Here is a 52,017-nt window from a genome sequence, read left to right on the forward strand (position 1 = left end):
ATTCCCGCAGCGCCGGCTGCGCCGCGATCCGCCGGGCGAGCCGGATGCCGTGCAGCATGACCCGCTCGTCGTGCCCGTCCGGATCGCTGAAGTAGCGCGGGTCCACCCGCGGCTTGTCCCGGAAGTCGCGCGAGCGCAGCCGCACGGTGCCGCGCGAACGGCCCTGCGTCACATTGGGGGTGAGGCAGAAGCCGTTGTCGGTGGTCGGATACCCCCAGCGCACCGTGTTCATATCGAACGGCACGCTGCCGTAGTGCATCATCAGATCCGGTTGCGCCAGACCGGGTTCCGTGGTCGCGAAGAGCCCGATCTCCCACCACTGCGTGGAGGTGGTGATCATGGGCCGGGCGGCTTCCCAGAACACCAGTCCTTCGACGTGATCGTCCAGGTTCGACCCGACGCCCGGCGCGTCCACGCGCACCGGAATTCCCATGTCGCGCAAGTGTTCCGCCGGGCCGATGCCGGAGAGCATGAGCAGTTTCGGGGTGTCGATGGCCCCGGTGCTGACGATCACCTCGCGGCGGGCGCGCACGGTGTCGAATCCGGTGAGATCCGGTCGCCGATAGCGGGCGCCGGTGGCGGAATCGGCGTCGTCGAAAAGGATTTCGCTCACCCAGCAGCCGGTGCGCACCTCGAGATTGGCCCGCTGCCCCATGATCGGATGCAGGTAGGCGTGCGAGGAGGACATGCGGGTGTTCTCGGCATCGGCGTTGATCTGGAACCAGCCCGCGCCGTTGCACACCGTGTCGCCCCGATTGAATTGCACCGTGGGCAATCCCACCGCGGCGGCGGCCTCCAGCACGGCGTACCCGCACGGGTCCTTGGGCGGGATATCGCGCAACTCGACCGGCCCGAGCAGCTTGCGCACGTACGGCAGCAGCCCCGCCGCGTCCCATCCGGTCGCACCCATGGCGGCCCATTCGTCGAGTCCCTCGGCGGGCGGATGGAAGGCGATACAGGAATTGTGCGAGGAACATCCGCCCAGCACCTTGGCGCGCGCGTGCCGCAGGAAGCTGTTCCCGCTGGCCTGTTCCTCCACCGGATAGTCCCAGTCGTAACCGGATTCGAGCAGCAGCATCCAATCCGCCAGCCGCAGGATGCGGTCGTCGCCGACATCGGAGGGCCCGGCCTCGAGCAGGCATACGGTCACGTCCGGGTCCTCGCTGAGCCGCGCGGCCACCACGCAGCCCGCCGAGCCGCCGCCGACGATCACGTAGTCGAAGCTGTCGTTCATGACGCCTCCGCCGGAACCGGTTGCGCGGCATGGGAATCGAGTATCCCGATCACCCGCTGCCCGCGCACCGCGTACCAGATCAGCCCGGCGGCCAGGATCCCGCCGATGTAGAGGAACGCGCCCCAGGTGTTGTACCAGGGCCCGCCGTACACGGCTGCGCGCGGCCAGGCCAGGTTGATCGCCATGCCCAGGCCCCAGACGACCGCGACGATATTCACGGCCATGCCCCAGCGGCCCATGCTGAAGTACCCGTCGGCGGCCAGGTCCGCGGGCGGCCACTCCCCCTTGAACCGCTTCACCAGCATCGGTCCGGTGACCAGCAGGTAGGCCAGGTAGATCATGATGACCGCGATCGAGGTCAGCACCGTGAACACCTGCGGCTGACCGATATTGATCACCAGGATGAGCGCCGAGAGCACGCCGATCACCACCGCCGGAATCACCGGGGCGCGATGCTTGACGCTCACCCGGGCCAGCTTCTCCCCGAACGGCAGGGCGTTGTCGCGCGCCATGGCGAAGGTGAGCCGGATGCCGGCGGTGTGCACGGCCAGGGAGCACACGATGACCGCGATCACGATGCACACCAGGAACACCTTGCCCAACGGCCCCCACATGACCTGCTCCACGATGTACTGCAGACCGCCGGAAGCGCTGCCCAGCTGCTCGTCCTGGAGGTTCGGCGCGGCCATGACCGCGAAAACCAGGATGGCCCCACCGATCACGAAGGACGCCAGCAAGGCGCGCAGGATCGCCTTCGGGGCGGTGCGGCGCGGTTCCACCGTCTCCTCGCCCAGTGAGCTGGCGGTGTCGAAGCCGTACATGACGTATCCGGAGGCCAGCGAGGCGACCAGGAACGCGCTCAGGTAGCCGCCGCTTTCCCCCGCGCCGTAACCGTTGCTGGAGAAGAACACGCTCGGCCCGCGGGTGATGTGGAAGCCGAGAATGATCGCGATCAGCACCGCGGCGATGAGTTCGATGAACACGCCCGCGCTGTTGATCCGCGACATGAGTTTCACGCCGAAACCATTGACCACCGTGGTGAATACGATGAGCACGGTCCCCAGGATCACCGCATTGGTGGCGTAGTCGTGTTCGCCGGTGCCGTCGCCGACGAGCTGGAATCCGCTCCAGAGTTTCGGCAGATTCAATTGCATGGCCAGCGCCACCGCCGACAGGGTGACGATGGACGCGGTCAGCATGAGCCAGCCCGCCGACCAGCCGACCACCCGGCTGCCCAGCTTCTTCGACCAGTTGTACACCGATCCGGCGACCGGATATTTGGCCGACAGTTCCATGAAGCACAGGCCGACGGCGAGCTGCCCGAGGAAGACCAGCGGCCAGGACCACAGGTAGCCGGGTCCGGCGGTGCCGTAACCGAAGTAGAACATCTGGAAGGTGCCGGTGAGAATGGAGATATAGCTGACGCCGGCGGCGAAACTCGAGAATTTCCCGATACTTCGGCTCAGGGATTCCCGGTAGCCGAATTCTGCCATGCCACTGTCGTGGGCCGGACTCGAGGTGGATGCGGGCGGACGGGTCGTCGTCATGACGGACCAACTTTCGGGAAAGCGTCAGAACATATTCAGTTGTGGGTGAACCAGCCGCCCACCGCGGGCGCGGTGTTGTGCCAGATGTGTTTGGTCTCTTGGTATTCCGCCAGTCCGCTGGGACCGAGTTCGCGGCCGATGCCGGAGCGGCCGAAGCCGCCCCATTCGGCGGCGGGGGTGTAGTAGCCGAAGTCGTTGAGCCACACCGTGCCGTGCCGCAATGCGCGCACCAGGCGTTCGCCGCGGGCGGGATCGGCGGTGCGGACCCCGGCGGCCAGGCCGTAGGCGGTGTCGTTGCCGAGCGCCAGCGCCTCGGCTTCGGTGGCGAATCGCTCGACGGTGAGGATGGGCCCGAAGGTCTCCTCCTGCACGATGCGCATCCAGCGCCGGCAGTCGTCGAAAATGGTGGGCAGGTAGTAGCTGCCGGCCCGCAGCGCCGCATCGTCCGGCCGGCGGCCGCCGGTGACGAGCCGGGCGCCTTCGGCAATGCCCAGCGCCACATAGGCTTCCACCTTGGCGCGATGCTGTTCGGACACGAGCGGACCGGTTTCGCTGGCCGGGTCGAGCCCAGGTCCGACCGTGATCCGCTCGGCGCGCCGGGCGAGTTCGGCGACGAAGTCGTCGGCCATGGATTCGTGCACGATCAGCCGGGTGCCCGCCGAGCACACCTGCCCCGAATGCAGGAACGCGCCGGTGAGCACCGCGTCCACGGCGGCGTCGAAATCGGCGTCGGGGAACACGATGTGCGGGTTCTTGCCGCCCAGTTCCAGGGCCACCCGGGTGATGTGCGCGGCCGCGGTGCGGGCGATGGTCTCCCCGGTCGCGGCTCCGCCGGTGAAGGAGATGAGATCGACGTCGGGGGTGTCGGTGAGCGCGGAACCCACGGTGGCCCCGCTGCTCTGGATCAGGTTCACCACTCCCGGCGGCACGCCCACCCGGTCGATGAGCCGCACCAGTGCGATGGTGCTCAACGGCGTGACCTCGCTCGGCTTGACCACCATGGTGCAGCCGGCGACCAGCGCGGGCGCGATCTTCCACGACATCTGCAGCAGCGGATAGTTCCAGGGCGCGATGAGCGCGCACACGCCCACCGGTTCCCGCACCACCCGGCTGACCACGGCGGGATTGCCGGTGTCCACCACCCGGTCGGTGCCCGCCGCCGCGAGCTGCGCGTAGTACCGGAACACCGAGATCACGTCGTCGACGTCGATATAGCTCTCGCGCAACGTCTTTCCGGTGTCGAGGGTTTCGATGCGGGCGATGGCGTCGCGTTCGCGTTCCAATTGCCCGGCGATGCGCAGCAAACAGGCGACGCGTTCAGCGAGGGGCGTGTGCGGCCAGCCGCCGATGTCGAACGCCGCGCGCGCCGCCGCGACCGCGCTCACCGCATCCGCCCGATCGGCCTCGTCCACCGTGATCAGGACGCCGCCGTCGGCCGGGTTCAGAATGTCGCGGGTGCCGCCGCCCAGCGCGGCAGTCCATTTACCGTCGATATACAGCGTTGGGCCGCAACAGAGTTCGTCATCGCTCAACATGCCGCGCCGCCGATCCGGGTGCGCGCCCAGTCGTGGAATTCGGCGATGTGGTGTTCGGCGGGCACCAGCACCCCGCCCTTGCGGTAGGCCCGCGAGGACATGGCGGGCTGGGTGCGCTCGCAGGCGGCGAAGTCTTGTTCGTTCACCCGATGGAACAGTTCCACGGAATGGTCGAGCACGCCCCCGGATTCGACGACATCGGGTGCGTACAGCCAATCGCATTCGACCACGGTGCGGTCGTGGGCGAGCGGGTACATGCGGTGAAAGATGACGTGATCGGGCACCAGGTTCACGAATACCGTGGGCCGGATGGTGATGGCGAAGTACTTGCGCTCCTGTTCGGGCGCGAGCCCCGGCAGCGGATCGAATCCGGCCCGCCCGTCCACGGTGAAGCCGTCGATGCTCTCGCCGAAGTCCGCGCCGTGCCCGACGAAGTACTGGGCGGCGTAGCCCCCCGCGAATTCGGGCAGCACTTCCACCAGTTCGGGGTGGATGGTGGCGCAGTGGTAGCACTCCATGAAGTTCTCGACGATGAGCTTCCAGTTCGCCGCCACGTCGTAGACCACGCGTTTGCCCACGGTCAGTGCGGCCATGTCGTAGTGGTCGATGGCGGCCAGCTCGCCCAGCCGGGCCGTCACCGCGCCCATCACCTCGGTCTCGAAGGACGGCGGCTCGTCGGCCAGGCAGACCCAGGCGTAGCCGAGCCATTCGCGCAGGGCGACCGGGATCAGGCCGTAGGCGACCCGATCGATGGGTGCGCCCGAATCATCGTGCAGGGAACCGAGATTCGGCGCGGCGACCAATTTCCCGTCCAGTCCGTACGTCCAGGCGTGATACGGACAGCGCAGGTTGCGCTTGACCTGTCCTTCGGATTCGGTGCAGATCATCGCGCCGCGGTGGCGGCAGATATTGAGGAAGGCGCGCAGTGCGCCGTCCTGGCCGCGCACCACCAGCACGCTCTCCCGGCCCACCTGTACGCGCCGGAACGCGCCCGGATCGGCGAGGTCGGCGGCGCGGGCGGCGCAGAACCACATGCGTTCGAAGATGTGTTCCTGTTCGGCGGTGAAAATGGCCGGGTCGCAGTAGTACTCGCCGCCGAGGGTGGGGATCAGGTCCGAGCTCACAGGGATACCAGCCTTTGCGGAGCGAACAGGTCGATGGGGTGCCGGGTGCTTCCGGTCATGGCCAGCTCGGCCAGGATCTCGCCGACCACCGGCACGAATTTGAAGCCGTGCCCGGAGAAGCCGCAGGCCACCGTGACGGCCGAATGGGCGGGGTGGGTGGCGATGACGAAGTGCTGATCGGCGGTGTTGGAGTACATGCAGGTGGCGGCGTGCAGGCAGCGGCCGGCCAGGGCGGGCAGCAATTCGGTGACCCGCGAACGCATTTCGGTGATCTCGTCCAAATGCACTTCCCGGTCGATGGTGTCCGGGGTGCAGCGGATGCCCTTGCGGAAGAACGCCGTCTTGACGCCGCCGCCGGATCCGTCGATGGCGGGGAAACCGTAAATCTGTGCGCCCGAGTCGTTCTCGGCGATGTAGATGGGATCACGCTCGAACTTCTCGGTCCCTACGACGGGGTCGAGCCAGTACATGACCTGGCGTTCGATGGCGATCTCGACGCCCAGGTCGGCGAGCAGGCGCGGCGCCCACGCACCGGGGCAGATCACCAGCCGCCCGGCCGAATACGTGCCGTGCCCGGTCGTGACCGTGACGCTGTCACCGGTCTGCGACCAGTCCTCGACCTGTTCGCCGTAGCGCAGCGTGGCACCGGCTTTCGCGGCCAGTTCCAGATGGGCCGCGACCGTGCGTTCGGGGCGGGCGAATCCCGCCTGTTCCTCGAACAGGCCGACGAAATGCGGGCTGGGCGCGAAGTTGGGGAACCTGGCCTTGATCTCACCGGCGGTCAGGATCTCGTGCGGCAGCGACCATTCCCGGCTGGCCCGGATGCTGCCCGCCACCGTGAGACTGTCCTCCGGACCCACGTAGAGCCCGCCGGTGAGCCGGTAGACCTCGTCGCCGGAGTCCCGCGCCAGCTGCTCCCACAATTCGTAGGCGCGCAGCAGCAGCGGCACATAGGCGGGGTCCTCGAAATACGACTGCCGGATGATGCGGGAGCCGCCGTGACTGGAGCCCCGGTCGTGGGCGGGCGTGAACTTTTCCAACCCCAGCACGCGCTGCCCGCGCGCCGCGAGGTGATACGCGGCGGCGCTGCCCATACCGCCGAGGCCGATGACGATGACGTCGTAGGTGTCGGTCACGGGTTACCTCCGGATCAGCGTCATATCGGGGTCCACCACCGGTTCGACGTGCACGCGAGCGGTGAATCTATCGGTCAGATAGTCGATTTCGACCTCGTCGCCCGGTCGCAGGTCGCTCGGCAGCCAGGCGTAGGCGAGGCAGCGGCCGATGGTGGCGGAATAGCCGGCGCTGGTGACGTATCCGGCGACCGCGCCGCGCACCGAGACCGGTTCCTTGCCCAGCACCGCGGCGTGCGGATCGTCGAGCACCACGGTGCGCAGCGTCTTGTCCGGCGGGGCAGCCGATTCCAATGCCTGCTTGCCGGTGAAGGACTGCTTTCTCATGCGCACCGCGAACCCCAGTCCGGCCGCTTCAGGCGTGTGCTCGGCGGTCATGTCCGCTCCCCAGGAGCGGTAGCCCTTCTCCAGCCGCAGACTGTTGAAGGCGATTCGACCGGCCGCGATCACGCGGTGTTCCCGCCCCGCTTCCCACAGCAGATCCCACAGTGCCGCACCGTGTTCCGCGCCGGTGTAAATCTCCCAGCCGAGCTCCCCCACGTACGAGACCCGGAGCATGGTGACCGGGATGCTGCCCAGGTAGGTGCGCAGCGCCTTGAAGTATCCGAATGCCCGGTGCGAAAGATCGTCCGGGCACAGCGGCTGCACCATGGCACGCGCGTCCGGCCCCCAGACGCCGAGGCAGCAGGTGCCGCCGGTGATATCGCGCAGGATCACACTGCCGTCACCGGGCAGATGCCTTGCGAACCAGTCGAAATCGAGCGGGCCGTTCGCGCCGACCTGGAAGTGCTGCTCCGACAGGCGCGCGACGGTGAGATCGCTGCGAATGCCGCCGTTGTCGTCGAGCAGCAGCGTGTAGGTGACCGCGCCCGGCTTGCGCCCCACGTCATTGGTGGTCATGCGTTGCAGGAAGTCCGCCGCGCCCCGGCCGCTCACCTCGTAGCGGGTCAGGGGCGTCATGTCGTACAGCGCGACATGCGTTCGCGTCCAACGAGCTTCGGCGATCGAGACCGGCGAGAAGAAGCGGCTCGACCAGTCGTCGCGGGGCGGGAACTCCAGGCCGTCCGCCGCGAGCTCGGGCAGCAGTGCGCGATTGGCCTCGAACCAGGCCGGGCGTTCCCAGCAGCCGCCCTCGAAGAAGAACGCGCCCAGCTCCCGGTGCCGGCCGAAGAACGGGCTGGTGCGGACATTGCGTGGCGCGCTGCGATATTGATGCGGGTGCAGGATGTCGTACACCTCGACGAACGCCTGCACGCTGGTGCGCCGGATGAACTCCGGGCTGCGGGCCGCGTCTTCGAAGCGGTACAGATCGCATTCGTGCAGGTCGATATCCGGGGTGCCCTCGACGATCCAGTGCGCCACCGCGCGGGCCACGCCCGCCGAATGCGTCACCCAGACCGCCTCGGCCACCCAGCAGCCGGCCAGGTCGCGGTGTTCGCCGAGGATGGGGAAACCGTCGGGGGTGAAGGAGAAGATGCCGTCGAAGGCCTCGTCCACTTTGGTGTCGGCAAGGGCGGGCAGCAGCCGGACGCTTTCGGCCCAGGCCGGTTCGAATTCGGCGGCGGTGAACGGGAGCATGGACGGCATGGGTTCACCGGCGCTGTCTTCGGTCAGGGTGCCGATCTCGACGGGGCGCGGGGTGTGCCCGTAGTAGCCGATGCCGATCCGGTCGCCGTAGGTGCGGTAGTAGAGGTCCGCGTCCTGATGCCGCAGGATCGGCAGGCGGGCGGCGGAATCCAGTGCGGGCACGGCGCCGGTCTTGGCGAACTGATGCGCCATCGGCACCAGGGGCACGGTGAGCCCGACCTTGCGGCCCAGCTCCGCACCCCAGAAACCGGCGGCGCAGACCACGATATCGGCGGGTAGTTCCTGACCGTCCGCCGTGCGCACGCCGGTGACCCGGCCGTCGCTTTCCAGGATCTCCACGACCTCGCAGTAGGCCAGGAAGCGGGCGCCGCGTTCGACCGCGCGCCGCGCCTGCGCTTCGGCGGCCCGCACTGCCAGCGCCAATCCGTCTGTGGGCGTGTGGAATCCGCCAAGGATCAGGTCCGGATCGATCAGTGGATGCAGTTCGGCGCAGGCCTGCGCATCCAGCAACCGTGATTCGATCCCCCAGGCTTTCGCCCACCCGTGCCGCCGGTGCAATTCCACCCAGCGCTCCGGCGTGGTGGCCACCTCCAGCCCGCCGACCGCGTCGAAAGCGTCCAGGGCCCCGAACTTCTCGACCGTGTACCGCGCCAGCTCGGCCATGGTCTTGGAGCCATTGGTCTGGAACACCAAACCCGGTGCGTGCGAAGTGGATCCGCCAGTGCGGAAGAGCGGGCCCCGGTCGGCGACCGTGACATCGGTCCAGCCGAGCGCGGTGATTTCGTCGGCCAGGGCGGTGCCCACGATTCCCGCACCGATGATGACAACTCGCGGCTGCGTCACCGCGCCTCCAAAGTGTTGCGTATTGCGCACCAAGTGCCGTAATACGCAACTATGGTCCGCCCGCCCGGAGGCGCTGTCAACCGGAACGCCGAAATCCGTATTCCCTTTGTTTCTCCCGTATTTCACGACCGGTTGACGACTTCACGCGCCGGGTTCACACTGTTGCACATAGCGCATCGAGTAGCGCTATTCGCAACTCGTCACCTTCGGGAGGTCCCATGCCCGCCCAGCTGACCCTGCTCGTCGGCCGGCTCTCCGAACTCCCCGTCGGTGGCGTGCTCACCGTGAATCCGCCGGGACAGCACGCCATTTCGATCTTTCACACCGAGGACGGGCTGTACGCCGTCGACGACACCTGCACCCATCAGGACGCCTCGCTGGCCGACGGGTGGCTGGAGGGCTGCGTGGTGGAATGCCCGCTGCACGAGTCCTGTTTCGACCTGCGCACCGGAGCGGTCTCCGGGCCGCCCGCCAAGCGCGCGCTGCGCACCCATCACGTCGAGGTCCGCGGCGACGAGATTCTGCTGACCCCGAGCGCGGACTCATGAGCGAGTCCATCGCGGTGGTGGGCGCGTCGCTGGCCGGGCTGACCGTCGTGCGGTCCTTGCGCGCCAGGGGTTTCCGCGGGCGTATCACGCTGATCGGGGCCGAACCGGAGCTGCCCTACGAGCGCCCCACGCTGTCCAAGGAGTTCTTGCAGACCGGCGAGCCGGTCGGCTTGCTCGAAGGTCACGCCGAGACGCGGAGCCTGGACGCCGAATGGATCCTCGGGCAGCGCGCGGTCGGACTGTCGACCGGGGCAACGCATGTCGTGCGCTTGGACGACGGTCGCGATATTTCCGCGGATATCGTCGTGCTGGCCACCGGGGCCCGCCCCCGCCTCCTGCCCGGCTTCGAGACCGCCCACTACCTGCGCGACCTGCGAGATGCGCGGCGGCTGCGCGCGGCGCTCGCGAACACCACGCGCCTGGCCATTATCGGCGCGTCCTTCCTCGGCTCGGAAATAGCGGCCACCGCACACGAATCGGGCCTCGAGGTGACGCTGATCGAACAGGCTCTACTGCCTTCGATCGGCGTACTGGGCGAAACCGTGGCCGCCGCCTGCACCGCCCTGCACGCTCGTCACGGCGTCCGCCTGCACACCGGCACCAGCGTGCTGACGCACCGCGACGGGGTCCTGGAACTGTCCGACGGCACCGGCGTCCCTGCCGACACGGTGGTGGTGGCGATCGGTGCGGAGCCCGAAACCGATTGGGCCACCGCCGATCAGACCATGCGATCCGCGACGCACCTGCACGCCGACGACGGCTTCCTCACCGGGCCCACCGGCCGCACCACGGTTCCCGGCGTCTACGCCATCGGCGACTGCGCCCGGCCGCTCGACCCGAGTACCGGCCGCCACCGGCGTACCGAGCACTGGCACAACGCCATCACCCAGGCTCACCTGGCCGCCGCCACCATCACCGGGACCCCCGCGCCCCCGCCCGCCGTCCCCTACTTCTGGTCCCGTCAATACGGCCACCTGCTCCAATTCGCCGGTACGGCACATCCGGCCGCCGTCCCCCACCTCATCGACGGCGACCTGTCCTCCCCCACCTTCACCGTCCGCTACGACCTCGACCACACCCCGGTGGCGGTCTGCGCCCTCGACAACCCGCGCCTGTTCACCCGGCACCGGAAACTTCTGGACCGTTCGATTTGCTCCGCCGAGGGGTCTGAACAGCGCATCGCCGGGTAATCACACATCGGCGGGTGCGAATCCCTCGGGCGCGCTGACGTTTTGCGACACGCTCGGCCGGCGGCTCACCCCTGCTACCGTCGAAAACGCGACACTCGCAAGGCTAGGAGCACGTCATGGGCATTATCACCATGATCATTATCGGTCTGATCTGCGGCGCCATCGCCCGCCTCCTCGTTCCCGGCAAAGAAGACTTCGGCTGGATCATGACCATCGTCCTGGGCATTGTCGGCGGCTACGTCGGCGGCACCCTCGGCAGCCTCGTCTTCGCTCCCCACGAATTCACCTTCCGCCCACCGGTGGAGCACACCTTCATCGGCGCCATCGTCGGCGCCGTGATCCTGCTGGTCATCTACAAGTTCGTGCGCGCGCGAGTGTGACCCGCTACCGCCGGTGCAGGGTCACCGGGAGCGCCGAGGGCGACAGCACGAAATCCTTGTTGGAGGCGCGGACTCGGTAGCCGGGATCGGGGACGGGCCGCCAGCGGGTGAGCAGGGCGGCGGTGGCCAGGGCTATCTCGAGCATGGCGAAATGGTCGCCGAGGCAGCGGCGGCGGCCGACGCCGAAGGAGAGGCTGGCGTGCTTGGCGGATTCGGTGGCGTTCTCCGGAGACCAGCGGTCGGGGTCGAAGGCGTCCGGGTCCGGGAAGTAGCGGGGGTCGTGCTGGACGCCGTAGGGGCTGAACATGATCGCGCTGCCGTCGGGGATGACGAGATCGCCGATGGGGAGGTCACCGCTGGTGTTGGCGGCGCTGATCCACGGCCCCCAGAAGCGGATGGTCTCGGCGACGGTCTGCTTCAGGTACGGCAGGGCGGCGAGGTGGGACGGGCGGATATCGTCGCGGCCGACCACCTCGTCGAGTTCGGCGTAGAGGCGTTCGGCCACCACCGGATTGCGCATGACCTCGTGCCAGAGCCAGCCGGTGAGCGAGGCCATGGAGCCGACGCCGCCGGCCAGCATGAGAATCGCTTCGTCGGTGATGTGCTGGTCGGAGAGGGTTTCGCCGGTCTCGGTATCGACGTGGCGGATGAGCGAGGACACGACGTCGTTGAAATCCTCGTCGCGCCTGCGGTATTCGGCGATGACCGCGCCGACCGCCTGCTGCAGGCTGCGGGATCTGGTGCGCCACCGGTAGTTGGCGATGACGCGCAGGCGGCGGATCTGCGGCGGCAGGGCGGTGCGCAGGATGACCTGGCTGAGCAGCCACGGAATGCTGTCGCGGATCTCGCGCCGGGCGTCATCACCGAAATCGGCGGTGAACAGGGTGGAGGAGACGGTGTCCAGGACCAGGCCGTGGGCTTCGTCCATGAGGTTGACCCCGGCGGGCAGCCCGGCCGCCCATTTGTTGGCGATATCGGCCGCGGCCTCGGAGTAGTGCGCCAGGCGTGACTGTTTGAGCGCGGGCGCGATCATGCGGCGGCGCTGGCGGTGTTCCGCGCCGCGCAGCACGTTCACCGAGTTCCCGGCGAACTCCTGAATCGCCTCACGCAGGTCCTCGCGCTCGAATTCGGCATCGCTCAACTGCACTTCGCGCAGCAGCTCGGGGGTGGTGAGCACGTAGCCGGTCTTGAACCCGAACTTGATCCGCACGATGGGTCCGAGCGCGGACAGCGAGGTCACGAAGCCGGGTGCGTCGCGCAGCGCGCGCAGGCTGTGGCCGACCACGGGCAGCGCGCCGGGCGCGGTGGGGACTTCCGCCAGGGTGCGGGGCAGGCGTCCCGCGTCCGGGGAGAGGGTCTGTCCGGCCATCCGATATTCCTCCAGAACCATTTCGGTGTAATGAGATTGGCGCACCGAAGCGGAATGAGCGCGCACGACCTCGCGCATCTCGGCGAGCCGGCCGCGATCGGCCGCGAGTTTCGCGAGCGTCTCGGCCAGGGCGGCGGGCGTGGGGTCGGCGCTGCGGATGCCGCCGCCCGCCGGAATCGATTCGGCGAGCGCCGGATCGCAGTACACGACGGGCAGCCCGACGGCCACCGCCTCGAGCAACGTCATACCCTGGGTGTCGAACCCGTCGGAAGTGAACAGCAGCGCATCGGCACTCGCCATGGCACCCAAACAGTCGGACTGGGACACCCTGCCGTGCAGGCGGATTCGATTCCCCAGCCCGGCTGCGGCGACCTGCGCCGTCACCGATGCCGACAGGTCCCCGTCACCGTAGATGTCGAGCCGGCAGTCCGGCGTGCGGCGCACCGCTTCGACCGCCTCGGCCAAACGCTTCTCCGCCGACAACCGCCCACACCAGATCAGCCGCAGCAACGCGGATTCCCGCTGTACTGCGGCATAATTCACGCCGATCTCCGCCGAATCGGGCGCTGCCGCATCAGCATCGGGCTCAGCACCGGCGTCGTCCGGCCGCGCCGCAGCGGGTTCCCGCGCGGCGAGGCCTTCGAGCAGCGCGTCGTCCACACCGTTCGATACCACGCGCACCGGTCGCGTAACCCCGTGCGCGGCCAGGAGGTCAGCGAAGTGCTGGGTGGGCGCGAGCACTCGATCGGCCACTTCCGCCTGCCCGGCGATCGTCCACCAGGCGTGCCGGGCCGCCCGAGTCTCGGCCACTCGCGGCATCTGATAGTTGTGCGGCACATACCGTCCGTGCAGGGCCCGCATCACCAGGGCGACCAGGTACGGCGCGGGCGAGTTCGCCGCGATGAACGCGTCGTCCCGGCTCTGCGCCGTGTGCACCAGCGGAATCCCGTGCCGCCGGGCCGCTTTCATCCCGGATATGGCGGCCCCGTAGGTGGTGTGCGTATGCACCACGTCGACCGGTCCGCGCGCCGCGAACACGCTGTCGATGAGTTCGGCATTGCGCCGATTCGGCGCCACCACTTCGAAGCCGTTCACACCCGGCCCCGAAAGCCCGTGCAGCTCCACCACATCCAGATCGGCCTCCGCCCCGGCGGCGGGTGCGGTGAACAGGGTGACCCGATGCCCCGCCCGTTCCAGCCCGCGCCGCAGCGCTGCCACGGCCGTCTGTACCCCGCCCAGCGAACCGGGGTGGTAGTCCATGAACATGGCGATGTGCATCAGCGGCACTGTACGCACGCGCCCCACCCTCTGAAACGCCCACATTTCTATGGTCTGGACGCCGCAACGCTCCAGCACACAGGGTCGAGTGAGATCATCACCAGTGTTGTGCCGATTGCGTCGAAAGAGGCCCCGTGCGAATCGCCATTCCCCTGACCGGAACCCGCGGGGATGTGCATCCCATTGTGGCGCTCGGCCTGGAGCTGCAGCGGCGCGGGCACGACGTCCTCATCGGCGCGCCGCCGAATCTGGTCGACTTCGTCACCGCGGCAGGGCTTTCCGCGCAGCCGTGCGGACCGGACGTGCAGCAGCTGTACAGCTCCGAGGAGGGCCAGCGCGCGCTGGCGACCGGAAATACCCTGCGCCTGTTGCAGATGGTCGGACAGCAGATGGCCGGTTACGCGGATCAGATGAACCGCGAGGTCATCGAGGTGTGCGCGGACGCCGACCTGATCGTGGCCACCACCGTCACCGAGGATCGCGCCGGTTCGGTCGCCGAGGCGCTGGGCGTGCCGCTGGTGGCGCTGCACTACTTCCCGTGCCGTTCCAACAGCGCCTACCCGTTCATGGGTTCGCTTCCGGCGCATTGGAATCCGCCGAAACTGGTCAATCTCGCGACCTGGGTGGCGGCGGAGAACGTGCGCCGCCTTGTGTTCCGGCGCTACCTCAACGACCTGCGCGCCCTGCTCGGCCTGCCCAAGACCTGGACCAGCCCGGCGGAAGCCCTGGCCAAGGCGAATGTCACCGAGGTCCAGATCTACGATCCCGCCCTGGTGCCCGGCCTGCCGGAGCTGTGGGACGAGCGCCGCCCCTTCACCGGCTTCCTCACCCTGGATCAGGTCACGCGCGCGGCGGTCGGCGAACTGTCCGGCGATCACACCGACATTCTGGAGTGGATCGCCGCGGGCGAGCCGCCGGTGTTCTTCGGCTTCGGCAGCATGCCGATCAAGGACACCGCCGCGGTGCTCGCCATGGTGGACGCGGTCTCGGCGCGGCTGGGCGTGCGCGCCCTGGTGAGCGCCGGCTGGAGCGATCTGGATGTGGCGCAGGCCCGGGCGGGCAAGCATGTCAAGATCGTCGGCGATTTCGCGCACGATCTGGTCTTCCCGCACTGCCTGGCCGCGGTGCATCACGGCGGTATCGGCACCCTGTTCGAGAGCCTGCGCGCGGGCCTGCCCACGCTGGTGTGCTCGGTGTCCTTCGATCAGCCGCTGTGGGGCGGGCAGGTGGAGAAGCTCGGGCTGGGGGCGCACCTGCCGTTCACCAAGCTCAGCGCGGACCGGATGGAAAAGCTGCTGGCCCCGTTGCTGACCGCGGACGCCCGCGCCCGGGTAGCGGCTTTCGCGCGCACCCTGCGCACCGAGGGCGCGGCCGAGTACGCCGCCGACATCATCGAGGCCGCCGCCAAATGACCGATACCTTCACGGGTCCCCGCCCGCTGCTGCCGCCCGTGATCGCCGATTCGCTGGTCATGTTCCGGCGCTGCGCCCGCCGCACCCTGCGCAGCCCGGACACCCTGGTCATCTCGCTGAGCATGCCGATCGTGATGATGATGCTGTTCACCTACGTGTTCGGCGGCGCGATCGACGTCGGCGGCTCGTACCTGAACTATGTGGTGCCGGGGATCATGCTGCTGTGCACCGGATTCGCGGCCTCGATCACCGCCACCAGCGTGAGCACCGATATGACGCAGGGCAGCATCGACCGCTTCCGCACCCTGCCCATGTACCGGCAGGCGCTGCTCACCGGGCATCTCCTGGAGGGCGTGGCGCGCACCATGGCGGCCATCGCGATCGCCGTGGGAGTGGCCGTGGCGCTGGGTTATCGGCCGGCTGCCGGACCGCTGGGCTGGCTCGGCGCCACCCTGGTGATCCTGTTGTTCGTGGTGGCGGTGGTGTGGTTCGCGGTGGCCATGGGCATGGCGGCGCAGAATCCGGAAGCCGCGGGCGGGCTCACCTACGCGATCACGCTGACCCCGTACCTGAGCAGCGCGTTCGTGCGCACCGAGACCATGCCGAGCTGGTTGCGCGGTTTCGCCGACGCGCAGCCCGCCACCCCCGTCGCGGAGACGGTGCGCGGGCTGCTGGGCGGCGCGCCCGTCGACCGGTGGGTGTCGGCGGTGCTGTGGTGCGTACTGCTGGCCGCTATCGGATTCGGCTGGGCCGGTTACTCTTTCCGGCGCATGTCATACCGCTGACGCCTGCGCGATCAGGGCGGCGTAGAGGGTGATGATGAACAGCATGGCGGGGACCGGCGGGTAATCCGGTTCCGTGGAGGTCCGGAAACGCTGGGCTCCGGCGAGCGGAATCAGCAGGAGCGCCACGGGAATCCAGCCGATCACCGCTACCGCGCCGGTGTAGGTCCAGGGCCGCACCAGCGCGAGGTCCACGGCGACCGCGAGGGCCGCCAGCGCCAGCGATACCGCGATGCTCCCGGCGGTGCCCAGCGGGTTGGAGTAGTACATCTCCCCCGGCCGCTCGACCCGCGATGTCTTGCGCGCGAATTCGAATTGCAGGAACGCTCCGGCGAAGACGAGCGCCAGCAGCGCGATCCGGCCGTGCCCGGCGACCTCGCCGGTGTCGATCGCCGACAGCAGCACGTACGCGGTGATCAGCAATTGCACCGGATAGGTGACGACCAGGTTCAGCAGAATCCGCCCGCGCACCGCCGCCGACGCCTGTTCCAGACCCCACAGCACCAGCCCGTACGCCAGCACCGCCGCGATCATCAGCGCGGACCGGCCCGACAGCAGCCAGCTCCCGGCGACCGCCCCGACCGCGATGATCCCCATGGCGGTGCGCAATTCACCCTTGCTCACCGCCCCGGTCACCAGCGGCCGATCCGGATTGTGCACCCGGTCGTATTCCAGGTCCTTCTGTTCGTCGACCATGCGCAGATACAGCAGCACGGCCGCCACCACCACGATCCGCACGGCCGTCGCGCCGGTCGGCCGCCAGGACGCATCCGGCTGTGCGACAACGGCGGCGGTGCCTTCCAGCGCCAGCACCCACAGCACCGCGTACAGCAGGTAGTACGGCTTGTACATGACCCTGGTGAACGCGGTTATCCGCGCGACGGACTCGAAAAGCCCAGGACGCGTGTCGATCTGGGTCATCGCACGTCCTCGTCCGGCCGCTGCCAGCCGTCCCACCCGATCAGTTCGGTCACGGGCGTGCGGCGGCGCACCGGATTCTCGGCCCCGGGCAGCAGGTGCGCCACCGGCAGCAGCGCCACCTGGGTCACCTCATCGCACGGAATGCCGAGCAGCTCGCCGATCTCGCGCTCGTAGAACAGGTGCGCCGTGGTCAGCGTGGACCCGAGCCCGCGTTCCCGCAGCGCCAGCATGAAATTCCACACCGCCGGATACACCGAGCCGTAGAAGCTGGCCAGCCGCCGCGCCGACAGCTCCTCGGGCGGGCGGCCCACCGAGCACACCAGCACCAGCGCCGGCACCTCGTGCATGTGATCGGCCAGATACTGCCCGGAGTTGATATCGGGCCGCAGCTCCGAGGGGATGGCACGCCCATCGAGGTTGGCGGCGAACCCTTTCCGGTAGTACGCGCCGATCTGCCGCTTCAGCTCCGGATCGGTCACCACCACGAACCGCCACGGCTGCCGATTGGTGCCGCTCGGCGCATACGCGGCGATCTCCAGGCAGTCGAGCAGATCCTGGCGCGCGACCGGACGGTTCAGGTCCAGCCGCCGCCGGTAGGAGCGCGTGGCGGTGAGCAGTTCGCGCCCGTTCAAGCGGTCGCTCCCGCCCCGGAAGGCGTTGCCTCGTCCGAGAATTCGAGATCGATGCGGGCGGCCACCACGCCTTCCTGCCGGATCTCGCAGCGCACCACGGTGGCGTCCACCCCGGAGTCGCCGATCTCGGCGATGCATTCGGTGGGCCGGTCCAGTTCCACGAACTGCTCGAAAGTACTTGTCACGCCGACCAATCGACGGGAGTAGGGCTGGAGCGCCGCCAGCGCCACCTGCCGCCCGGCTTCGATGAGCAGGTTGCCCGGCGCGTGATCGAGCTCGTGGTCGAACAGGATCGGATGCGAGGTGTCGGCCACCAGGATCGCGTGGGTGCGCCCGTCCTCGGTGCGCGGCGGTCCGATCACCACATTGCGCGCGATCTCCCGGCTCACCAGCGCGGCCGCGGCCCGCTCGCCGACCGGTCCCGCGCCCTGGAATGCCCCCAGCCCCATGCGATTCCGCTGCCCGTTGCGCGCGGCGTCCCACTTCCACGGCGGCACCCACGAATAGTTGAGATCCACGGTGCCCATCGGGATGCCGTCGCAGCTGATGTCGAACATCAGGTGCAGGCCGCTCAGCTGCTCGTCCCGCTGGAACTTACGCAGGGCCCGCGCCCGCATCACCAGATCGGCCGGGGCGGAGCCGATCGACCACAGCGGGGAGTCGGCGACGGTGCCGTTGAAATTGCGCACCAGGAACTGCTGGTCGCCGGGCACCGCGTAGAACTCGTGGGCGATGGCGATGCACGCCTGCCGCACCGCCTCCATGACCGCCACCAGGTCGTGGCGTTGCGCGGCCGGGCCGGTGTGGTCGCCGTAATGCCCGTGCATGCGCGGCAATTGCGCGCCCACCAGGAAGGTGTCGGGTTCGATCACGTCCAGGGAGGTCACGAAGACCTCGGCGACGGCGCAGCGGTGCGTGAGCATGCGCGGGACGGTGCGCACGTGCGTGGCCGTCACGATTCCGGTCTGTGTCACGGTCGCTCCTCCAACCAGTCTCGGGCGGTCACCTGCGGCAGCGATTGGATGCGGGTGCCGGGGGTGCGCATGGGTAGTACGTAGGACCCGAGTACGACGGTCGCCCAGGGGTCGAGGTCGCGGCCGGCGTCCCAGGCGGCGTGCAGCCAGGCGGCGCAGTCGGCGTCGGATTCCGGTGCGGGGCGGCCGGATTCGCCGACCAGGGTCGCGATGGCGGCCGCGCGATCGAAGGAGCGGGCGGGGGCCTCGGCGTAGATCTCCTTGGCCAGCACCGCGGCTTCGGCAGCGCGATCGCGGCCCGCGTCCGCCTGTGCGACGACCTCGGCGCGGGTCGGCTCGTCGAAGTAGATGCCGAGTTCGCGCACCACGTCCGCGGGGTCGTCGGGGGTGTGCACCAGGTTCAGCAGGTAGCTGTAGCGGCCGAGCAGGTAGCGCAGCTGGCCCGGCACCCGCTTGCCCGGATCGGTGGGGCCCTTGGCCTGGGTGAGGCGGATCGAAGTGGGCAGCGCCGCATCGGTTTCGCGCACCACCAGCACCATGGCGTCCGACAGGTCCATGAGCAGGGCGGCCAGGCGGCGGCGTTCCAGGGAGGCGATGTTCCAGGCGAAGTACCAGAGGGCCCGGATGACGTGGCGGCTCAGCGTGACCCGGTGCGCGCCGACGACCTCGAAGCCGTTGTCGCGCAGCCATTCCAGGGCGGATTCCACCGCGCGGGCGGCGATGGCGTCCGGTTTGAACAGCAGCAGCGCGTGATCGTGCGCGAACCGCACCGTGTCGTAGTTCAGTCGTTCCAGCTGTTCGACGGCCTCGAGGACGTAGGTGTCGTCCAGGTAGGCGTCGACCTTCTCGGTCGACGGCGTCAGCCGGGTGAGCAGGGTGCGCAGGGTGTCGCCGGTCAATTCACGCCGCCTTTCCCGGTGCGCGCCAGCATGTCCGCGATGGACGGCAGCGGTGCACCGAGGTACCCGGATTCCAGGCAGTAGTCGAGCAGGGTTCGCAGATAGTCCTTGCCGGTGGCCGGGGAGGGCCGGCCGAGCAGTTCGTCCGCGCCGGTGGCGTCGAAGGCCAGGCGGCGCTGGAAATAGCTGGTGTAGAGCACGCCGATGCGGCGGAAGTACTCGCGTTCGATCGGCTCGAGATCCTCGGCGTCGAAGGAGGTTTCGGGGACGAAGGTGGCGACCTCGAAGGACGGGTACTCCGCCAGCACGTCCGAGACCTCGCGCAGCGACAGCGTATCGCGGCCCACGGCGTGCAGGGTGCGGCCCTGGGCGTGCGGGAAATCCAGTGCCGCGGCGACGATCACCTCCGCCACGTGATCGACCGGGGCGAGCGAGAGGGTGGCGTCGTAGCGGCCGGGCAGGGTGCGCAGCTTGCCCTCCACCATGAGTTTCACCACGGTGTAGAGGTTCTTGTAGTCGCGGATGGCGCCGGTGCCGGTCGCACCGGTGACGATGCCGGGCCGCACGATGCTCCAGCGCAGCCCGCGCGCGCCCGCCGCCCGCACCAGCTGTTCGGCGCGTAATTTGCTGCGCTCGTAGCCGTTTCCGAAGGATTGCCCGGCGTCGAGTTCGTCCTCGCCGATGACGCCGCCGCGCATCCCGCACACGTAGGCGGTGCTGACGTGCACCAGCGGCACGTTCCAGGCCAGCGCCAGTTCGACGGCGTGCTGTGCGCCGCGCACATTGAGTTCGTCGTAGACGTCTTCGGCGGCGTCGAAAGCCGTGGTGGCCGCGCAGTGCACGATGAGACCGATTTGGTCGCGCAACTCCTGGGCGTCGACGATCCCGAAACCGGGGACGCGGATATCGCCGTGCACGCGCGCGTGCGGTTCGAACGGCGTGCCGTCATTGCGGGTGATGGCCGAATTGCTGTGCAGCACAGCATGCACCGGCTTGCCCGCCGCCGCCAGCTTGGCCGCGACCTCCGCGCCGACCAGGCCGCTCGCGCCGGTCAGCAGGATCGTGTCGCTCACGCGCGCACCTCCAGGGTCCGGGTGACGAGGTCCACCACGGCATCCACCCGCAGCACCCCCATCAACTCCTCCGGCTTGAATCGCGGCAGCTCGAAGGAACGTTCCAGTACCACCGTCAGCTCCATGAGCCGCAGCGAGTCGTAACCCAGCTCCTCGATGAGCCGATCCGTGCCCGCCATCTCGGCGACCGGCTGCGGCGCCATCGCCGCCACGATCTCCCGAACCCGCTGCGCCACTGCCGCATTCCCTGTCATGACTGCTCGCTTTCCCGCAGATGCGGCTGCTGTCCACCGCTGGCGAGCAGGTCACGCGCCTCGTCCAGCGGTACATCGGTATCCAGATAGCCCGCGAGCCGCAGCCAGTCGTAGCCGATGGCCAGCGTGCGCTGCCATTGCTCGCGAGAGTCGAACGAAGCCGGGAACTCCCCGGTGGAGCGCGGCTCCCCCGCCACCCGCCGCACCAGCGCGACGAAATCGTCGAGCACCGCGAGCCCTTCGAGGGGATCCCCCTCGGCGATCAGCTCCGAGAACCGCACCCGCCGAACCGCTTCCAGCCCGGCGAGCAATGCCCCCCGCTCCGGCGTATGCGCGGGCAGCAGCCGTACCACCGTCCGCCCCGGGGCCACGTCCCCGGGTAGCGGGCTGACCCCGAACGCGGACAACAACACCCGCACACTCATCATCAAAAGCCGGTGCGCCGCAATATCCGCGACCCCGCCCTGCCCGTCCTTGACGGCCCCCACCAGGTCCTCCCTGGCGTTCTCCAGCACGATGTTCGACCACACCAGGTTCAGCCCGCACTCGGTGAACCGCTTGGCGGGCAATGCCGCCAGCGTCGCGATCGCCCCGTCCCGCACCAGCCCGGTCAACCCGAGCCCCGGAGCAGCGGGACTCGCCACCGGCGTCTGCGGCCGCACCGGCTTCAGCATCGCCAGCGCGGGCTCGATGACTTCCGCGCCCCGCCACTGCAATCCGACGAACCCGAGCCTGACGAACTCCGCCAGCTCGGCCCTGATGTCCTGCGAACTCCGCGCGAGCACGTCCCGCGCCGAATGCCGGAACACCACTTGCCGCCAGGCCCGTGCCGCGTCGTCGGACAGTACGAAAACGTCCTGATCGTCCCGCAAGACGTGCAGCCGACCGCCGATCGCCCAGGTGGTGACTCCTGCCCGCCGCGCGAAGACGACCTGATGCGCGTCATCCGCGATCCCGGGCACGCCGAGTTCGGCGGCCAGCTCCAGCAGGCGCGTCCAATAGCGTTGCGCAGCGGCAGTCTCGTCGGTCGATAGTGTGATCGCCGTGGCTGCGAGTTCCTGGAAGCGGTCGATCAGCTCGTGTGCGCCGATCCGGTCGAGCTGGCGGGGTAGCCATTTCGACTCGATGTAGGTCTCGCCTTGGCGAGCCGCCCAGCTCTTCATTGCCTGGCGGAGTCCGTCGGCGGCCCAGTCGAAGGCTTCTTCGTCTTCGCCGAGGGCGCGAAGGGCGATGGCGTAGCGCAGGGCCTGGGCGGCGCGGAGCGCCCACCAATCCGCGGTCTTCGTGCTGAATTCCGGGTAGGGGATCAGGTTGCGGAGGCCGTCGATGTCGACCTCGCCGGCCTGGACCACCGTGGCGCGGAGGAAGCGCTGGCAGCGGTTCAGGGAGTCCTCATCGGGGGCCGATGCCACCTGCGCGAACTGCTTGCGGATCTGTGCTGCCGAACGGCTGCGGACCTCGACGCGGCGGCCGTCGGCGAAGAGCACTGTCGGCATGGTCGGCGCGTCTTCGTCGCCGTCGGTCACCACGAGGAAGTCGATGTCGGATCCGGCATTGCCGAAGCCCTCGGCGAGTGAGCCTTCGAACAGCACGGCCGCGCCGGACGGGATCGAAACCGCTTCGGCGGCGGCCTCGAACAGTCCGCGGACGCGCTCGATCGGCATACCGAGGTGGGGCGTCCCCTGCTCGGCCAACTGTGGCGCGCCCTGCTCGGTTTCGTGGACGACCGCGCCGGGCAGCTCGCCGTCGCGCAGCAGCTGCCACATGTGGCGGCGGCGCGGCTTTCCGCTGGAGGTGCGGCGGATGAGGCCGCGGGGGCCGGTGACGATCTGGACGGTCTGGGCGGGGCCGAGGTGGCCGCGAATGATTTTGCGGGCCTCGGCGATCCAGTCGCCGGGGGTGGCCTCGGCGAAGAGGGCGACGCCTTGGACACCGGCTTCGGAGATACCGACGGCGGCGAGTTTGCCCTTGGTGAGGCCGGTTTCCTGGGCTACGCGGGATTCGATGTCTTCCATGAAGACCGAGCGGCCGCGCACCTTCAGGCTGGTGCCCATGCGGCCGAGGACGAAAACCTCGCCGTTGTAGAGGAATCCGGAGTCTCCGGTGTAGACACGTTCGTCGGCGAAGCGGGTGGTGGAGCCCGGGCCGGGTGCGCCGGAGTAGCCGAGCGCCACGGAATCGCCGAGCACGACCATCTCGCCCAGGACGCCGTCGGGCAGCTCGCGGCCCTCGTCATCGACCACGACGACCTGCGACTCCGGCGTCGAATAGCCGAGGCCGGTAATCCATCCCGCACCTTCGATACGGTGCCTGTCGTCAAGGATCGCCTGCTCCAGCACCGGAACCGGTTGCCCGAAGCGCAGATTCGGGTTGTCGAGTCGCAGCGCGGTGATCGGCTGCTCGCGACGCGAGGAGCTCACCATCAGCGTCGCTTCGGCCAGCCCGTAGGCGAGGGTGTAGGCGTTCATCGAAAAGCCCTGCCGCCCGGTGAGTTCCGCGAAAGCTTGCAGGTCAGCCAGCTCGACAGGTTCGGACCCGATGACCAGCGACCGCCAGCCCGACAGGTCCAGGTCGGCGATCTCCTCCGGCCGCACCCGGTGCGCCGCGTAACCGAGCGCGAACGACGGCGACGGCCCGTGCTGGGCGTGCGCCATGGCCCGCAACCAGCGCGCGGGATCACGCACGAACTGATCGGGCCGCATGATGTACAGGCCGCACTGATTGGTGACGGCGTTCAGGAACGCGCCGATCAGCCCCATATCGTGGTAGAGCGGTAACCACGACACGATGGTCTCGCCGGGCCGCAGATCGATGTGCCGGGTGATCAGCCCGATGTTGTTGGCCAGGTTCCCCCAGCTCACCTTCACCCCGCGCGGCGCGCCCGAGGATCCCGAAGTGAATTGCAGCAGTGCGACTTCGGACACCGCTCCCAGCTCCCGGACTTCCGGGGCGGGCGGCAGGTTCGCGGCGTCGACCACCAGCGGCTCGTCCGTCCGCCCGGCCTCGGCGGCCGCCCGCCGCACCAGGGCCTCGAATTCCGGTGCCGTGACCACCAGTTTCGGCGCGGCCTGCCGCAGAATCCCCGCGATATGCGCCACGATCTGGTCCATATCCCCGAACATGGGCGGCGCGACCGGCGTGAACACCCCGCCGCACGCCCACACGGCATAGAACGCCGCGAAGCACGGGAACCCGGTCGGCATGATCACGCACGCCCCGTCGCCGCTGCCCAGCCCGCCGGCGCGCAGCAGCCCGGCGATCGACCACGCCTGCCCGGCCAGTTCCGGATACCCCCGGTACTCCCAGCCGTCGGCTTCGTCGGCCAGGTGGATTCCCGCGTCGGCGGCGGGCGCGGTCAGCCAACCACGCACCGCCGCAACGGGATCGACGCTGTCGTTCACGCGGCATCTCCTTCCGGCAGCACGGTCACCGTGCCGCCGGCTCCATCGACTCGTATGCGCATTCCGGTCCGGATGCGCCGGGTCACGTCGGGCACCTGCACCACCGTCGGCACACCCAGTTCGCGGGCCACGATGGCCACGTGGGTGAGCGGGCTGCCCCGCTCGATGACCAGCGCCGACGCCGAGGGCAGCGCCGCCACCCAGCCCGGATCGGTGCGGTAGGCGACGAGGATCCCGCCCGCCACATCGAGGGGTTCGTCCACGACCACCGCCACGCCTTCGACCACACCGGCGGCCGACGGCGTCCCCGGCAATACGTCACCGACCGCCGCGGCTTCGGTGCCGGTGATCGGCACCCAGCCCTGTGCGGCCAGTTCGGCGCGACCGAGGCCGGGGCCCACGGTGGTGAAGCGCGCGGGCGCCACCAATCCGGAGTCCCTGGCCCGCAAGCTCTTTCGAGCCGCGACCACCTCCCGCAGCGCCGCGGTGTCGCCGCCTTCGTAGCAGCTGCGCAATTCTTGCACGGTCAGCTGGAAAACGTCGGGGAAGTCATCCAGCACCCCGCGCGCCACCAGGTCCCGGCCCATCACCCGGATCATGCGTTTCACCATGCCGAAGGCGCGGGTGCGGCAGAATCGCAGGCTTTCGCGATGCGCGGCGGCGCGAGAAGTCTTGGCGCGCACCCGATCGTAGATGCGGCGGCGGATGCCGCCCAGGTTGGCGTCGAGGTATGCGTCGGCCTCGCCGCCGCGTCCGGCGCTCACGGTGTCGCCCACCCGGCTCGACGCGCTGCGCAGCATGATGAACAGGCTGGCCGGATCCTCGTGCAGGTCCGGGGTTTCCAGCTTCAGCTCGTCGAGGCTGCGGTACCCGTAGCGTTCGATGTAGCGATCCACCGCGGCCAGGAACTCGGGGTGATCGCCCGCGCGCAGGGCGGCGTAGATCTGTTCCGGCGCGGTCGAATTCACCAGTTCGGTCAGTGCGGCGTCCGCCCGCACCAGCTGCGCCAATTCGGTCATGGCGCGCGCGGGTTCGGCCGATTCCACATCGGCGCCCGGGCCCATCACCGCGTACATGAACGATTCCGGGGCCTTGGGCAGGAACGCCTTGGTCAGCCCGAACAGCACGCCCATCAGGGTCAGCAGCATGGCGTCCAGCACCATCATCGGACCCCAGCGTTCCACCAGGTCGCGATCCACTTCCCGATAGGCGCGATACGCCTCTTCACCGGTGAGGGCGGTGTAGTCGAGAGTGTCGTATTCGTCGTAGACGCGATAGAACTCGGCGGCGAACTTCTCCATCATGGCGTCGATGCCGGCGATCCGCCGCAGATAGGTGACGGTGGTGATCGCCCGCGAGCGCAAGCGCGCCGGGGTACTCCGGAAGGTGAAGGGCCGCAGCGTCTTCGCGATATCGTCGGCGAGGGGTTCGCCCACGCCGAGCGCGGCTTCCAGCACCTTGCGGTTGAGCGGATACCCGGGCGCGATGCCGACCATCCGATACCAGTGCAGCAGGTTGTAGTACACCCGCCCGTGGAAACTGCCCAGCAGCCATGGCGTCCACTCGTCGGTCTGCCGCACCTGCTCGTCCGGCACCCGCAGCGACTGCGCGTAGCCGCGATACACCCGGCCGTAGATCTCGGCCGCGACGGTGTAGGTCAGCGGCGAGGTGATGCCGCTGAAACTCTCGATGATGTTCGAGTTGTCCCAGATACGCACCGCGCCGGCGGGAATCGCCTCGCCCGCACCGCGCAGTTCGACGCCGGGCAGTGGTTCGGCCAGGGTGGTGATGGGCCGCGCCTGCAACAGCCACACTCCATTGTCATCGATGGCCCATTCGATGTCCTGCGGTGCGCCCCGATCGATTTCGAGTTTGCGCCCCAGCTCGGTCAGCTCCGCGATCTCGGCGTCGGTCAGCACGGCGGCCCCGCGCTCCCCGGCCTCGACCTCGCGGCGCGCCAGTCCGTCGCCGCCACTGGGATCGAATCGAATGTCCTTGTCCCCCAATATGATTTCGATCACAGCGCCGCCGTCCTTGTCGACGATCACCGTGTCGGCGTCCACCGCCCCCGAAACCAGACCCTCACCCAGCCCGTAGACGGCGCTGATCACCAGCTCGTCGCGCGCACCACTGGTCGGGTTGGCCGTGAACAGCACGCCACTGGCCCGGGCCGCGACCAACCGCTGCAACACCACTCCCGGCGCACCCGCCCGCGGCAACTCGCGCGCGAACGCGTAACGCACGGCCCGCTCGGCGAAAGCCGAAGCCCAGCAGTCCCGCACGCGCGCGATCACCGCGTCCGGGCCCCGCACATCCAGATGGCTCTCGAACTGCCCGGCGAAGGAATGCTCGTCCCCGTCCTCCGCGCTCACCGACGAGCGCACCGCGATCGGATCGTCCCCGAACCGCTCACACGCGGCGCCGATCAGTTCGCGCACCGCGTCCGGCAGCGGCGCACCGGTCACTTCGGCCCGCAGTTCCGCCGCGTACGCCACGGCCGTGTCCGGATCATCGATGCGCGCGAATTCCGCTATCGCGGTGTCCAATCCGCTCCCCGCCGCGAAAGCGTCGAACACGTCACTACCCAGCGCGACCCACTCCGGCACCTGAAACCCGTTGTCCCGCATCGCATACAAGCCCCGCGCCTTACCACCCCCCAGCGCGCCGAGCTCCGCCTCGTCAGACCATGGACCCAATACCCGCAAAGCAGCTCTCCCATCACCCCCGGCCCGCAACCACAGCAGGACACCTCATCCAACGGGAGCTGGACAAGATCAAGGGGTAGTCTCTGAATAACTTCTACTTCACAACCTGGCCAGCCCACACTTTTTGGGTCAGCGAATTCCCCGCCCTCGATTTGTGATCCTGCAAATCGGTGCTATTAGAGTGCGGTGATGGCGTACGTGCTGACCACGAGCCGGCTCACCCTCCGGCCGGTGACTCCGGCGGATCATGCTGCGCTGCTGGCGCATTGGACGACGCCCCAGGTGCGCGAATTCCTGTTCGACGGCGCGGTGATGACGGACGACGAGGTCAGCGGTGTGATCGCGGACAGCGTTCGCACGTTCGCCGCGGACGGTTACGGGCTGTGGCTGGCGTGTTCACCGACCTTGATCGGCACGGCGGGCTTACGCCCGCTCGACGATCTCGGCCTGGAGATCTTCTATTCGCTCGCGCCGTCGGCCCAAGGACGCGGTTACGCCACCGAGGCCGCCGTCGCCGTCATCGACCATGCCCGCGAAACCCTCGCGCTGCCAGCCGTATTCGCCGAGATCGACGCGGGCAATACCGCCTCGCACGCGGTCGTCACCCGGTTGTCCATGACGCCGTTCGCGACCGTGCCCGGCCTGCTCGGACCCATGACCCGCTACCGCCTGACCTTCCCACCGCAGTAGCCGACCGGTAACGGCACCGGCCGCCGCGCCGATGTCGCAGATACCGGGCAGGGCTCCAGCACGAGAAAGGACCGGACCGTGAACTTCGTCAACGGCATCGCCAACGCCGCCTACCAGTACGCGATCGGTGCACCTCAGGACGTTTGGATGGGCTGGCTGCTGTACGCCATCGGCATGTGACCGACCGCACCGGAATCATCCGGGCCCGCCGCCGCGTTGCACACACCCGTATTCGGTCTGGTCGATGCGGTGAGTGCGCTGATCTCACCGCCGGTGTGTGGGAGGGCGTTGTGAACACCCGGCTCCTGGAGTCGTTTCTGGCGGTCGCCGCGGAGCGGAACATCACCCGTGCGGCCGGAAGGCTGCACATCACCCAGCAGACGCTGTCGGCGCAGATCCGCAATCTGGAACGGGAAATCGGTGCGGCGCTGCTGGTCCGCGACTCGCGAGGGGTGCAGCTCACCGCCGCCGGGAAGGTGCTGGCGGCGGGCGCCAGCCGGGTCGTCACCGAACTGTCCGCGCTCACCGAGCAGGTGCGGGCCGCCGACGCGATCGGCGAACCGCTGCGCGTGGTGGCCTGCCCGCGGGCGTCCGCGCTGTTCATGAACCGGGTCGCCGACGCCTTGGAGACCGCGGTTCCCGGCACCCGGGTGGAGCTGGTCGGCGCGCGCACCGTCGCCGACGGGCTGCGCATCCTGGAAGCCGGGCGCGCGGACGCCGGATTCCTGTGGGCGCCGCTGCCGACCGACACCGCGTTGCGGCAGGATCCGATCGGGACCGACTCGTGGGTGGCGGCGCTGTCTCCCGGGCACCGGCTCGCCGACCGCGAATCCTTGCTGCTGGCCGATCTGGCGGCGGAACCGCTGGTGCTGCCCGCCATCTTCGTTTCCGACCGGGCCGAACAGTACTGGCGCACCGCGTTGCGCCCGCCTGCCGCGGCCGCATCGCCCGCGGTGCACGACGTGGAGGACGGGCCGACGCTGGCGGCTCGCCGCCGCGCCGTCTGGCTGGCGCCCGCGTCCATGGGCCGTCGCTACGTGGACGGCAATCTGCGGGTGATCCCGGTCGCCGACGCCCCGCCCATCGACGTCTCGGTCGTCTCCACCTCCCGCGCCCCGGGGCGGCTGAGCGCCGAGCTGGCGGGCGCGGTCCAGGCCACGCTGTCCTGATCGGCACAAGCGCGGCCTGTGGCGGGCATCGAAAAGAGTTGTTTTCCAACGCTTCCCGCCGCCCGCAGAATCGCAGGACACCCTTCCCCCACCCCCGAGGATGTCCCATGCCGACCCGCAGCACCGCCGAGGTCATCGACCTCTTCAATCGCGCCTTCCTGGAACAGGACCCCGAACTGCTGACCGATCTGGTCGACGACGGATGCGTCATGGAGTCGGCCCAGCCCGCCCCCACCGGCGAACGCGTCGAAGGGGGCGCGGCCTGCCTGAAGTTCTGGCAGACGCTGGTGCTGGATCAGACCTCCCAGTTCACCCCGCAGGAAGTGATCGTCGCCGGCGACCGGGCCACCATCCGCTGGCAGTACCGGTTCGGTCCGGGCGCGAACGACTGGGTCGAGGGCGTGAACCTGATGTGGATTCACGACGGGCGCATCATCGAAGCGCTCGGCTACAGCAAATCCACCGGCGACGTGCCCTTGGCCACCGACGAGCACACCCTCACCCTGATCGCCGGCTTCACCGCCGAACCCGGCCAGGAACAAACCCTGCGCGATGCGCTGAACGCGATGGTCGAACCGTCGCTCGCCGAATACGGGTGCCTCGCCTACCACCCGTACACCGATCCGAACCGGCCCGGGCGGATGATCATCGTCGAGGAGTGGACCAGTGAGGCGGCGCTCGAAAACCATTTCTCGCTACCGCATTTCAAGCAGGTCTCGGCGATTCTCGACGAAATCCTCGCCGAGCCGTTCACTCTGCGCCGACTGACCGATCGCGGCTGATCACGAAGTCGGCACCGGCACGGTGCTGGACTTGACCAGCTTGCCCACTCCGACAGTCACATTCGCGTCCGTGGCGACATCGGAGCCCGCCGCCGGGGTCTGACTGACGATCTTGCCGACCTGGGTGGGGTTGGTGACCATCACCTCGGTCTGCTGCGGTTGGCTCTGTATCCCTTTCTCTTTCAGTGCGGCGGCGGCCTGCGCGGGCGTGAGACCCGACAGGTCCGGCATCTTGACGGTGGTCGTGGCCGGGCCGGTGGAGACCGACACCGTGATCTTCGATCCGGCGGTGGCGGTGGTTCCGGCGGCCGGATCGATGGAAACGACAGTCCCTTTCGCGGTCTTGTCCGCGATCTCGGCCTGCACGACGACGAAGCCCAGCTTCTCCAGTTTCGCCTTCGCCTGCGTGAACAGGTTGCCGACGACATCCGGTATCTCGACCTTCTCCGGTTGCGGTGCAACGGATGTCGTCGTGGTCGTCGGCTGCTTCGCGGTCGTGGTGGGTTGTGGTTCGGGGGTGGTGGTCACCGGCTCGGCGGTGGTGGTCAGCGACGGTTGCGTCGTGGCGGGCAGGGGTTGCGGTGTGGTCGTGGCGGCTGTTCCACCGCTGCGGGTCCCGACCTGCTGATAGCCGACGAGCACCAGCGCCAGCGCGATGCCGAGCGCCACCACGATCCACCATCGGCGGCGACGGTCGTCGTCGGGCGCACCGGGACCGTCGTGTTCGTCGCGATTCCTGCCGGTCGTGGTCCGTGGCGGGATTGGTGGAACCGGCGCGGTCCACGGCTGTGGAGTCAGTAGTCGCGTCTCGGTGGCCGGGCGCTGCGGGATGGTTCCCGGTCCCATCGTCGTGGCATTGGGTCCGGTCGGAGGTCGCGCGGTCGTGGCGCGTGGACCGGTCCGCGGTCCTGCGATCGCCGGGTTCGGCCCCGTCCGCGGGAGCCGTGTGAAGGCACCGGAGCCCGGCAATCGGAGCGACTGTTCCGCCGCCCGCGCGAACTCGCTACATGTCGCGAACCGCCGCTCCGGCTCCTTCGCCATGGCGCGCGCGATCACCTCGTCGAATCCCGTTGGCAGGGCGGGATTCTGCCGAGAAGCCATCGGAACCGGCTGATAGGCATGCCCGTAGACGATCCGCCCCACATTGTCCCCGGGATAAGGCAACTGCCCCGTCACCATGTGAAAGAACGTGCACCCCAGCGAATACACATCCCCGCGATGATCCCCCTGCCCCGCCTTGGTCAACCGCTCCGGCGCCGCATACTGGAAACTCGCCAGCACCTCCCCCTGCCGAGTCAACTGCCGGCTCTCATCCATCGTCTTCGCGATCCCGAAGTCGGTCAGCAGCGCCCGCTCACCCCGCCCATCGGTGAGCAGAATATTCCCCGGCTTCACATCCCGATGCAGAATCCCCTTCTCATGCGCATGATCCAGCGCCGCCGCCGTCTCCCCCAGAATCCGCACCGCCCGAACCGGATTCATCGCCCCATTCCGCAAAGCGACCGCGACATCACTCCCATCTACGAATGTCATTGCGATCCAAAGCCGCCCCCGCTCCTCCCCCCGCGCATAAACCGTGACGATATTCGGATGCTCCAGCCGCGCAACAGCATCCGCCTCCCGCCGAAACCGCACCCGATGCTCCGGATCCCCATCCTCCGGCACCGTCAACAACTTCAAAGCCACGAACCGCGGCAAATCCCGATCCCGAGCCTGATAAACGGCCCCCATCCCCCCGGCCCCCAGCTTCCTGAGTATCTGATACCCGGCGAACACCTCCCCCGCCCTGAGCACGCTGTTCACCCGCTCCTCCCCCCAAGCGGTCCCGACCATGGCCGTCCTTCATCGCAGTACACGTACCTCCGTATCGCGCCGCGCCGCAGCCCCCGTTATCCCCGCTCCCTCTCGCTCCATCCGACTGTTGATCGGCAGGTTTCCAGTTCGATCGCATTGCTGCCGATCCGCCGCACCGACTCGGTCCCGAGGGGATAATTCGATCAAGCCTCAGGCTGACGGAAGGGGAGCCGTTATGAGCACGAGCTGCTCGGGCAATCCGGACCTCTACGTGCAGATACCCGCCTATCGAGACCTGGAACTGGTCCCCACCCTGCGGGACCTGTACGCCCGAGCGGCGCGGCCCGATCGGCTCCGGGTGCGTGTCATGTGGCAGCGCGGGGAAGACGAGGCGCTGCCGCCGGACGTCCGCGCGCTCCCCCGGCTGGAATTCGACGAGGTGCCCGCCGCCGCCAGCGAGGGCTGCAACTGGGCTCGCCGCAGATTGCAGGAGGCCTGGCAGGGCGAGCGCTACACCCTGCTGCTCGATTCCCATCACCGTTTCGTGCCCGGCTGGGACGACCTCGCATTGGGGATGCTGGAGGTGTTGCGTTCCACCCGGACCCCGCAGCCGATACTCACCGCCTACCTACCGGCCTATCACCCGGGCATCGAACACCGCTCCGCCCGGCCGACCCGGATCTACCCGCACGCGCGTGACCGGGGCGTCCTGACCCGGTTGAAGGGCGCGGCCATCGACGATTTCGAAACCCGCACCGAGCCGGTGCCCGCGGACTTCGCGTCACTGCATTTCCTGCTCGCGGACGGGCACTTCAACACGGACCTGCCCTTCGACCCTGCCGTCTATTTCTTCGGCGACGAGGTCCTGACCAGCGTGCGCGCTTTCACCGCCGGCTACCGAATGTTCCACCCGCACCGCGTGATCGGCTGGCACGCCTACGACCGCACCTCCCGCGTCACCCACTGGGCCGACCACACCGGCCAAGCCGAACGCCACGCCCGTTCCCTTGCCGCCCTCCGCGATTCGTTCACCGGAGCCCGCGACATCTCCCCCGCCGGCATCGCGGCCTTCGAAGACCACGTCAACCTCTCCCTGGTGGCCTGATGATCGACACCGCGGTCGTCCTGCATCCCGGCACCGTCACCTGCGTGGACGGCTTCCTCGACGGCGAGGAATGCGCCCGCATCAATGACGATCTCCTGCACACCTTCTGGTGGGAGAGCCCGATCATCCGCCTCGACCGCCAGCAGCGCCTGATCTCCGGCCACTCGATCACCCGCACCAGTTCGACCACGGACGAAACCTGGCTGAGCGAGCAAACCCGAGAACTCCTGCGCGCCATCGAACACCGCCTGGCAGCCGACTTCGCCACGCCCCCAAACCATTTCGAACCCTGGCAGCTGGCCCGCTACCGCGCCGGCGAACGCTTCGACGAACACCACGACAGCGGCTTCTTCATCAACGACCCCTGGGGCGAACGCACCATCTCGATCCTCATCTACCTCACCGACTCCCCCTCCGGCGGCAGCACCTACTTCCCCACCCTCCGCCGCCGCTTCCACCCCACCCCCGGCCGCCTCCTCGCCTGGCCCAACCTCCTCCCCGACGGCGCCGCCGACCCCCGCATGCGCCACATCGCCTGCCCCGCCCGCCGAGTCAAAACCATCCTCTCCACCTGGATCCGCCAACTCCCCACCGACCGAAGGACCCTCCCATGACGATCTCGAGCAAAGACAAACGAGTAATCCAGCAGGTCGTCAAAGCCCACGGCCCCACCCTCGACCTCGAAACCCACCCCGAAGTCCTCATCGAAATAGTCCGCAAATGGGGCTTCGACCTACTCGAGGAAATCCCCGACGCCGGCGTCCGCCCCGGCGGCGTCAGCCCCGTAGGCCCCACCAGCCTCCTCGAAGGCCCCCGCCTGGACGACATCCTCAAGGCCATCCACACCCTCCAACGCCAGGTAGACAAACTCACCCGCAAGCTGGAGGCCTGATCCTCCGGCGTCGCTACCGCTTCAGGCTCGCCAGCAGCTTGTCCAGGTGATCGTCGTCCGCGAATTGATGGAACTGCGGACCCGCGGCGGTGATCACGAGTACCTGATTGCGATCCCAGCCGGGCATCTCCCGGACCTCGACCGGCGACTTCGTCATGTCGATGAGGACACCGCGATAGCGGGCGTCGGCGTACAGCGACCGCAATGCCGATGCCACCGCGCCCACCGCGGCGACCACGAGCAGCGTTGTTATCGGCTCGAAGCCGGCCCGCTTCTTGAGCTCGGCGCCGGCCTCGGTGAGGGCGCGGGCGGTGGAGTCGCGGTGCTCCGGTGAGGTGATCCACACCAATTCCATGGAATCCGTCATTTTCCTTCTCGTTCGGTGCGGCGCATCAGGTGCCGGCGCGCTTGGCGTACTTGTTCGTGCATGACGGCGCGGTCCTCGGCCAGTCCGAGATAGTGCCGGGCTTCGTCTATTCGTCCCTGGAGCAGCATGAGATGGCAGGCCTGGGCGTATGCCGGTGTGAACCAGGGGAACTCGGCGATGATGGCATCGAAGAGCTCGTGCGCGAACTCCCCGGCCTGCCGATCGCCCAGCTCGAACAAATCGGCCGAGACCTCCGCTCGATACTGCTGAACGCACAAATACTGTGCGCCCGAAGCTATCTCGTTCAGGAGTGTGAGGCATTCCCGCAGCAGCCGACGCCGCCGATGCCGCGAGCGGGTCGCCGCGCGGCTGTACATTTCGACGAATCGCACGACGGCGGCCGCGTCATCATCGGGCGGGGCGAACGCCGAGATCGTCTGGCACACACCGACCATCAGCTCGCCGACATGGTCATCGCCTTGGAACAGACAGGATTCGGCGAAGGCGTGCTCGAATGCGTCGAGCCAGCGCTGGTCGAAAAGCGCCTTGACGCTCAACGCCTGATGCAGGAATTCGACCGGAATGCCGGTGGCTTCCCAATAGGTGGCGGCGACCTCGGCCGCCAGCACGTGCGCCCACAGTCCGTCCTCGTCGCCTTGACCGATATCGGTGAGGGATTTGATCAATGCGGACGCGATCGTCGCCGGTACCGCGGTCGCGTCCCGGTCGATCGCGAGAATCCGCAAGCTCAGGGCGTCGTCGACGCGTTCGTATTCATCGCACCACGTCGCGAAGTCCAGCAGCGCGGGCACATCCGCCGCCGGACTTTCGGGCGTGAGGCCGGGCAGTATTTCCTCGACGGGTGCGTCCCACAGGACGGGCCGCCGCAGCAACTGATCCGCGGTGAGCGGGGTCGGCTGGTGTGCGCTGAAATGGGCGTCGGAGTTGCCGGATTCGACGAATTCTTCCCAGAAATTGCTCAGCTCACGCAGCTCTAATCGCCCCTGCGGCCATCGATCTCGCCAGCCGGGCGGTATTCGCACTCGTTGATCGATGTATTTGGTCAGGGTGACACCCGTATCGGTGTGCTCGATCTGCGTCATCGCGGTGCCGCGGAGCAGGATGAGAATGTTCGCGCCAACCAGTTCCGACGTCGATGCCGGGTCGAGCAGGACGGCTCGCGCATCGATCCACACTCGCGGAATGCGGTCGTATCCGCCCATTGTCGGTGTGCCGGCGAACTCCTCGGCCACGCGGGCCTCGATGATCGCACCGTCGAGATCGCTCGCCAGGTAGAGCTCCGCCGGGTGCCGGTCGGTGTCGTTCATCGAACCCCAGCGAGTCTGCAGCGCGCCGAGCAGCCCGTTGATCTCGTCCCGGAGCCCCGGGTCCGCCACGGTCATCGCCTGCTGCGCCGCGGTGCCGAGGAGGAGCAGCCGATCTGTGGAATGTGGATGCGTCAGCGCGGCACCGGCCGGCGCCGGGTCGGCATCGTGCATCAGCCGGAAGATCCGGAAGGTTGCCCGCAGGTCGACCAAACCTGATGCGGCACAGATGTTCAGCGCGTAGGCATCGGCATCGATCTCGTCGGATCGGGTTTGCGTGGCGGATTCCCCGACGCGGTCGAGATGGCCCAGCCGGATATGGGAGTACTCGTGACAGAGGGCGAATATGAGGGCGTTGAGGATCAGATGGTGGTGCACCCGCGCGAGATAGGCCCAGTCCAGCTCGGCTTCGAACATCCAGTCCGGCGCCGAGTCCGCCCACACCCGCTCGGCTCCCCACGTCGACAGCAGTTCTGGGGCAGGCGGCGTGAGTTCTCCGTATGCCGCGCCGGCCATCCCGCGAGCAATCGCCTGCACCAGCCGATCGGGATCCGTTCCACCGGCCGCCGCCCCCACCAGCGTGAGCAGCCTGGTCTCGAATCCCTCCAGCTCGGTCACTTCACGCAGCGGATACTGCGGTTCGAAACACATCTGCCGATACCGCGCCAGATACTGTTTCGCGCAGTCCAGGGACCGCACACACAGCTCCCGCAGTCGCGGCATCCCCACCGTGATCCGTCCATCGCTGTCGGCGGACAGCACCGGCGCACCCTCGGTAGCGTGCGAGCCGCCAAGAACGACCCCGCCGCCCGAGCGCGGATCGATCACCTCCGAGAGCCCGTCCCGCGCGAGCCGCACGAGGCCCATCAGATAAATATCAGGATCCGAATTGCCTTGCAGCGCTTCAAGACATTGCGATCCGAGCCGCTCATACGGCACCGATGCGGTCCACATGCCCGACACCTCGCCCCCTACCGCACGATCGGATTCCAGCTTAGGCCGGTACCACCGGATTTCGCGCCACATCCGGCGATGGCCTGTTCGCGCTGGTGCACTCCTTGCCGTCCGACCGGCCACAGCAGCCGGTGTCGCTTTCTTACAATCGCGGGCGGCGCCGGCGGCACAGACTGGGTTGACATCAATGTTGCTACGAGAGAGGCAAGATTCATGGCAGTCGCCACGCTGAAGATGCTCACCCTGGACAGCGCCGACGCGCGGCGAGACGCGGAGTTCTGGGCGGCCGCGCTCGGTTGGAAGGTTGCTCACATGCAGGACGAGTACGCCATGCTGACCGGTCCGGACCACGCATTGGGATTCGGCACGGTCTCGGACTATCAGCCGCCTACCTGGCCGAACGAGAATGGAACCAAGCAATTCCATCTGGATTTGGCGGTCGAAGACCTCGATGTGGCGAGTAAGGACCTGGTCGAGCTGGGCGCCACGGTGCCGGAGTTTCAACCGGGCGAAACCTGGCGGGTGCTGCTAGATCCGAGCGGCCACCCGTTCTGTCTCACCCTCGCTGCCAATTGGGGCTAGCGCGCCCGAGTACGCGGCGACCTCCCGGGGAAATTCATTGGCGGGCGCTCTGACGATTCGCCCGGGCGAATTGCCCCGGCGGCATACCGATTTCGGCGCGGAATACCGCGCCGAACGCCGAGACGCTGGAATATCCGAGGCGGGTGGCCACCGTCTCGACGGTCAACCCGCTGGCCAGCAGTTCCGCGGCGAGTATCCCGGTGATCTCACTGGACAGCGCTCGGAAAGTGGTGTTCTCCTCGGCGAGTCGCCGGCGGAGCGTGCGCAGGCTCAGCCCCAGATCGGCGGCCACAGTGCGCTGATCGGCCACACCGCCTCGGTGCACGAGCAATTGCCGCACCTGACCGCTCAATCCGTTGAGCTCCTGCCGTCGTCTCAAGGTGTCCGCGCACATGCGTTCGTACTGTTGCATGATGACCGGATTCGCCTGCGGCATCGGTCGATCGAACTCCGAGGCCTCGAGGAGCAGGCAGGTCCGCTGCGCGCTGAACAGGATCTCGTCGACTCCGAGGAGCGTGCCGACCGCTTCGTACACCGGGCACTCTTCGTACTCGACCTCCAGACGGCGAACCGCCATATCCCAATCGAGCAGGCCACGCTGCACCATTCGCAGGGTCGCGAGGTCGCGCTCGATAGCGAAGCGGCGCACATCCTCCGGCAGATGTCCAGCGTCGAGGCTGAGCCGTACCACCGGTCCTTGATAGTCGAGGTTGTACCTGACGTAGACGAAGGACAATTCGGCATAGTGGACCCACACCTCGACCATCTCGCGCACCGTCGCACAGGTGCTCAGGACAATGGCGAGACTGCCGAGCATGGCCAGATTCGTCTGCAGACCGGCCATGAGGCCGATGCCGCGTTCGTCCTTTTCGCCCGCGAGAATGTTCCGGACGATCTGCATCTCCTGATCGACGCTGATCTCGATGTCGGGGTTGGACAGGTCCGACTCGGAGATCGCCGAGCCCTCCAGCGCCTCGGACCGGGCCATACCGCGCACCGCTGCGAAATCGACCAGGACCGCGGCACTTACGGTCGAACGCACACTCCTGAAATCACCGTAGATCCCAGGCATCACGAAATCCCCCTGTCAACACTCGTAGGAACGCGCCGCAGACTCGCCCGTCGTCCGTTGCACGAAAGCTGACCTCAATCCTCCATTTTCTGGCCAGGAGGTGGAATCGTCCTGACGATCCAGCAGATCGAGGCCCGGTAGGGTGTCGGCCGGCGATTCCAATAGTTTCCGTCGCAAAGGAATTCGCGGCGCCCATGAGCTCGCGGCCGTGCCGGTCAATGCAAAGTTCCGAGGACATGGCCGAACACGAATAGTACTGGCCAGAAATCGACATATCCTCATCGGGCATTCGCCGGGGGCGTGTCGCTACAGTCGCCACGATTCGATTGGTTCCGACGAGAGGGCGGAGCGCGCAGTGCCGATGACGGGCGGGCAGCGATTGCCGGCCGAGGTATTGTGCCGAATGAATCAGGCCCCTGACCGGTTTCCTGGTCAGGGGCCTGATTGATGCTCCCCCATCTGGACTCGAACCAGAAACCTGCCGATTAACAGTCGGCTGCTCTGCCAATTGAGCTATAGGGGATTGGCACTTGGTGGCTGGCCCTTCCGGACCGGCCGGAGAAAACTTTAGCGTATGGGTTGTTCACTTCCCAAATCGCGCTTCTACCTGCGGACATGCCAGCGGGAGGGCGGAGTGACAGGGGGTGGTGGGGTCGGGCAGGATGTAGGGGCGGACGGGCCAACGGGAGGAGCTTCTCGGAATGTTGCGGTTGATCATCGGTGTCGCGGCCGGGTACGTGCTGGGCGCGAAGGCCGGGCGGGCTCGGTATGAGCAGATCAGTAAGACGACCCGTGCGATCAGTGAGAGTCCTGTCACGCGGAAGTTGGTGTCGGCGAGCCGGCAGAAGCTGGCGGACAAACTGAGTACGCAGCCGAAGCTGGAACCGATGGTGCCGATTGACGAGCGGACCACGATCATGGTGCCGCACGATCAGTTGCGGCGATAGGCGCCGGAGTCGCTGCGGCGGAAAGTCATTCGGTCTGCTTCGGGTGACCGACATGTACGGCGACCACCCAGACGATTCGCTTGTCGGGGTCGGTGCAATACCAGATGCGACCGCCTGCGGTGACTTCGTACTGCCATTGATCCAGGCACGTGCCTCGGATGACGTGACTGGCGAAGTCGCCTCGCAGTCGATGCTGACGGGCCGGATTCTCCGGCGTCGTCGGTCGTTCAGTGAGTACGATCCACGCCTCCCAGGTGTTGGATCGTGCTGTGCGACACAATTCTTCCCATCCGCTGGCAGCGGCATTCGTCGCGAAGCGGGCCTCCCACATCCCTGGTTGCGCGGGTGGGGCAACGCGGTCGCCGCGTTTGGCTGACACCCGTCATTCCCCTATCGGTTCGGGGACTGGGCCGAGGTCGTCGTCCGAGGGGCCGGAGAGTTGTTGGGCGAGAGACGGATCGGCGTGGATGGCTGCGGTGGCGCGCCATTCGCGGATGGTTTGGGCGAGGACGGACCATTCGCCGAGTTCTGCTGACGCTTGGAAGGCGCGGGCGAAGTCGGTGACGAACTGGGCTCGGGAGTGCTCGGGAAGCACGTCGACCCAGGGGAATTCGTCGAGGAGTGCGCGGGCGGCGATGTCGTGGGGCAGGTGCACGAGAACGTTGCGGAGGGCGCGGGCGGCGGTGATCGAGCCTTCGGAGAGGGCTTCGGCGCGGTCCTCGCGGATCAGGAGGAGGGGGACGCCGTCGCGGCGGCGAACACGGACAGCGCCCTCGTCGGCCAGGCGGGCGACCTGCTTCGGGTCGCGCTGTAGCTCACTCCACTGGACTTCGGTAACCATCGCGCCGCACCTCTCCTGAGGGGTCCGGGTATGGCCATTGCCTACCCATCCACCTCATTGTAGGCCGGAGTTCTGAATTTTTTCAGAACTCGACCGGAGAGTGGCCGGCTAGGTCGACGCGAAATCGTCGCTGTTGCCCATGGCCTGGGTGAGCAGGCTCTTGCGGTATTGCTCGAGGGCTACCAGGTCGCCGAACAGGGCCATGTAGTCGTCGGTTTGTTCGGTGGAGGAGATGCGCTGAAGTTTGGACTTCAGGGCGGCTATCTGGCGGCCTACCCAGGCTTCCTGGGTGCGGGCGAGGACGCCGGTGACGAAGCGGGGGATGTCGCTGGCTGCTTTGACGGGGAGGGGTTCGGCGGCCAGCTCGGAGACCAGGGCTCGCATGGTGAGGTCTTCTGTGTTGTCGGCCACGAGGGTTACCCATTCGGCGCCGCCCAGGCCGGAGGAGGCGCCGCCGGCTTCGGCGATGGCGGCGCGCATGGTGATGTACGCGGGGTGGGTGAAGGCTTCGGGTTCCAGGGAATCGAAGATGGGGCCGGCGTAGGCGGGGTATTGCAGGGCCGCGGCGATGGCCTGGCGCTGGACCAGGAGGGTGGGGTCGGCGGGGCTGGGGCGGGCTGCGGGCTGGTCGGAAACCGATTGGCGCGCTTCGCGTTCGGGGATGCCGGGTTTGGTGCCGGTGCGGGCGGTTTTGCGGGCTTCCTCGCCGACGCGGCGGACCACCAGCTGGATGTCGTCCCAGCCGACCCAGCCGGCCAGCTTGGTGGCGTAGGCCTTGCGGAGGGCGAAGTCCTTGATTTGAGCCACCACCGGGACGGCGCGGCGCAGGGCCTCGACCTGGCCTTCGGGGGCGTCGAGGTTGTGTTCGGCGAGCAGGCCGCGGATCACGAACTCGTACAGGGGGACTCGGCGGGCGACCAGGTCGCGCACCGCGCCGTCGCCGTTGCGCTGGCGCAGTTCGCACGGATCCAGGCCGTCGGGCGCGACGGCGATATAAGTCTGGCCCGCGAGCTTCTGGTCGCCGGAGAAGGCTTTCAGGGCCGCCGCCTGGCCCGCCTCGTCACCGTCGAAGGTGTAGATGATCTCGCCGCGCCAGAAGTTGTCGTCCATGAGCAGACGGCGCAGGATCGCGAGGTGCTCGTCGCCGAAAGCGGTGCCGCAGGACGCGACGGCGGTTTTGACGCCGGCCATGTGCATGGCCATGACGTCGGTGTAACCCTCCACGACCACGGCCTGATGGCCCTTGGCGATCTCGCGCTTGGCGTGGTCGAGCCCGAAGAGCACCTGGGACTTCTTGTACAGCAACGTTTCCGAGGTGTTGATGTACTTGGCGGTCATGGTGTCGTCGTCGTACAACCGGCGCGCGCCGAAGCCGATCACCTCACCGCCGAGATTGCGGATGGGCCACAGCAGGCGGCGGTTGAACCGGTCCATGGGGCCGCGCTGGCCCTGCTTGGACAGGCCCGCGGCTTCCAGCTCCTTGAACTCGAAACCCTTGCGCAGCAGGTGTTTCGTCAGCGTGTCCCAGCCGCCGGGCGCGTACCCGCAGCCGAACTGGTGAGCGGCATTGTGGTCGAAATTACGGTCCGTCAGGTACTTTCGCGCCGCCTCGGCCTCGTGCTCGCCGAGCTGCGCCATGTAGAACTCGTGCGCCGCGGCATTGGCGGCGACCAGCCGGGCCCGGGTGCCCCGGTCCCGCTGGACCGAGGTGCCGCCACCCTCGTAATTGATCTTGTAGTTGAGCCGGTCCGCCATCTGCTCGACGGCCTCGACGAACCCGATGTGCTCGATCTTCTGCAGGAAGGCGAAAACGTCCCCGCCCTCACCGCATCCGAAGCAATGGAAATGCCCATGATTGGGCCGCACATGGAACGAGGGCGACTTCTCGTCGTGGAAGGGGCAGAGCCCCTTCATGGAGTCGGCGCCCGCCCGCTTCAACGCGACGTACTCACCAACCACATCCTCGATCCGAACACGTTCACGAATCGCCGCGATATCGCGGTCAGGAAGTCGGCCGGCCACGCGAGCGAGTCTAGCTGTTCCGCCTCTCCGCGACTCCAGCGCACAACTTGGATCCGTCAACCGTCTCGCACGCGTGCCGGCGGCCGGGTGCCGAACCCATTTCGGACGTACCCGACGAGTTACCCCCGGCTTGCGAGATCACCGGGTCCCGTCTGCCAGTATCTACGGGTGCTGAGCCTGTACCACGACGCCCGGACGCCGGTGCATACCGTGCCCGCCGGGGCGAAGCTGCTGGTGCTGGCCGTCGCGGGGACCGCGCTGTTCTTCGTGAATTCGATCGCCTGGCTGGCGGTCGCCCTCGCGGTCGTGCTCGGGCTGTATGCACTCGCGCGCATCCCGTTCCGGATGACCGGGCGGCAACTGCTCACCCTTACCCCGGTGCTCCTGCTGATCATGCTCGCGCAGTTGCTGTTCGTCGGCCGCGACAGCGCGCTCACCGTCGGCCTGCGCCTGCTCACGCTGATCCTGCTCGCCAACTTGGTGACTTTGACCACCCGCACCGCCGCCATGATCGACACCATCGAACGCGCCCTGCGCCCGCTGAAACCCCTCGGCGTCCGCCCGGAGCGAGTCGGCCTGCTGGTCGCCATGACCATTCGATTCGTTCCGGTCATCCGCGAACAAGCCGAACTGGTGCGGGCCGCGCAACGGGCGCGCGGCATCGAGCGCAGCACCGTGTTCCTGGTCCCGCTACTCATCCGCACCCTGCGCATGGCCGATGGGGTCGGCGAGGCCCTGGACGCCCGCGGCCTGGACTGAAACCGATAGTGTTCCCGGGTGCGTAGTAGGGATTTGGCCCAGATCGCGCTGTTCGCGGCGATCATGGTGGTACTCGGCTTCTTTCCGTTGATCCAATTGCCGGGGACGACGGTGCCGTTCACCTCGCAAACCCTCGGCGTCATTCTGGCGGGCTCGATCCTGGGCGCGAAACGCGGTGCGCTGGCCATCCTGCTCTTCGATGTGCTGGTGTTCGCGGGCCTGCCGGTGCTGCCGGGCGGGCGCGGCGGCATGTCGGTGATCATGGGCGCCACCGGCGGCTTCGTGCTGGCCTATCCGCTCGGCGCGCTGGTGATCGGCCTGCTCACCGAACGGCTGTGGAAGCACTACAACCTGCCCATCGCGGTGCTGATCAACTTCTTCGGCGGCGCGATCGTGCTGTACGCCATCGGAATTCCGTGGATGGCCACCGTGCTGGACCTGCCGCTGTCCAAGGCCATCACCACCTCGGTGGCGTTCCTGCCGGGCGATGTCTTCAAGGCCGTGATCGGTTCGCTGGCCGCGCTCGCGGTGAAGCGCGCCTACCCGCTGATGCCGGTCCGGGACACGGCCGCCCGCGCATGATCGAACTCGAGGGCGTCTCCCACCGCTTCGGCGAACGCGAGGTGCTGCGCGCACTCGACCTGGAGCTGACCGAGCACCGCATCGCCGTGATCGGCTCGAACGGCTCCGGTAAATCGACCTTCGCGCGGCTGCTGAACGGCCTGCAGGTGCCGAGCGCGGGCCGGGTGCGGGTGGACGGTCTCGATACCCGCAAGCAGGGCAGGCAGGTGCGCCGCCGGGTCGGGTTCGTCTTCCAGGACCCGGATGTGCAGATCGTCATGCCGACGGTCGCGGAGGATCTGGCGTTCGGGCTCAAGCATCACGGGTTCGGGAAGGCCGAGATCGGCGAGCGGGTGACGGAGGTGCTGGCCGAGTACGGTCTCGCCGAATTCCGGGATCATCCCGCGCATCTGCTCAGCGGTGGGCAGAAGCAGATGCTGGCGATCGCCGCCGTGCTGTCGGTGCGGCCGGAGTACGTGATCTTCGACGAACCGACCACGCTGCTCGATCTGCGGAACAAGCGCCGCGTCACCAAGCTGCTGGCCGAACTCCCGCAGCGGCTGGTGGTGATCTCCCACGATCTGGATCTGCTCGCCGACTTCGACCGCGTGCTGGTATTCGACGAAGGCCGCATAGTCGCCGATGGCCCGCCCGCGACCAGCATCGCCCACTATCTGGCCCTGCACGACGCGCTCTGACCCGAACGCGCGCCCGCAACTCGGACCTTCACTCCGTACGCCCGAAATACCGCCGCCGCACCTGATCGTTGAGCCGCTGCCCCGGCCGCAAATGAAACGCCATACTCACCACCACCCGCGGAATGTTCCCGCGCACCAACGTGATTCGATGCCGCGCCCGCCGCCCCGGATACAGCACCAGCGCCCCCGGCGCGGTGGCCAGCAACTGTACCGTCCGCCGCCGCACCCCGGGCGGCCCGGCGGGCGGGAAATCCATCGGCAATGGCGAATACTCCAGCACCCCACCCTGTTCCGGCGCCACGATATGCAATTCGACCGTGTACTCCGACATGTCGAAATGCCATTCCTGCCCCGTCCCCGGCGGATCCATCTGCACGGTCATCGCCGCCAGCGCGTCCGCCGACCGATGCACCGGCTCCCCCACCACCCGGGATACGAAGCCCAGCAACGGTTCCCAGCGATACAGCTGTTTCACCGCCGCCGTCCCCGGTATCCGGTCGTAGGCGGTCAGGCGCGGCGCGGAGGCGTCCAGCAGCGCTTCGGCCGCGATGCCGACCACCGCTTCCGGCCGCAGGAACTCCGGCACCACCACCAATCCGGTGGTGGCCAGCTCGTCGCGGGCATGTTCGATGACCGCGAGCAGGCCGGGCACGTCCCGGCAGTCCAGGGGATACCGGTCGAGATCGACCGTCTGCTCCACGCCGTACAGCATTGCCACCCCCGTCTGGCTCGCGACTGCGGTGCGCGACGGGTCCCCTGCCGACCGGTTCGTCACCATGCTCAGGGTATCGCCGCGGCGATCCGCTCGAGGCGGCTCTCGGTGAGCGAGGCGATCTGATCCACCACCACCCGCACCCGGGCGGTGTCGTCGGCGGCTTCCTCCCACCAGGGCAGCAGCAGCCGGTCCAGGCCGCGCGGCGCGGCGGCCAGCAGGCGTTCGGCGACCAGCAGGATGCGTTCGCGCTGGGTGACCTGCCGCACCCGGTGGATCGGATCGTCGAGCACGAAGCGCAACGCCATGGTCTTGAGCACCGCGACTTCGGCCGCCACTACCGGCGGCACCTCCAGATCGGCTGCGTAACGGGACAATTGGCGTCCGCCCCAGGCCGCCCGGGTGGCCTCCACCGCGGCCGTGGCGAACCGGCCCACCAGATCGCTGGTGAGGCGCTTCAGGGCGACCGAGGCGGTCAGCGAACCGTCGTAGGCGGCGGCAGCGGCCACCACCGGCAGTTCCGAGAGCCGTTGCGCGGCGGCCACCAGCTCGTCGGAGGTGAGCGAACGGTGTTGCGCCGCACCGAGTTCCGCGAGGGTGCGGCGTTCGCTCGGAGCGGCGAGAATACGCAGGTCGATGCGCCCGGCGATGACGCCGTCCTCGACGTCGTGCACCGAGTACGCGACATCGTCGGCCCAGTCCATGATCTGCGATTCCAGGCATTGCCGGCGGTCCGGCGCGCCCTTGCGCACCCAGGCCAGCCGATTCAGGTCCACGTCGTAGGCGCCGAACTTGGAGCCGGGACCCGTTCTGCCCCACGGGTATTTGATGACCGCGTCCAGTGCCGCCCGGGTCAGGTTGAGCCCGAAGCTGTGCCCGCGCTCGTCGAGCACCTTGGGTTCGAGCCGGGTCAGGATGCGCAGGTTCTGGGCATTGCCCTCGAAACCGCCGTGCCGATCGGCGAATTGGTCCAGGGCCTTCTCGCCGTTGTGCCCGTAGGGCGGGTGCCCGATATCGTGCGCCAGCCCGGCCAGATCCACCAGATCCGGATCGCAGCCCAGGCTGTCGGCGATGCTGCGCCCGATCTGCGCCACTTCCAGTGAGTGGGTGAGCCGGGTGCGCGGCGTGTCACCGTCGCGCGGACCCATCACCTGGGTCTTGTCGGCCAGCCGCCGCAGCGCCGCCGAATGCAGCACCCGGGCACGGTCCCGGGAGAAATCGCTGCGCCGCGCCGGGCACGGCGACCAGCTCAAGCCGGCGGTGCCGTCGGTTTCCGGTACCAGACGCTCCCGATCCGCGTCGGAGTACACCCGGTCATAGTCGATGCGCGCGTTCATGACTTCACTGATCCGCCGTGTATTTGAAATCCGCCGAGTAGTGGCTCAACTGGTACCACAGCAGCGCGAAGGTCTCCCGGAAAATGCCGTGCGCCTGTGATTCCCGCGTGTAGACGGCGGGCCCGGTGCGGGTGGGCGCGGTCCACGCCGCCAGCCCGGCATCGCGGGCCATGGTGCGGGTGCGCAGCGAATGCCACGGATCGCTGACCAGCACCACCGAGGTCTTGCCGCGCGCCAGTAGCGCTTTGGACACCGCCTCCACGCTCTGCAAAGTGTCGGAACCGGTTTCCACCGCCAGGATCGAATCGCCGGGCACGCCCTGTTTCCGCAGGTAGCTCTTGCCCGACGCGGCCTCGGTGTAGTTGTCGCCGACCTGTTTGCCGCCGACCGTCACCACCAGCGGCGCGATGCCCTTCTTGAACAGCTTCCCGGCCTGGTCCAGGCGGGCCTCGAACACCGAGGACGGGGTGCCGTCGTATTGCGCGGCGCCCAGCACCACTATCGCGTCGGCCTTGGCGTAATCGCTGATCCGGGCCACCTGCCAGACCCGCACGGCGGTGCCACACACCACCAGCAGGGCCATCAGCAGCGCGCCGGCCAGCAGCCGGCGCGCCCAGCGCAAGGCGCCCGAGACGCAGCCGCCGCGGGGCTCCGGCTCGAATTCGCCGGTCATCCAGTCGGGTTCGGGAGCACGGTTCCGGAGCTTTACCAACCGCGCCGCCGCCACTCGGGCAAGTGCGGGCGCTCTGTGCCGAGCGTGGTGTCGTCGCCGTGGCCCGGGTACACCGCGGTGTCGTCGGGGTAGCGGCCGAACAGCTTCGACTCCACATCGCCGAGCAGCGAGGTGAACTGCTCCGGGCTGCCGGTCTTGCCGACCCCGCCGGGGAAGAGGGAGTCGCCGGTGAACAGGTGGGTGCGGCCGGCGCCGTCGGTAAAGGCGAGCGCGACCGAACCGGGCGTGTGCCCGCGCAGGTGGACGGCCTCGAGCTCGAGGTCGCCGATGCGCAGCTTCTCGCCGTCGGCCAGCAGCCGGTCCGGCGGCACGGGTAGCGGTTCGGCGTCCAGCGGGTGCGCGGCGGTCGGGGCTTTGGTGCCGGTCGCCACGTCCGCGAGCGCCCACCAGTGATCGGGATGCTGATGGGTGGTGACGATGAGCTCGACGCCGCCGGGCGCCTGCTGCCCGATCAGCTCGAGAATCCGGTCCGCTTCGTTGGCGGCGTCGATGAGCAGGGTCGCGCCGGTGTTCGCGCACTGCACCAGGTAGGTGTTGTTGTCCATCGCGCCGACCGACATCTTCACGATGCGCGCGCCGGGAACTTCGCGGAGCTGCGCGTTCGAACCGGGGGCGACATGACCCGTGTAGGGGGTTTCGATCGTGATCACGTCTTCGATCGTAGTCATGGCGTCCGACACGGGTGCGCGGAAGAATCTCCGGCGCCCGGTACGGGCGGATAGATTCGTGCCATGCGGCAATCGAAGCGTGCCCTGACGCTGATCGTCACCGGAGTTCTGCTGGCGCTGGCGCTGCTCGGCCTCGGCGCGGGCGCGGCGGGTGCGGACCAGCCCCAGCGATTGCCCACCTATGTGACCGACAAGGCCGGGGCCCTGAAGGGCGGGCAGACCGCCGAGCTGCAGGCCGCCATCGACGCGCTGTACGCGAAAGACCATGAGCGGCTGTGGGTTGTGTACGTGCGCGACTTCTCCGGCATGGACGCGCAGGCGTGGGGCGAGCAGACGGCGCGAGCCTCGGGCTTCGGCGATCGCGATGTGCTGCTGTCGGTGGCCACCGAGGACCGGGCTTACGCGTTCACCGGGACCACGCCGGATTCGGTGAGCGACAAGGAAGTCGACGACCTGCTCATCGACAAGGTGGAGCCGAAACTGCGGGCCGGGGATTGGGCGGGTGCGGGATTGGCGGCGGCCGACGGGCTCTCCGCGGCCATGAACGGGTCCGGCGGCGGGGTGAGTTTCCTGACGCTGCTGGTGATCGCGCTCGTGGTGATCCTGATCGTGGTCGGCATCTGGTTGTGGTCGCGGGGCCGTGCGGCCCGGCGGGCCAAGGCGGAGCTGGCGGCGGCGCGCAAGGTGGATCCCACCGATACCGCGGCGCTGGCGGCCCTTCCGCTGGGCAGTCTGGACAGCTGGTCCAAAGAGGTCCTGGTGGACGCCGACAATGCGATTCGCACCTCCACCGAGGAATTGCGCCTGGCCACCGACGAATTCGGCGCGTCCGCCACCTCGCCGTTCACCTCGGCGCTGGAGGCCGCGAAAGCCGCACTCGCCAAGGCCTTCTCGATCCGCCAGGAACTGGACGACGACATTCCCGAGACCCCGGATGAGCAGCGCCGCATGCTGGTCGAACTGATCAGCACCTGCGGCCGCGCCGATCTCGAACTCGATGCCAAGGTCGCCGAGTTCGACGCCATGCGCAATCTGCTGATCAATGCCGGCCAGCGGCTCGACGCGCTCACCCAGGCCGTGGTGGAGTTGACCACCCGCGCCCCGAATTCCGAGGCCACCCTCGCCGGACTGGTTGCCGCGCAACCGGCGTCGGTGCTCGGGCCCATTCGCGACAATGTGTCCATGGCCCGCGAGCGCATCGCCTTCGCTGAGCGCGGGATCGCCGAGGGGCGGGCCGCCGCGGCCAAACCGGTCGGTCAGCAGGGCGCGGCGGTGGCGGCCATCCGGGGCGCGGAATCGGCCGTGGACGCCGCCCGCAAGCTCCTGGACGCGGTGGACACCGCCGCCACCGATATCGATCAGGCGCGGGCCGGATTGCCCGGCATCATCGCCGAATTGGATCGCGATCTCGCCACCGCCGCCACCCTCACCGCGCACGGCGGCCCCGAACTCGCCGGCGCCGCCGAGGCCGCGCGCCAGGCCCGGGAGCAGGCGAGCGCGTCCGGGGCGGCCAATCCGCTCGGCACCTTCCAGCAGGCGGTGGCCGCGGACACCGAGCTGGACAAGGCGATCGCCGCCGCCACCGATCGCAAACTCGCCGACGACGAACTGCGCCGCCGCCTCGGTCAGGCCATCACGGCGGCGCAGAGTCAGATCAATGCCGCCTCCGATTTCATCGGCACCCGGCGCGGCGGCGTCGACGCCGAACCGCGCACCCGGCTCGCCGAGGCCCAGCGCAATCTCGATCAGGCCAACCAGCTCGCGAATTCCGATCCGGCCCAAGCCCTCCCGTACGCGCAGCGCGCCGCCGAACTCGGCACCCGCGCCTTGCACACCGCCCAGGCCGCCGTCCAGCAATGGCAGGCCGCGCAATCGTCTCCGAACTCCCAGACCGGAGCGATTCTCGGCGGCATCCTCATCGACGGCATGTTGCGCGGCATGGGCGGCAGTTACCGCGGCGGCGGCAGTTCCGGCGGCGGCTACGCCCCCGGCTCGTTCGGCGGCTCGAACGGCTCCCGCCGCATCAGCCGCGGCGGCCGCTTCTAGCCCCGAGGGTTCACAGCCACCCGAGGCGTTCGGCCGCTCGCACCGCTTCCGCGCGGGTGCGGGTGCCGGTTTTGCCGATGGCCGCGGAGAGGTGATTGCGGACGGTGCCTTCCGACAGGTGCAGCGCTTTGGCGATGGCGCCGGCCGTCGCACCGTCGGCGGCCGCGGCGAGGACTTCGCGTTCGCGGGCGGTCAGGGGTGAGGTTCCGGCGGTGAGGGTTTCGGTGGCCAGGGCGGGGTCGACCACGCGCAGCCCCATGTGGACGCGGCGGACGGCGTCGGCCAGTTCGCGGGCGGGAGTGTCCTTGACGACGAAGCCGCTGGCTCCGGCGTCGATGGCGCGGCGCAGGTAGCCGGGACGACCGAAGGTGGTGACCATGAGGATGCGGACCGCCGGGAACTTGGCGTGCAGTTCCGCCGCGGCCGAAATGCCGTCCATACCGGGCATTTCCACGTCCAGCAGTGCCACGTCGGGGGTGCTGCGCTCGACCGCCGCCAGTACTTCGTCGCCGCGTCCCACCTCGGCCACGATCTCCAGATCGGGTTCCAGGCTCAGCAGCGCCGCGAGCGCCCCGCGCACCAGCGCCTGATCGTCGGCGAGCAGCAGTTTGATCATTCCTTCTCCCGGTTCCGGTCCGTGGGATAGCTTGCCAGCACCCGTAATCCGCCCTCGGGACGGTTGGCGACGGTGAGCGTGCCGCCGGTGGCCCGTACTCGTTCCCGCAGGCCGGAGAGACCGGAACCGAATTTCGCGCCGTCGCCCAATCCCGTACCGTCGTCGGCGATTTCGATGCTGGTGGGGGTGACGCGCACGACGGCGCGCCGGGCGTCGCTGTGGCGCACGATATTGGTGACCGATTCGCGCAGCACCCAGCCGAACACCACGCTGTCGCGCACCGGCAGGTCGTCGGAATCCGGCAGGTCGGCTTCGATGCCCGCCGCGCGCAGGGCGGTGCGCGCATTGGCCAGCTCGCCCGCGAGGGACACTTCTCGCAGGCCGCCGACGGTGGTGCGCACTCCTGCCAGCGATTCCCGCGCCAGCTTCTCGATATCGACCAGCTCGGCCTTGGCCCGCTCCACGTCGATATCGATGAGCCGTTGCGCGAGTTCGGTTTTCACCGTGATGACCGTGAGCGAATGCCCGAGAATATCGTGGACGTCCCGTCCCACCCGCAGCCGTTCCTCCGCCACGGCCAGCTCGGTCAGCTGTTTGCGCGCCACATCCAATTGCTGACTGCGCAGAATCAGCTGCCGGATGCCGCCGACCGCGAACGAGCCCATGGCCACCTGCTGCATGGCCGAATAGTCCGGTGGCGCACCGGCGATCAGCTGCGGGATCACTGTCGCCGCGAGCAGCAGGACCACCAGCAACACGACGGCGCGTTTGACCGGCAGGGTGAAAGCGATGAACGAGCCGATGTAGACGGCCAAGCCGGTGGCCTCCCCGCCCAGCGCCACCGCGGCCGCCACGGCCAGCGCGCTCAGGACGAGCACCGGCACGATCACCAGTTTCGGTTCCGGGCTCGGCCAGATCACCCGGTTCACCGGGCCGCGCAGCAGCAACCAGAACGAACCGACATAGCAGATCCCGAAGGCCGCGATCATGACCAGCGCGTAGATCCGCGCCGTCAGGTCGTCGAGCCGCCACGCGTCGTGCAGCAGGCCGTACAGGTACACCGACCAGATGGCGGCGAATATCCAGCCGACCCGCCGCCGCCGCGCAATTGCCTCCTCGTCCACAACGCGGGACGCTACCGCAGGCGGCAGCCCGAGGAGCCCGGCGACCGGATCCGTGGCTGGTAGGGCGGGCGACATGTCAGCACGCGGCACGGGCGTGCACTACCCCGCCGTTCGCGGGGATGGACCCGGTGTCGAACCGGCCGCGCGGTGACGTGAACTCAGATTTCATGGTTCTACTGTCGGCCGGGTGCGGCGCGGGTGCCTCGGCCGGCCGTCACGACTCGGCCATGACAGATGTCATGCCCGCTACCGCGTCCGCTTCGGTGAGACTTCCGGCCGAAAGCACGCCGGAATGACGGCGTGGGCCACGTCCGCTGAGGCTTCGGCGGGTCAGGCGTAGAGGGTTACGGAGTGGAAGCCGCCGGGACCGAGAGGGTAGGGCGGGCGCACGTTGCCGTCCTGGGTTTCGCCGGAGCGGCTGGTGACGCGGGCTTCGATGGTGTGTTCGCCGGGTGAGAGGTCTACTACGGTGCGCCAGCGACGCCAGGCGGCGGGGGCGATTTCGGAACCTAGTTCGACCGGGAGCCAGTCGGTTTCGTCTACCCGAATCTCCACGGCGGAGACGCCTTGCGGGGGCGCCCAGGCTACACCGGCCACCGTGCACTTGCCGCCGAATCCCGGTGTCGCGCAGGCGGCTACGTCGATGCGGGCTTGCGGGCGGACCCAGATGGGTTCGCTGGGCCAGCCGCGCCGCCACCAGTAGTCGACGTGGCTGTCGTCGGAGAGTTCCAGTCCGGCCAGCCATTTCGCGCCGGTGTACTGGCCGTAGAGGCCGGGGACGAAAACCCGTGCGGGGAAGCCGTGTTCGGGCGGCAGCGGTTCGCCGTTCATGCCGATGACCAGGTAGCCGGGCCATTCGCCGGTGCGCAGCGGTTCCAGCGGGAGGGAGATGGTGTAGCCGTCGACGGCGCGGGTGATCAGGCGGGTCGCGCCGGGTTCGGGGACGGCGTGGGCGAACAGGGCGGTGAGCGGGACGCCGAGCCAGCGGGCATTGCCGGCGCGGCCGGAGCCCGCCGTATTGTGCACGCACACCATGACGGCGTCGAATTCGACCGCCTGCTCGGCGAGGTCGTCGAGGGACAGGCGCAGCGGGTGCGCGACCTTGCCGCCGATGGACAGCCGCCACTGCATCGGATCGATGCGCGGGGGCCGCGAATTCACGTCCGCCACATAGAATTTGCCCGCGCGGGTGATCAGCGGCGACAGGCCGGGTTCGGTGCCGAAACCGTCCTCGGGGACGGGACTGTGCGAACCCATCGGGCCGATCTTGCGCACCCGCTCGGCATGGCGCTGATCGGCCCGGCGAATCAGGGTCTCCGCGCCCGCGAGCAGTCCGGCGCCCGTTGCGGCCCAGAGCAATCCGCCGCCGAACCCGCCGGGTGCGCGCCGCAGTCCGGCCC

Annotated in this window: 45 protein-coding genes and 1 tRNA gene (1 of these 46 cut by a window edge); 17 read left to right on the top strand and 29 right to left on the bottom strand. The window is 68.4% G+C overall.

Features of this window, described 5'->3' with window-relative positions; genetic code table 11:
* The 6 genes in view from NY1_RS27590 to NY1_RS27615 are tightly spaced (at most 45 nt apart) and all read right to left on the bottom strand, a layout consistent with a single transcriptional unit that may run on beyond the window.
* A protein-coding gene (locus NY1_RS27590) for a GMC family oxidoreductase (RefSeq protein WP_067719452.1) crosses the window boundary here: on the bottom strand, positions 1–1,234 show its 5' portion. The gene continues 290 nt to the left of window position 1, outside the view; only the first 1,234 of its 1,524 coding nucleotides appear in the window; it begins with the start codon at positions 1,232–1,234; its stop codon lies off the left edge, out of view.
* Positions 1,231–2,781, bottom strand: a complete 1,551-nt coding sequence (locus tag NY1_RS27595) for an APC family permease (protein ID WP_067719455.1) — start codon at positions 2,779–2,781, stop codon at positions 1,231–1,233. Before NY1_RS27595 ends, NY1_RS27590 begins: the two co-directional genes overlap by 4 nt.
* 35 nt (positions 2,782–2,816) lie before the next feature.
* Entirely contained in the window at positions 2,817–4,316 is a 1,500-nt protein-coding gene (locus NY1_RS27600; RefSeq protein ID WP_067719457.1) for an aldehyde dehydrogenase family protein, read from the bottom strand.
* Entirely contained in the window at positions 4,310–5,446 is a 1,137-nt protein-coding gene (locus NY1_RS27605; protein ID WP_067719460.1) for an aromatic ring-hydroxylating oxygenase subunit alpha, read from the bottom strand. The genes NY1_RS27600 and NY1_RS27605 overlap by 7 nt, the downstream gene beginning before the upstream one ends.
* Entirely contained in the window at positions 5,437–6,534 is a 1,098-nt protein-coding gene (gene solA, locus NY1_RS27610; RefSeq protein WP_067719630.1) for an N-methyl-L-tryptophan oxidase, read from the bottom strand. Before solA ends, NY1_RS27605 begins: the two co-directional genes overlap by 10 nt.
* A gap of 45 nt (positions 6,535–6,579) precedes the next feature.
* Complete coding sequence (locus NY1_RS27615) at positions 6,580–9,003, bottom strand: GcvT family protein (protein WP_067719463.1); 2,424 nt, start codon at positions 9,001–9,003, stop codon at positions 6,580–6,582.
* Positions 9,004–9,221: 218 nt separating this feature from the next.
* On the opposite strand from NY1_RS27615, the gene NY1_RS27620 reads away from it, so the two are divergent.
* The 3 genes from NY1_RS27620 (at position 9,222) to NY1_RS27630 (ending at position 11,121) form a co-directional block, all read left to right on the top strand.
* Complete coding sequence (locus NY1_RS27620; RefSeq protein WP_067719465.1) at positions 9,222–9,551, top strand: bifunctional 3-phenylpropionate/cinnamic acid dioxygenase ferredoxin subunit; 330 nt, start codon at positions 9,222–9,224, stop codon at positions 9,549–9,551.
* The gene (locus NY1_RS27625; protein ID WP_067719468.1) at positions 9,548–10,741 is read left to right on the top strand and encodes an NAD(P)/FAD-dependent oxidoreductase; all 1,194 of its coding nucleotides are present in this window, start codon (positions 9,548–9,550) and stop codon (positions 10,739–10,741) included. The genes NY1_RS27620 and NY1_RS27625 overlap by 4 nt, the downstream gene beginning before the upstream one ends.
* A gap of 116 nt (positions 10,742–10,857) precedes the next feature.
* The gene (locus NY1_RS27630) at positions 10,858–11,121 is read left to right on the top strand and encodes a GlsB/YeaQ/YmgE family stress response membrane protein (RefSeq protein WP_067719471.1); all 264 of its coding nucleotides are present in this window, start codon (positions 10,858–10,860) and stop codon (positions 11,119–11,121) included.
* Between the two features lie 4 nt (positions 11,122–11,125).
* On the opposite strand, the gene NY1_RS27635 is transcribed toward NY1_RS27630, so the two are convergent.
* On the bottom strand, positions 11,126–13,768 hold the full coding sequence (locus NY1_RS27635; RefSeq protein WP_157762502.1) for a cytochrome P450: 2,643 nt from the start codon (positions 13,766–13,768) through the stop codon (positions 11,126–11,128).
* 134 nt (positions 13,769–13,902) lie between these two features.
* Here NY1_RS27635 and NY1_RS27640 point away from each other — a divergent pair, with 134 nt between their 5' ends.
* Together NY1_RS27640 and NY1_RS27645 are read left to right on the top strand one after the other, a co-directional pair.
* A complete protein-coding gene (locus NY1_RS27640) occupies positions 13,903–15,180 on the top strand; it encodes a glycosyltransferase (protein ID WP_067719473.1) in 1,278 nt (425 codons plus the stop codon).
* Positions 15,177–15,965 (top strand): ABC transporter permease, encoded by a 789-nt coding sequence (locus NY1_RS27645; protein ID WP_067719477.1) that lies wholly within the window; start codon positions 15,177–15,179, stop codon positions 15,963–15,965. Before NY1_RS27640 ends, NY1_RS27645 begins: the two co-directional genes overlap by 4 nt.
* On the opposite strand, the gene NY1_RS27650 is transcribed toward NY1_RS27645, so the two are convergent.
* The 8 genes from NY1_RS27650 to NY1_RS27685 are packed head-to-tail and all read right to left on the bottom strand — an operon-like array spanning position 15,954 to position 26,851.
* Positions 15,954–16,883, bottom strand: a complete 930-nt coding sequence (locus tag NY1_RS27650) for a UbiA prenyltransferase family protein (protein ID WP_084535389.1) — start codon at positions 16,881–16,883, stop codon at positions 15,954–15,956. The two genes, NY1_RS27645 and NY1_RS27650, sit on opposite strands and share 12 nt — an antisense overlap.
* A complete protein-coding gene (locus NY1_RS27655; protein ID WP_067719480.1) occupies positions 16,880–17,515 on the bottom strand; it encodes a nitroreductase family protein in 636 nt (211 codons plus the stop codon). Before NY1_RS27655 ends, NY1_RS27650 begins: the two co-directional genes overlap by 4 nt.
* The gene (locus NY1_RS27660) at positions 17,512–18,489 is read right to left on the bottom strand and encodes a ScbA/BarX family gamma-butyrolactone biosynthesis protein (RefSeq protein WP_233434509.1); all 978 of its coding nucleotides are present in this window, start codon (positions 18,487–18,489) and stop codon (positions 17,512–17,514) included. Before NY1_RS27660 ends, NY1_RS27655 begins: the two co-directional genes overlap by 4 nt.
* Positions 18,486–19,388 (bottom strand): nucleoside-diphosphate kinase, encoded by a 903-nt coding sequence (locus NY1_RS27665; protein WP_067719483.1) that lies wholly within the window; start codon positions 19,386–19,388, stop codon positions 18,486–18,488. Before NY1_RS27665 ends, NY1_RS27660 begins: the two co-directional genes overlap by 4 nt.
* Complete coding sequence (locus NY1_RS27670) at positions 19,385–20,461, bottom strand: SDR family oxidoreductase (protein ID WP_067719485.1); 1,077 nt, start codon at positions 20,459–20,461, stop codon at positions 19,385–19,387. The genes NY1_RS27665 and NY1_RS27670 overlap by 4 nt, the downstream gene beginning before the upstream one ends.
* A complete protein-coding gene (locus tag NY1_RS27675; protein ID WP_233434510.1) occupies positions 20,458–20,697 on the bottom strand; it encodes an acyl carrier protein in 240 nt (79 codons plus the stop codon). Before NY1_RS27675 ends, NY1_RS27670 begins: the two co-directional genes overlap by 4 nt.
* Positions 20,698–20,711: 14 nt before the next feature.
* Positions 20,712–24,116, bottom strand: coding sequence for an AMP-binding protein (locus NY1_RS27680; protein ID WP_067719491.1), 3,405 nt, complete (start codon positions 24,114–24,116; stop codon positions 20,712–20,714).
* Positions 24,113–26,851 carry a phosphoenolpyruvate synthase gene (locus NY1_RS27685; protein WP_369690455.1) on the bottom strand — a complete coding sequence of 913 codons (2,739 nt, stop codon included), beginning with the start codon at positions 26,849–26,851 and terminating at the stop codon, positions 24,113–24,115. Before NY1_RS27685 ends, NY1_RS27680 begins: the two co-directional genes overlap by 4 nt.
* Positions 26,852–27,010: 159 nt before the next feature.
* Between NY1_RS27685 and NY1_RS27690 the strand changes: the two genes are divergently transcribed.
* The 3 genes from NY1_RS27690 to NY1_RS44260 all read left to right on the top strand — a co-directional run bounded on the left by NY1_RS27690 (position 27,011) and on the right by NY1_RS44260 (position 29,462).
* Positions 27,011–27,511, top strand: a complete 501-nt coding sequence (locus NY1_RS27690) for a GNAT family N-acetyltransferase (RefSeq protein ID WP_157762503.1) — start codon at positions 27,011–27,013, stop codon at positions 27,509–27,511.
* 290 nt (positions 27,512–27,801) lie between these two features.
* Positions 27,802–28,680: a LysR family transcriptional regulator gene (locus NY1_RS27695; protein WP_067719499.1), complete on the top strand. Its 879-nt coding sequence runs from the start codon at positions 27,802–27,804 to the stop codon at positions 28,678–28,680.
* A gap of 107 nt (positions 28,681–28,787) precedes the next feature.
* Positions 28,788–29,462, top strand: coding sequence for an antibiotic biosynthesis monooxygenase (locus NY1_RS44260; RefSeq protein ID WP_218028436.1), 675 nt, complete (start codon positions 28,788–28,790; stop codon positions 29,460–29,462).
* Here NY1_RS44260 and NY1_RS27705 read toward each other — a convergent pair whose 3' ends face one another.
* Entirely contained in the window at positions 29,463–31,295 is a 1,833-nt protein-coding gene (locus NY1_RS27705; RefSeq protein WP_084535391.1) for a protein kinase domain-containing protein, read from the bottom strand.
* Between the two features lie 196 nt (positions 31,296–31,491).
* On the opposite strand from NY1_RS27705, the gene NY1_RS27710 reads away from it, so the two are divergent.
* From NY1_RS27710 to NY1_RS27720, 3 genes are read left to right on the top strand one after another with little or no spacing between them, the layout of a single operon-like run.
* Positions 31,492–32,361 (top strand): GlcNAc-transferase family protein, encoded by an 870-nt coding sequence (locus NY1_RS27710; RefSeq protein ID WP_067719506.1) that lies wholly within the window; start codon positions 31,492–31,494, stop codon positions 32,359–32,361.
* On the top strand, positions 32,361–32,975 hold the full coding sequence (locus NY1_RS27715) for a 2OG-Fe(II) oxygenase (protein WP_067719509.1): 615 nt from the start codon (positions 32,361–32,363) through the stop codon (positions 32,973–32,975). The genes NY1_RS27710 and NY1_RS27715 overlap by 1 nt, the downstream gene beginning before the upstream one ends.
* Complete coding sequence (locus tag NY1_RS27720; RefSeq protein ID WP_067719512.1) at positions 32,972–33,253, top strand: hypothetical protein; 282 nt, start codon at positions 32,972–32,974, stop codon at positions 33,251–33,253. Before NY1_RS27715 ends, NY1_RS27720 begins: the two co-directional genes overlap by 4 nt.
* A 13-nt stretch (positions 33,254–33,266) precedes the next feature.
* On the opposite strand, the gene NY1_RS27725 is transcribed toward NY1_RS27720, so the two are convergent.
* Positions 33,267–33,620 carry a hypothetical protein gene (locus tag NY1_RS27725; RefSeq protein WP_067719515.1) on the bottom strand — a complete coding sequence of 118 codons (354 nt, stop codon included), beginning with the start codon at positions 33,618–33,620 and terminating at the stop codon, positions 33,267–33,269.
* On the bottom strand, positions 33,617–36,250 hold the full coding sequence (locus NY1_RS27730) for a phage exclusion protein Lit family protein (protein ID WP_233434517.1): 2,634 nt from the start codon (positions 36,248–36,250) through the stop codon (positions 33,617–33,619). The genes NY1_RS27725 and NY1_RS27730 overlap by 4 nt, the downstream gene beginning before the upstream one ends.
* On the opposite strand from NY1_RS27730, the gene NY1_RS27735 reads away from it, so the two are divergent.
* Complete coding sequence (locus NY1_RS27735; protein ID WP_233434516.1) at positions 36,134–36,481, top strand: VOC family protein; 348 nt, start codon at positions 36,134–36,136, stop codon at positions 36,479–36,481. The two genes, NY1_RS27730 and NY1_RS27735, sit on opposite strands and share 117 nt — an antisense overlap.
* A gap of 34 nt (positions 36,482–36,515) precedes the next feature.
* Here NY1_RS27735 and NY1_RS27740 read toward each other — a convergent pair whose 3' ends face one another.
* On the bottom strand, positions 36,516–37,523 hold the full coding sequence (locus NY1_RS27740; protein ID WP_067719524.1) for an AraC family transcriptional regulator: 1,008 nt from the start codon (positions 37,521–37,523) through the stop codon (positions 36,516–36,518).
* Positions 37,524–38,003: 480 nt separating this feature from the next.
* Positions 38,004–38,076, bottom strand: a tRNA-Asn gene (locus NY1_RS27745).
* A 178-nt stretch (positions 38,077–38,254) separates the two neighbouring features.
* Between NY1_RS27745 and NY1_RS27750 the strand changes: the two genes are divergently transcribed.
* Complete coding sequence (locus NY1_RS27750) at positions 38,255–38,500, top strand: hypothetical protein (RefSeq protein ID WP_067719527.1); 246 nt, start codon at positions 38,255–38,257, stop codon at positions 38,498–38,500.
* A gap of 382 nt (positions 38,501–38,882) precedes the next feature.
* Here NY1_RS27750 and NY1_RS27760 read toward each other — a convergent pair whose 3' ends face one another.
* Both NY1_RS27760 and dnaG read right to left on the bottom strand, forming a co-directional pair.
* Entirely contained in the window at positions 38,883–39,341 is a 459-nt protein-coding gene (locus NY1_RS27760) for a hypothetical protein (RefSeq protein WP_067719532.1), read from the bottom strand.
* Positions 39,342–39,449: 108 nt separating this feature from the next.
* On the bottom strand, positions 39,450–41,363 hold the full coding sequence (gene dnaG / locus NY1_RS27765) for a DNA primase (protein ID WP_067719535.1): 1,914 nt from the start codon (positions 41,361–41,363) through the stop codon (positions 39,450–39,452).
* A 168-nt stretch (positions 41,364–41,531) separates the two neighbouring features.
* Between dnaG and NY1_RS27770 the strand changes: the two genes are divergently transcribed.
* The 3 genes from NY1_RS27770 to NY1_RS27780 are packed head-to-tail and all read left to right on the top strand — an operon-like array spanning position 41,532 to position 43,381.
* Positions 41,532–42,122, top strand: coding sequence for an energy-coupling factor transporter transmembrane component T family protein (locus NY1_RS27770; RefSeq protein ID WP_067719537.1), 591 nt, complete (start codon positions 41,532–41,534; stop codon positions 42,120–42,122).
* 18 nt (positions 42,123–42,140) lie between these two features.
* Complete coding sequence (locus NY1_RS27775; RefSeq protein ID WP_067719540.1) at positions 42,141–42,704, top strand: biotin transporter BioY; 564 nt, start codon at positions 42,141–42,143, stop codon at positions 42,702–42,704.
* Positions 42,701–43,381, top strand: coding sequence for an energy-coupling factor ABC transporter ATP-binding protein (locus NY1_RS27780; RefSeq protein ID WP_067719541.1), 681 nt, complete (start codon positions 42,701–42,703; stop codon positions 43,379–43,381). Before NY1_RS27775 ends, NY1_RS27780 begins: the two co-directional genes overlap by 4 nt.
* 28 nt (positions 43,382–43,409) lie before the next feature.
* Here the strand turns inward: NY1_RS27780 and NY1_RS27785 are convergent, their stop codons facing one another.
* Genes NY1_RS27785 through NY1_RS27800 form a run of 4 tightly spaced genes read right to left on the bottom strand, consistent with a single transcriptional unit; the run spans position 43,410 to position 46,831 of the window.
* Positions 43,410–44,156, bottom strand: a complete 747-nt coding sequence (locus NY1_RS27785; RefSeq protein ID WP_157762505.1) for a HalD/BesD family halogenase — start codon at positions 44,154–44,156, stop codon at positions 43,410–43,412.
* A gap of 5 nt (positions 44,157–44,161) precedes the next feature.
* Positions 44,162–45,430: a deoxyguanosinetriphosphate triphosphohydrolase gene (locus NY1_RS27790; RefSeq protein ID WP_067719546.1), complete on the bottom strand. Its 1,269-nt coding sequence runs from the start codon at positions 45,428–45,430 to the stop codon at positions 44,162–44,164.
* Positions 45,431–45,434: 4 nt separating this feature from the next.
* Positions 45,435–46,103, bottom strand: a complete 669-nt coding sequence (locus NY1_RS27795; RefSeq protein WP_067719550.1) for a YdcF family protein — start codon at positions 46,101–46,103, stop codon at positions 45,435–45,437.
* 32 nt (positions 46,104–46,135) lie between these two features.
* Positions 46,136–46,831: an MBL fold metallo-hydrolase gene (locus NY1_RS27800; RefSeq protein ID WP_067719644.1), complete on the bottom strand. Its 696-nt coding sequence runs from the start codon at positions 46,829–46,831 to the stop codon at positions 46,136–46,138.
* Between the two features lie 63 nt (positions 46,832–46,894).
* On the opposite strand from NY1_RS27800, the gene NY1_RS27805 reads away from it, so the two are divergent.
* Positions 46,895–48,877 carry a TPM domain-containing protein gene (locus NY1_RS27805; RefSeq protein WP_067719554.1) on the top strand — a complete coding sequence of 661 codons (1,983 nt, stop codon included), beginning with the start codon at positions 46,895–46,897 and terminating at the stop codon, positions 48,875–48,877.
* A 10-nt stretch (positions 48,878–48,887) separates the two neighbouring features.
* Here the strand turns inward: NY1_RS27805 and NY1_RS27810 are convergent, their stop codons facing one another.
* From NY1_RS27810 to NY1_RS27820, 3 genes are all read right to left on the bottom strand, one after another.
* Positions 48,888–49,493, bottom strand: a complete 606-nt coding sequence (locus NY1_RS27810) for a response regulator transcription factor (protein WP_067719556.1) — start codon at positions 49,491–49,493, stop codon at positions 48,888–48,890.
* Positions 49,490–50,617 carry a sensor histidine kinase gene (locus NY1_RS27815; protein ID WP_169815401.1) on the bottom strand — a complete coding sequence of 376 codons (1,128 nt, stop codon included), beginning with the start codon at positions 50,615–50,617 and terminating at the stop codon, positions 49,490–49,492. Before NY1_RS27815 ends, NY1_RS27810 begins: the two co-directional genes overlap by 4 nt.
* A 330-nt stretch (positions 50,618–50,947) precedes the next feature.
* A partial coding sequence (locus NY1_RS27820; protein WP_157762507.1) for a molybdopterin-dependent oxidoreductase occupies positions 50,948–52,017 on the bottom strand: 1,070 nt, incomplete at its 5' end.

The sequence above is a fragment of the Nocardia yamanashiensis NBRC 100130 genome, assembly GCF_001613325.1.
Lineage (GTDB): Bacteria > Actinomycetota > Actinomycetes > Mycobacteriales > Mycobacteriaceae > Nocardia > Nocardia yamanashiensis.

Excerpts from the sequence above, each read along its gene's own strand:
- NY1_RS27595 (WP_067719455.1), bottom strand. The coding sequence starts at position 2,781 with ATGACGACGACCCGTCCGCCCGCATCCACCTCGAGTCCGGCCCACGAC.
- NY1_RS27600 (WP_067719457.1), bottom strand. The coding sequence starts at position 4,316 with ATGTTGAGCGATGACGAACTCTGTTGCGGCCCAACGCTGTATATCGAC.
- solA (WP_067719630.1), bottom strand. The coding sequence starts at position 6,534 with ATGGGCAGCGCCGCCGCGTATCACCTCGCGGCGCGCGGGCAGCGCGTG.
- NY1_RS27620 (WP_067719465.1), top strand. The coding sequence starts at position 9,222 with ATGCCCGCCCAGCTGACCCTGCTCGTCGGCCGGCTCTCCGAACTCCCC.
- NY1_RS27625 (WP_067719468.1), top strand. The coding sequence starts at position 9,548 with ATGAGCGAGTCCATCGCGGTGGTGGGCGCGTCGCTGGCCGGGCTGACC.
- NY1_RS27630 (WP_067719471.1), top strand. The coding sequence starts at position 10,858 with ATGGGCATTATCACCATGATCATTATCGGTCTGATCTGCGGCGCCATC.
- NY1_RS27635 (WP_157762502.1), bottom strand. The coding sequence starts at position 13,768 with ATGCACATCGCCATGTTCATGGACTACCACCCCGGTTCGCTGGGCGGG.
- NY1_RS27645 (WP_067719477.1), top strand. The coding sequence starts at position 15,177 with ATGACCGATACCTTCACGGGTCCCCGCCCGCTGCTGCCGCCCGTGATC.
- NY1_RS27650 (WP_084535389.1), bottom strand. The coding sequence starts at position 16,883 with ATGACCCAGATCGACACGCGTCCTGGGCTTTTCGAGTCCGTCGCGCGG.
- NY1_RS27690 (WP_157762503.1), top strand. The coding sequence starts at position 27,011 with ATGGCGTACGTGCTGACCACGAGCCGGCTCACCCTCCGGCCGGTGACT.
- NY1_RS44260 (WP_218028436.1), top strand. The coding sequence starts at position 28,788 with ATGCCGACCCGCAGCACCGCCGAGGTCATCGACCTCTTCAATCGCGCC.
- NY1_RS27705 (WP_084535391.1), bottom strand. The coding sequence starts at position 31,295 with ATGGTCGGGACCGCTTGGGGGGAGGAGCGGGTGAACAGCGTGCTCAGG.
- NY1_RS27710 (WP_067719506.1), top strand. The coding sequence starts at position 31,492 with ATGAGCACGAGCTGCTCGGGCAATCCGGACCTCTACGTGCAGATACCC.
- NY1_RS27715 (WP_067719509.1), top strand. The coding sequence starts at position 32,361 with ATGATCGACACCGCGGTCGTCCTGCATCCCGGCACCGTCACCTGCGTG.
- NY1_RS27720 (WP_067719512.1), top strand. The coding sequence starts at position 32,972 with ATGACGATCTCGAGCAAAGACAAACGAGTAATCCAGCAGGTCGTCAAA.
- NY1_RS27725 (WP_067719515.1), bottom strand. The coding sequence starts at position 33,620 with ATGACGGATTCCATGGAATTGGTGTGGATCACCTCACCGGAGCACCGC.
- NY1_RS27735 (WP_233434516.1), top strand. The coding sequence starts at position 36,134 with ATGCTCACCCTGGACAGCGCCGACGCGCGGCGAGACGCGGAGTTCTGG.
- NY1_RS27750 (WP_067719527.1), top strand. The coding sequence starts at position 38,255 with ATGTTGCGGTTGATCATCGGTGTCGCGGCCGGGTACGTGCTGGGCGCG.
- NY1_RS27760 (WP_067719532.1), bottom strand. The coding sequence starts at position 39,341 with ATGGTTACCGAAGTCCAGTGGAGTGAGCTACAGCGCGACCCGAAGCAG.
- NY1_RS27780 (WP_067719541.1), top strand. The coding sequence starts at position 42,701 with ATGATCGAACTCGAGGGCGTCTCCCACCGCTTCGGCGAACGCGAGGTG.
- NY1_RS27790 (WP_067719546.1), bottom strand. The coding sequence starts at position 45,430 with ATGAACGCGCGCATCGACTATGACCGGGTGTACTCCGACGCGGATCGG.
- NY1_RS27795 (WP_067719550.1), bottom strand. The coding sequence starts at position 46,103 with ATGACCGGCGAATTCGAGCCGGAGCCCCGCGGCGGCTGCGTCTCGGGC.
- NY1_RS27800 (WP_067719644.1), bottom strand. The coding sequence starts at position 46,831 with ATGACTACGATCGAAGACGTGATCACGATCGAAACCCCCTACACGGGT.
- NY1_RS27805 (WP_067719554.1), top strand. The coding sequence starts at position 46,895 with ATGCGGCAATCGAAGCGTGCCCTGACGCTGATCGTCACCGGAGTTCTG.
- NY1_RS27810 (WP_067719556.1), bottom strand. The coding sequence starts at position 49,493 with ATGATCAAACTGCTGCTCGCCGACGATCAGGCGCTGGTGCGCGGGGCG.